We start from the raw sequence: 57,671 nt of genomic DNA on the forward strand, positions 1-57,671 counted from the left end.
TGTTCACGATGGATTAATAATTGGGGAAACTGAAATTGGGCAGTTTGAAAAAAAATATATTGCATCAGAAAAATCAATTGAACCAAATAAGCCTGTGGTTTTGGGTAGAAACTCAAATAGCACAAAAGAGAATAAGACATTTGACCATATCAGGCTTAAAGAATTGGCAGGTTTGCAGTATTACAACGATGCCATCAAAAAGTTTGACGAAAAAGACTTTCAAGGTAGTTATGTTCAATTGTTAAAAGCTGAATTTCTTTACCCCTCCACGAGAATTGTTAGTCTCAAAGAAAAAATGGAAGCCCTTTTGGGGGTTGTTGAATATTCAGAGCTTCGTTAAGATGGCTTAGTATATTGAATAGATAAAGGCACAACAATCAATCATAATTTGATTTTTTCTACCAACATAATGTCCCTAAAGGGACAAAAATATTTGGATAACCTTTAGTTGATTTGTTCAACCAAAGGGCTTTTATAGTGTTAATTTGGATATTCTTATTTTTTTCCGTTCGGCACTATCATCAGTCCATGCAAACCAAACCTGATCGCCATTGACGGACATTTGAGGGAATCCACTTGAACGCTTTTCTGAAGTTTCCGCAATGAGAATGGGTTGGCCCAATTTACCATCAATGGTTATTGTCCTTGCCATTATTTTCCCTTCTTCCATCCAAGTGATCATGGACAAATCCTCATTGATCCAATCTATATCAACCCTTCCGATTGTTTTTCCCAAATCGACCCGAGTGGTTTGTACAAAAGATTCACCACTATCTGTTGAAATAGCGACTTTTACTTCAGGGCTGTCTTTTGCAGCAGTATACCACGCTACAACTACTTGGTTTTCCCAGGCGGCCACCCTTGGTCCATTAACCGGACAAGCAGCAATTTGCCATAGATCCATATAAACGGGATTCGTTTCTGACCATTTGTCACCAAGCCATCTAATGATTCCTAAATCCCTGATTTCAGTTTCGGACCTGTCCCTAAATACGATGACCGGACCATTTGCAGACATGGAAACACTCGTCTGACAACAGTCACATACCCTTTCATCCAATTCCCACTCATCCAGTTTATTTCCTTTTGAATCCAAAAGGGAAGCCCTCAATGTCATCTGACCTTGGTGGCCATGATGATGTTCATCATCGGTGCTATTTCCAGTATTTCTACCATCAAGCCAGCTGATGAGCATATTCTCACCCCAAGCAGCCATAGAGACAAATCCATGTTCGGTTTGGGTTTTGTCGTCATGAAGGACAATTGGATCAGACCAATCAATCCCATTGGAGGATAAGGTTACTTTGATGTCATAGGCAAAAGTTCCGGGACCACTTTTTTCCAAAAAGAAGGCGACCAATGTCCCGTCTTCAAATGAAGCCATTTGCGGATAATCAGCCCAATTGACAAACCAGTTTGATCCTTCTGCAATCAAAATGGGGTCTGACCAGTTATTTTCTATCAATGCAGCGTATTTAAATAGGTTCCTATCAGCCGATTTTTCAATCCAAGACAGATAAGTTTGGCCGGTATTTGAAGTGAATAAAAACGGTTCCTCAAGATGATCGTCCTCTGATTCCAATACTTTTACCGATTCTATGCCTTTTGGAATACTTTCAACAGTTTTTTCCGAACAAGAAAAAAAGAACATCCACAACAAAGTTATGATGGAAAATGGCCTTAAGATTTCGAATAAGTGAATCATTCTGTTACTACCATTTTAAATCCTTCACCGTGTATGGTGATGATCTGAACTTTGGGATCCTCTTTGAGTATTTTTCGAATCTTACTGAGGTAAACATCCATACTCCGGGCATTAAAATAAGAGTCATCTCCCCAAATCTGCTTCAGGGCATGACTTCTATTGACCAGCTTGTTCATTTCAGAAGCTAAAAGTCTTATCAACTCATTTTCTTTTGAGGTTAATTTATGGGTACCGGAAGGGCTTATAATGTATTGTTCATCATAATGTAGTTCAAAAGCACCGAAATTATAAATTTTAAGGGCATTGACCTCATCTGATTTTTGGGTTCTTCTGAGTATGGCGGCAATTCTCAAGAGAAGTTCTTCCATGCTAAATGGCTTTGTGATGTAATCATCCGCGCCTATTTTCAGCCCTTCAATAATGTCCTCTTTAAGATTTTTGGCAGTGAGGTATATGATTGGAAGATCCTCCTGTACTTTTTTTATTTCTTTGCCCAATGTGAATCCATCCTTTTTGGGCATCATGATATCAAGAATGGCGAGTCCAAACTTATCTTTTTTAAACTTTGACCATCCTTCTTCACCATCTCTGCATAAGGTGGTTTCATATCCTTTCATGGTCAGGTATTCCTGCAGTATGTCACCTAGATTTGGGTCATCTTCTACTACAAGTAGTTTGGCTTTGCTCATTGTGTTTTGGGTAGTTTAAGGGTAAATATACTTCCTTTTCCTGGTTCACTGTTCACTTTAATTTCTCCTTTGTGGGCTTCAATCATGGTTTTGACATAAGCCAAACCCAAACCAAATCCTTTTACATCGTGGAGGTTTCCTGTCGGAACCCGGTAGAATTTATCAAATATTTTTTTTATGGATTCTTTTGACATGCCAATGCCATGGTCTTTGACGGAAACAAAAATACTACCGTTTTCATCCCATGACCTGATTTGGATTTCGGGTTTGTCATTGGAATACTTGATGGCATTGTCCAGGAGATTGTTGAATATATGTGTAAGATGAAAAGTATCTGCTTCCAAGTATGGTTCGGTCAATGCATTTTCCAATTCAATTTTGCCTCCTTTGTTTTCAATCTGTAGGTCAATTTGGTTTTTGGCATTTTCAAGAATGTCTGTAATGTTTAGCTTTTCAAATTTGAGTTTAAATTCTTTTTTGTCCAAGGCTGCGGATTGAAGTACTTTTTCTACTTGGCCGCCCAACCGCTTGTTCTCATCTTTAATAATACTCAAATACCTCTTGCGAAAAGAGTCCTGACTCATCAATTCAGGATCCTGTAGCGCTTCTATCGCCAAACTGACAGTTGCAATTGGAGTTTTGAATTCATGGGTCATGTTATTGATGAAGTCATTCTTGATATCTGAAAGATTTTTTTGCCGGATTATCACCCTGATCGCATAAACAAAACAGAATATAACGATGCCGATAAAAAGCAATGAACTTAGGACGGGCAACCAGATTTGTCTGAATATATAGGCATTTTTACTCGGGAAGTGTACCACAAGGTAATTCTCTTTACCTAAAATATCACTTGGGAAAAGTCTTGCTTGCAGGTCACTTGAGGCGATCTTGGCAGAATCAAAAGTACCTGAGATGGGAATAAGAATACCGCTGTCTTCTCTTACGCCCAAATCAAAAGGTTCGGCTATACCTCTTTCTTTCAGGTTATTTTTTAGAATTCCTTTCACTTGGCTTGTGTCTATTCTGGATATGACGTCTTTTTGTCCTTCCAAGAGTTCTTCCCAAGCCCTGTTCATGAATTCAATTTTGAGGTTGGCACTTCGGATTTTATCCAATGCATCTCTTGGAATATTATATTCTTCAATAAATTCAGAATCCCTGCCCAGACCGTACCTTCTGCGGAATTGTGTTTCAGCTTGATTAAGGTATTGATATTGTCTTTGCCTTTCCTCAAGCAGGATTTCCATTTCATCGGGCGTAAAAAGACTTGAGGCTATTTCCGGTGTCAGGTTGGTAAAAAAATTATCAAGGTCAGCAAACAGCGACAGGTCCATTCCCCTAGATTCAATCAGTCTTTTGAAGCTTTGGCTTATTTGAGGAATAGGCTGCTGCAACAAGGAATCCATCACAGAAGGCCGCCTCCTTTCTGTGGGTCTTTGCCTTACCTGAACTACTATAGGTTCTATTTTTTGAAACAATGACCGCTGTAACAAAGTGTCTTTGGCCAAATAGCTGAGAAAAATATCACTTGTTTCACCTTTTTCGATTTGCAGTACCGTAGTGGAGAGTGACTGATAAACGTTCTGTTCAAATCTTTCCTCATTGATCCTAAGGGCATTGCTTACCCAATAATACTGAAACCCGATCAAGCCAAGGCTTGCGATGGACATCAGCATGATGATCAATTTCATTTTAGCTTTGGACATATTACAAATTTATAGCTAATAATAAAGGATAGTAATTGCTTAACGTTTTTTAACGGGACAAGAATCCTCCAATTTCAAAAATATTGCAGCTATTTGAATTTTTCTGATGAGCGGGATAGATTTTTTGTGATTCATTATAGGAAATTCAGCAGACGTTCAACTCTTTTTTATTATTTGTCATTCCTTATCTTTGCGGTTCAAAAATTTAGATTCATGAATATCGAAGATCAGCAATTTAGGATGCAGGGAGTTTCTCTGAATGAGTTGGCCAAGACCTATGGTACTCCATTGTATGTATATGATGGACAAAAAATTCTGGAAAAAGTTTCTCTACTTCAAAAGGCTTTTTCATCTGTAAATTTGAAAATTAAATACGCAACCAAGGCCCTTTCCAATATCAATATCCTAAAACTGATGAAGAAAGCCGGAACAGGTGTTGATGCGGTATCTATTGAAGAAGTACACCTCTGCCTTCATGCAGGGTTTGATCCGCATGAAATCATGTACACACCCAACTCTGTATCTTTTGATGAAATCAAATCTGCGGTGGACCTGGGTGTAATGATCAATATAGACAATATTCCAATGCTGGAGCACTTTGGGACTTTTTTTGGTAATGAGGTGCCCCTTTGTATCAGGTTGAACCCACATATTCTTGCCGGTGGCAACGCCAAAATATCAGTGGGACATATTGACAGTAAATTTGGTATATCTATCCTTCAATTAAAGCATGTATTAAAGGTAGTACAGGCATATGACCTCAATGTCATAGGGCTTCATGTTCACACCGGTTCTGATATTCTGGATGCAGAAGTGTTTTTGAAAGGTGCAGAGATTCTTTTTGATGCAGCAAGGGAATTCAAGGAACTGAAATTTTTGGATTTTGGTGGGGGTTTTAAGGTAGCCTACAAGCCACATGATATTTCAACAGATATTATGGAAGTGGGGGAGAAGGTTTCTGCTGCATTCAGGAAATTTTGTAAGGAATACGGAACTGAACTTGAAATATGGTTTGAACCAGGCAAATTCCTTGTTTCTGAATCCGGACTTTTGTTGGTAAAAGTCAACGTAGTCAAATCAACTCCTGCATCAACATTCGTTGGGGTAGATTCAGGTCTCAACCATCTGATTCGTCCCATGATGTATGATGCCTATCATGATGTTGTCAATATCTCAAAACTTGAGGGGCCGGAAAGGGTGTACACCATTGTTGGATATATCTGTGAAACAGACACTATAGCAGCTGACCGAAAATTGAAAGAAGTTCAAGAGGGAGATATTTTGGCTATAAAAAATGCAGGTGCTTACGGATTCAGTATGTCTTCCAATTATAACTCAAGATTAAGGCCGCCCGAGATTCTGATATTGAACGGAAAAGCACATATTATACGAGAGAGAGAAACCTTCTCTGATATTCTCAAAAATCAAGTGGATATAGGTATTATTTGATACCTGTAGATTCAATAAAACCCGGCATAATATGTCGGGATTTTTTTATCTATTTTTTAGCGAATGTTATTCTTTCATCTAAAAAAATTTCTCAAGTGATCCTCATTCTGGTTGTTTAATTAAAACATACAATGGGTTCAAAATAATATCAAGTATCTAAAAATATCAGATCAAATCAGAATTTAACCTACATCATCAAAAAAAATTCAACTTTTTTCCCAACGTTAAAAGCACCATTTTTTTTCTTTCATATTACCAAAAAAGCAAATCCTCTTCCCGAATTTGAAATTGGAATTAAAACAGATCTTCATAGGGTTTTTAAAGAGACTTTTGGCATAAAAATCTTTTGCTTAATAAGTTGTTTTTTTGGAATAAAATTTCTTTTATTAATCAATCACCCGATTATTTAGAAATATCATTTTGATGAATATCAATTACATAAAATAATATTTCTATTTACCAAAAGCAAAATTTTGCTTTTCAATGACAGATTTTCTTAGAGCAACAAGGCTATTGTTTGAAAATAGTTTTATAATGAAAAGGCACATTTTTATATTAAAATTACTGGTATTCCTGATCCTGAGTCAGGGGGTTCAGACCATTTCCTATTCCCAAAATACCGGATTTTTTAATTTGTCTTTTGCTCCTAAAGGTGATTATGAAAAAGATAAGAATTATGATAACCATGCAAGGGTAAATTCAGGGCCCGGCCCAGGTACCATGAGTGTAAATGTAAGTGGTCAATTGGCCTTGTGTACGCATACCGATAGGGGTCACATTATCCTGGATGTAGATGGTGGAGTTCCACCTTATACATTCAGGTGGAATAATCTTGAAACTGTCCAAAACAGATATAACCTTTTATCCGGTACTTATTCAGTTTGGATTAAGGATAGTTTGGGCTATGAAATCCGGGAAAGAATAATTGTCCAGCCTCCTTATCCACTTGAAATTGAGATGGCCAACACCAAAGAAGCAAGCTGTATCAGTAGTAATGATGGAGAAGCAAAAATTAATATCCTCAAAGGAAGAGGAGAGCCATATAAAATTGAGTGGAGCAATGGATTGAGAAATCAAATGCATGCGAAGGGCCTCACACCGGGAACTTATTCTGTCAAGGTATCAGACCAATTTGATTGTAATCAGACAATTTATTTTGAAATCAAATCCAGCCACGCTGAAATGCAGGTCTCAGAAGAGCTTCAGGACGTGTCCTGTTCTAATGGGGACGATGGTTCAATTGCTGTTCAGGTATCCGGAGGCAAATCACCTTACAAATTTCAGTGGTCTAACGGAGCAACTTCAAAAGCAAATACAGGACTAAGCCCTGGGGATTATGAGGTATTGATAACTGATGCAGCGGGCTGTTCAGTCTTCAAAACATTTCAAATTGCAGCATCAAGTCCGATGGAAGTCAGTGGAGAGGTCAAATCGGATTTATTGTGTTTTCATTCTGAAGAGGGATTTATTGCGTTGAATGTAGATGGAGGTAAAGCACCTTACACCTACTTGTGGTCCAATGGGGGTAAAACAAATAAAATTCAGCAATTAGGTCCCGGTGAATATGAAGTGATAGTTACAGATGCGAATGGATGTTCTATAGAGAAGGTTTTTAATATAGTTGGTCCTGAAAAATTGACAGCAAAAATCGAGACAGCCCTTGACATCAATTGTGAACTTGGAGAAGCAAAAGGTGTGGCATGGGTGAGTATCAAAGGTGGCAAAGCACCCTATAAGGTGCATTGGCAAAATGGTTCGGATGACATAAGGGAAATCCAAATCGCCGATGAAAAAGAGATTACTGTGGAAGTAACGGATGCTTTTGGATGTTCTGTTTCGGAAACTGTCACTGTGGATTTTTCAAATATTGCTGCCGATGATAGGTTGGAATTCAACTATAGGAAAGTAGAGTTGGATCTTGAAGATGAAATCTTGGTCGATGAACCTTTGCTTTTTGAAAGTGCCATTGCTGAGGATTTTATTGCTTGGGAATGGGATTTTGGAGACGGGACCAAATCACATGAGAAGGATCCAATTCATGTATTCAAAAACTCTGGTGATTTTGAAGTTGTTTTGAGGGCATATGACCTGTATGGATGTTCTTCGGTATTGACTGAAGAAGTGAGGATTAAAGAGCATGAAGAATTTTTTGTGATGCCAAATGCCTTTTCACCAAACGGCGATGGACTCAACGATAAGTTTCATCCGGTGATGAAGGGGGTTGCAGATTATAAAATGGATATTTTTAACAATTGGGGTGAGCATTTGTATTCCAGCGCAGGAAGAGGCAGTGAAGGATGGGATGGGTTTTTGAACGGTCAGTTGTTACCGAATGGCAATTACGTCTACAAGGTTCATTACTCCACTTCAAAGGGTGAGGAAATTCAAAAAACAGGTACAGTTACTTTGATCAGGTAAAACAAATTCCATTATTAAAGCTTTTCTTTAAGAAATAAAACATTCTTATGGGGAAGACTTTAAGGCTCGTGTTAGGAGATCAACTTAACATACAACATTCATGGTTTGCTGAAACAGATCCTGACATTTTATATCTGATGATGGAAATGAAACAGGAAACAGGGTATGTGAAACATCACATCCAAAAAGTTGTAGGTTTCTTTTTAGCGATGAGAAGTTTTTCGGTAGATCTTCAAGATATGGGGCATCAAGTCCTGTATTGGAATCTTGATGATGAAAACAATACCCAAAACCTTTCCGAAAACCTTTCCTTTGTAATCAATAAGCATCATATAACCCATTTTGAGTATCAGCTTCCTGACGAATATAGGCTAGATATTCAGTTGGACGATTTCTGTAAGCATCTTGACATTTCCTTCAAAAAATATGATTCAGAACACTTCTTGACGGAAAGGGCTTTTCTTGCAGCTTTTTTTAAAGGGAAGAAGACTTATCTCATGGAGACTTTTTACAGAGAAATGAGAAAAAAATATAAAATCCTGATGGATGGCAAAGAGCCCTTGACAGGAAAATGGAATTATGACCAGGAAAACAGGAATAAACTCAAAGATCCCTTATTGCTAAAAAAACCAAAAGTTTTTCCCAAAAATGTTTCATCAATTACAGCGCTGTTGGAGACAATGGAAGTTGAGACGATTGGTGCCATTGATGAGAACAATTTTGATTGGCCAGTATCGAGAGGAGAAAGCCTTGAGGTGCTCGATTATTTCTGTGAGCATTTACTTAAAAGATTTGGAGAATATCAGGATGCGATGTACAGTGGTGATGAATTCTTATTTCATAGCAGACTCAGCTTCAGTCTCAATACCAAAATGCTCTCACCTTTGGAAGTGGTCAGTCAAGTGGAAAGATATTTCGAATGCCATCAAGATTCGGTTTCGATTGCGCAAGTAGAGGGTTTTATCCGTCAGATAATTGGCTGGAGAGAATATATGCGTGGGATTTATTGGGCAAAGATGCCTGAATTTGGATCAATGAATTATTTTGGGCATGATCAAAAGCTTCCTGATTTCTTTTGGACGGGTAAAACTAAAATGAACTGCCTCAAACACAGTATAAGCCAATCCCTCAAATCGGCCTATGCCCACCACATTCAAAGACTGATGGTCACGGGTAATTTCGCTTTGTTGGCGGGGATTGATCCGGATGAAGTGGACCAATGGTATTTGGGCATTTATATCGATGCGATTGAATGGGTGGAGATTACAAACACCCGAGGCATGAGTCAATTTGCAGATGGCGGAATTGTAGGAACCAAACCCTATGTGTCCTCTGCCAATTATATAGATAAAATGAGCGATTACTGTCAAGGCTGTCACTATGATAAAAAGTTAAAAATTGGTAAGAAGGCATGTCCTTTCAACAGTCTTTATTGGCATTTTTATAATCGAAATACAGATAAGTTAGCCAAGAACCCAAGAATTGGGATGATGTACAGAACTTGGGAAAAAATGAAGGACAAATCAGCGATTTTGGATCAAGCTGAGTTTTATTTGGAGAGGTTAGATGAGCTTTAGGAATTCAGATCATTGAATTTTTACTTTGTTATATTTTTTCATGATGGAAATGACTTCATGTATAGGTATAGCTTTTATGGAGTTTTCATCTTTACCAATCATGTCTGTTGCAGTAAACAAGGAATTGATAATAGCTTCCTCAGTCGCTTCAATGGTCGCCAAAAATAAGGGGCTCATGTCGTCATTTCTGAGGCATGTGTTTTGGTCAAGGTGAAAAGATGGTCTTTGATGTTTGATCAGATTTTCAGTGTAAGTCGAAAAAGCAATGACATAATCTCCTGATCCGTTGGAGGCAATCCCTCCTGTTTTTGCCAAGCCCATCATTGCCCTTTGGGCGATTCTTTTCAGATTTCTTTCATTCACAGGTGCGTCTGTAGCGACTACAATCATACATGAACCATCTGCAGAAGCCAAATGGTTGATATAACTATATTTTCCTAATTCAACACCTACAGGCACTCCATCAATTTGTAAAATCCCACCAAAATTAGATTGGACTAAAACGCCGACAGTATATCCACCAAGAGATTCTGGCAGTTTTCTGGAAGAGGTTCCAATCCCACCCTTGAATCCAAAACATACGGTTCCCGTTCCTGCACCTGTATTTCCTTCTTCAACAATCCCTGATTTTGCATTTTCTATGGCAAAAAGCACCTCTTCTTTACTGATATGTTGCCCTCTGATGTCATTCAAAGTTCCATCGTTGGTTTCCCCTACTACCCCATTGACAGATTGTACTTTTTCATTTCCGGGTTGTCTCAGGGTATATTCAATGATTCCTTGTAGTCCGGCGGCTACACTTAATGTATTGGTAAGAACTATAGGACTTTCAATATTACCGAGTTCTTCTATTTGTGTGCTTCCTGCTAATTTACCAAAACCATTGCCTACAAATACCGCCGCAGGGACTTTTTCCTGAAACATGTTACCTTGATGAGGTAGTATTGCTGTCACCCCTGTCCGGATTGAGGAACCGTCAATTTTGGTAAAATGACCTACCATAACACCATCTACATCCGTAATTGCATTATTTTCACCTAGAGGAAGTACCCCAATATTTATCCCAAAATCTCTAACTCGGTTTTGGGCATATATTGATTTGGTTGTCATCACCATCAGGAATGCTGTTAAAAGGATTGTATTGATTTTGAGCATTGATATTTTATGAAAGCAGGTGGTTAAATTAATGTCTTTGGTAAAGTGGCTCATTTATTCATATCATTACTAAAACCATTTTAGCAGTCCATCTATTATTTTCTTTCCTGTGATGCCATAAGGAGGATACAATGGTTTGATTGAAGTCATACCTATTCTTTGCTTCATCACAGATTTTTCGTTGCTGAACGCTAGAAATCCAGCGTAGCCATGTGCTTTTCCGAATCCGCTGGTTTTAACTCCCCCAAACGGCAGTTCGTTTTGAAGAAAATGAAGTGAGCAATCATTGATGACGGCACCTCCTGAAGAAGTTTCTTTTAAAACCTTTTTCTGAATTGCCTTTTCTGTTGTGAACAGGTATAGTGCCAGTGGTTTTGGCTTCAGGTTGATATAAGTGATTGCCTCCTCCAGATCGGTATAACCAAGAACAGGGAGAATTGGACCAAATATTTCTTCCTGCATAATTTCCATATCTTCTGTCAGGTTAGTGATGATAGTTGGCTCAAAATATTTCTCAGTCTCCTTATAGCTACCACCTGAATACAGAACAGCCCCTTTTTTTTCTGCATCAGAAAGTAGAATTTTGATTCTATTGATGTGTTTTGAATTGACAATTCTTGCATAATCTTTTGAATGCTGAATGCCCTTATTTTTGGGGTCATACATTTTTTGAATTTGTGCTTTGAGTAAGCTTAGAAAATTGTCCTTTACCGATTCGTGCACCAAGACATAATCAGGGGCAATACAGGTCTGTCCACAATTCAAAAATTTAGCATAAATGACCTTTTCTGCAGCATCGGACAAGTCCGATTTTTGGTCAATGATAGTTGGTGATTTTCCTCCAAGTTCCAATGTTACAGAACTGAGATTTTCTGCAGCAGCCTTCATGATTATTTTCCCAACAGCCGGACTACCTGTGAAAAAAATATGGTCAAATGGTTTTGCGAGTAGCATCTGTGAAACTTGAATCTCCCCTTCAACTACAGCTACGAGGCTTTTGTCGAAAGTCTCTTCTACAAGTCTTCTTATCAAAGCTGAGGTATGCGGTGTCATTTCGGAGGGCTTGATGATGGCAGTACATCCGGCGGCCAGAGCAGACACCAAAGGGCCAATGGCAAGATTGAAAGGGTAATTCCAAGGCGCAATGATCAGTGAGGTCCCTTTGGGTTCAAATTGAATCTGTGATTTGGCTCCGAGCATTATAATTGGAGTAGGTACTTTCTTGGGCTTCATCCAACCTTCTAAGTGCTTGATGGCATGGTTGATTTCATTGGTAACCACATAGATTTCACTGATGTCAATTTCAGGGTACGGTTTTTTGAAGTCAGCAAATACAGCCCTTCTAATGTCTTCCTGATTGATTTTGATCCAATTCAGTAACTTTTTTAAAAGTGCGATTCTCAACAGAGGGGTGCTGTTTCGCATTTTTAAAGCCTGGACTTTTTGGGCTGAAAAAATCTCATTGATGTGTTGCTGTACGATGGAATTATCTGGGTTCATTATTTTTTTAAATTGAAGGTTTTAAAATAGAAGGAATTCGACCGAAGATTAATTCAGTAATCTATTTAGATTCCGAAGCTCTATTTACTTCAGTTTGAGTTAATAATCAATTTCAATCTACATTTTGTCAAAAACCATTCCCTAGATTTAACGTTATTACTTTATCACCTTAAAAAACAATTAAATTATGAATTGGAGTTTGGAAAGGATTATTCCTCAAAGTTTATTGGGAGATAATCAAAGAATGAGATTGATTAAAGAATATCTCAGACAATTAAAGAAAGAAAATGTAAGAAAAATCAAAAAGGCTTGAGAAAGCCTTTTTTTATTTCAAAAACACTCATATATTACTAGGTTTTAAATTTTTAAAAATCAAGATAAATGCAAAAAAATGCATTTTAAATAAAATTTTTTGATAAATATTTGGAAATGAAAAACATTTAAATGTATTTTTACACCTGATAATTGTATTTCACCTTTCAATCATCACCCTAATTCAAATTTAAGGCTTCTATCTATCTCACCCGCCTTTACATTTTATTTAAATATTATTGCTATGGCAAACTATCTCACGCTCGCTGATAGAAAAATCTTCAACAGGTTGTTTCTTCAATTCACGCTTATCTTTGGAGTCCTCTTTTTTTCATTGACCAAACTCCAAGCTCAAAGTCCCATACTTCTTGAAAAGTATATTTTAGATGAGGGTATGGAAAACACTGAATACCTGCAGACATTATTATACGATAATGTTCCGGCTATTTTGATTAGGAGTGGAGGAATTCAGGAAGTAAGATCAGGATTTCCACAAAGAGCTTCAGTTGATGCTTCTGATTTGGGATCTGTTGCCAATTCTGAGGATATTTTTCGAACTGTAAAACTCTTACAGGTCAACCTTACAAAGGAGCAGGATAAATCTGGATTGAGACTGAATCCTGATATGCTCAAAAATTTCTTCAATCTATATTATGTACTTATCAATTCTACAATTCCGCTGACTCAGGAAGAAGTTTCTGCAATGGTTTCTGGGTTTGAGGAAGGTCAGTACATATTTCTTTTTACAGTTAATTCGATCATGTAATTTTTAAACAGGAGAAAAATGAAAAAGCTACAGATCAATTTTATCAACAGGACGTTCTTTACTAATTTCTATTTAGTAATAACCTTATTATTCCTCAGTACTTTGTCTTTTGCGCAAAATGACAATAGGATTCCTTTTACACATAGAGTAGGAAATCCTGCACCTCAAAATAATATCTTTAAGATCAGAGGTGATTTTGCCATCATAGGAAATACAAACCTCACTTTACAGGATCAAACCAAAGTTAACAATTCTCAAAATGAGATGGTGTATGTAGACATTGACGGAGATGAGTCTACGTTGAATTCTTCTGCGGCCACCCTGGTTTTTTCACAAGAGAATGGTGCCGACCCCAACTGCTCTGAAATCCTCTATGCGGGATTATACTGGTCAGGAAGGGCTAAGCCTAGGGTCGGGGTGGAATTTGATGTCATAACCAGTTCCGAACCAGGAAATCAAGTTGAAAGCGTTTCTGACCAAGAGCAATTGGTGTATCACTTGGATGATGTGAATTTCACCAATTATTCCATGTCTATTTCCAGAGGTGGATCTGAAAACAACAGGTTACCAAGGTTCAATTTTATTTCCAATGCTGGAGGTGATTCATTTGCTTTTGAATTCAGGAACCTTGAGACAAATCCGGGAAGGTATAGAATCGGTAATGGGCCTTGGATTACACTGACCAATCAAGTTGTCGAAAGATTGGACAATATTTCCATCCTTACTTTTGATCCGGTCGAAATCACCGATGGCGACATGACGCTGACCTTTGACAGTATGCAGAGGATCAATGAAACCAATGCTTTCTCTGAGTTTTACAGAAGTGGTTTGAATTACATCAGGCTTTCGGCTAATGGAGAGCACATTCCTGATATTGTAACTTCTGTCAGATTTGATAAGAGAAAGGTCAAAATCAAAGGACCGGCTTCATCTGAGTATTCCGTTGTCACAGCCTCAAATAACAATATTCTTTACCCATTCAATGACTTGGAGGACATGTATGTTGGTTACACCGATGTTACGCAATATGTCAAAGCAAATGGAATCGGAGAGTATACCATTGCGGATATCGCTCTTTCTGAAGGAAATGGTGGACCTGTTGGATATTATGGACACTGGGGAATTATCGTTGTTTATGAAAACTCTAAGATGGATTGGAGAGATGTGACTGTTTTTGACGGATATTCATTTGTTCTTTCTCCGAACAACATCGATGATACAACCGGGGAATTGAAAATTGATGGTTTCAATGCCGTTCAAAATGGAGCCGTTAACCTTAAGTTAGGGGTTATGGGAGGAGAAGGAGAAAGAGGACTAAGCGGTGATTATCTTGAAATCAGAAATGCAGCTGATTCAGAATGGGTAAGATTGCGACATCCTTTAAATAGTACAAATAACTTTTTCAATTCATCTATTTATACGCCTGTTAGAGATAATGCCGGAGGTTTGGTGGCGAATCCGCGAAATCCAAATTTCTTAAACAACACAGGTATTGACATTGCGATGTGGGATGTGCCAAATCCTGATAACTCAATTATAGCGAATGCACAGACTTCAACAACTTTTAGGTATGGAACCAATAGGGATGTTTATAATATTTATGCCATAGCTTTTTCAGTTGATTCCTATGTTCCTGAGATACAAGGGTTCAATGAAATTGTAGCCATTGGGGGGCAGAATCCAAGTGAAAATCCATCAGTTCGACCTGGAGAAGAAATTGGCTATTCATTGGAGATCAGGAATTTGGGAACAGAAGCCATTGAAAATGGTAAGCTCGTTATTCCTGTCCCCTTTACCACGACCTTTGTAAGTGCTGATTTTGAAGTGTTTTTCACTCCTAATACCGTAAATGCTCCTTATTTCGATCCTGAATTGGGTCCAACAGGTTCGATAGTATGGGAGATTGGAGAGATACCATTATCAGAAAACATCAATGATGTTTTTGCAACACTTACCTACACCCTAAAAGCAACTGAAGACTGTTTTATTTTGACCAATGAAGAATGTGAGCCTTTTGTTGCTATCAATGGAAGTCTATCAGGTAAAGGTCAAATTTCAGAAACTGAATTCACTGGAATTCAATTGACGCAAGGATTTTTGGATGGTGATTGTGAAGGAGAACCTATTCAGGAAGCTTTGATATTGAATTTTTCTGGGGTTTCAGAATTTGTTCAGGCAAACTGTAGTGACTTTAATCTCTTTTTAGATTTTGAGTATTGTAATATTGATCCTGAAAATGGGGTAGCAGTTTCTGATATCAGAAGTTCATTCCCATCCGGTGTCAGATTTTTTGATGGATCTGATGCCACCAAGGACAAGGAATTTGATGAAAATAATCCATTCCCTGCGGTTACTGGAACATACTATGCCATCCCTGCCAATTCCAGTGATTGTATATATGAATTTAACATTCAGGTTACCATCGTAAATTCCGATCCAATCAATGAAGGTGCTGACCTTTTTGAATTCTGTCTTGGTGATGATGTTCCGAATTTCAATACTTTGATTTTGCCCAGCAACCAAGGAGAAGACGGAGAATACACGGTATTTTTCTTTACCGAAGAAGAAGGAATAGATGCTTTATCAGGGTTTGAAGTTGATGCTTCCACTACCGGAACCTATACTATATGGGTAGCTGAAGGATCTACAGCTGATTGTACAGGTCCAAGAGTTCCTGTTTCCATTACTGTTAACAATTGTAGTTTCGAATTCGAAAAATCAGGTACACTTGTAGATGAGGATGGCAACGGAACAATCAATGCAGGTGATAAAATAGTCTACACCTTTACGATCACCAATAACGGTGAAGTAACCTTGACAAATATTACCATTGATGATCCTAAGGTTGAGATAATTGGTGGTCCATTGGAATCTTTGGCACCCGGAGAAAGTGATAGCACAACTTTCTCAGCCGAATATGTCCTTACTCAGGAAGATATTGATTCCGGATCTTTTACAAATATCGCTACAGTCACAGGAGACTATAATGATAAAGTAATAGAAGCGACTGATGAGGATATCCAAATATTTACGCAGGTCGGTGGCATTAGTATCCTCAAAGAAGCTGTGGAGGAAACTTATTCCGTAATTGGTGATGTGTTGAATTACACAATTACTGTCACGAATACAGGAAACATTTCTTTGACAAATGTATCTGTAACTGATCCTCTTACAGGTTTTGAGGAAACCATACCCAATTTAGCTCCGGGCCAATCTGTGGTTTTTGAGACTTCCTACGAGGTTCAAGCCGGGGACTTGACTGCGGGAAGCGTCTTGAACGCAGTATTCGTTACCGCCCAAGACCCACAAGGCAATGATGTTACTGCTGAGGATGATGCCATAGTGGGCGCCACAGCGAATCAAATTATTGCCAATGATGATGAATTTGGTGAGTTCCCAGCTGATTTTGGAGGGGTTTTGGGTAGAATACTTGAAAATGACCTCCTCAATGGATCTCCTGTTAATTTCGAAGAAGTCAACTTTGAATTCATTGAGTTGGATGGCATCATCGGCCTCCTTACCAATGAACAAGGGGAATTGAGTCTTCTTCCTGGAGTGAATGAAGTCAGAGAATATACCTTAAAGTATATTCTTAGAGAAAGTCTTAATCCTACCAATTCCGATGAAGCATTTGTGACTTTTAGACTGGTGGAATCTGATGTCAACTTAAGTGTTACAAAAACCTCAAATGGATTAGAGATTTTTGAAGGTGATGAATTTGAATATGAGATTACTGTGGCCAACCAAGGAAGTAATGATGCCACAGCTGTGGAAGTTATCGATGACCTTCCAAGCTCAGTGACTTATGTAAGCTCAAGATTTACTGCCAGTGATGCTGGGATCAGCGTCAATACAGAAGTAAGTGGATCTCGGGTAAGGTTCCTGGTCCCGGTCCTTCCTGCAGGTGCTAATATTGTCTTCTATATCAGGGTCAAAGCCAATGAACTTAATGGAGAGAATCCATTGAATATCACAAACAGGGTCACTGTTTCATCTGCTGAGGAAGATACCAACCCATTGGATAATGTGGCTGAAGATCAAAATCAGATCAATCCTTTCTTTATACCCAATGTCATCACGCCTAACGGCGATGGGAAAAATGACAGATTTGTTATCAAAGGCCTTCAAAAATTCAGTAGAACAGAAATAGTAATCTTCAATAGTTATGGAGACCATGTATATGAGGATCAAAATTATGAAAATAATTGGAGCGCGCAGGGTCTGGTAGCAGGTACGTATTTCTATGTGCTGAAAGGCACTAATAGTGAAGGTAGGGTCCATGAATTTAAAGGATGGATACAGGTAATCAAAAAATAAATCTCGCAGGAATGAAAAGAAATTTAAATCTCATTGGAGTTTGTTTGATGGTCGCCTTCTTGGCTTCCGGTCAGGCAATGGGGCAGCAGCTGCCACAGTTCAGCCAATATATATTCAATGGCTTGCACATTAATCCTGCGTATGCAGGCTATAAAAACCAGGGATATATTCAGAGTACCTATAGAAATCAATGGAATAATTTTCCCGGTGCACCTCGGACATTTACAGTCACTGCTGACCTTAGTGCCAATGAAGGCATGATGGGTTTCGGGGCCTCAGTCCTGAGTGACCAAATGGGTCCAACAAGTACCACGACCGGTTTGCTTACCTACTCCTACAGGATACAGACTGGTAAGGAGTCATTTCTTGGACTCGGTGTCAGTGCAGGTGCATCACAGTATCAGATCAATGGAGACCTGTTGGATCCTTTGGATGGCGATGATGTGGAAATACCAGGAGGAATCAACAACATGTTCAGTCCAAATATGAATGTTGGATTATTCTTTCACAACAATAGATTTTATGCCGGACTAAGTAGCTACAACATGATAGGAAGAAGGGCTTTGGAGCGTGAAGATATTGCACTTGCTTTCCATGACTTGCATTTCTTTTTAACAGCAGGCATGATGGTTCCAATTACCGACAACATTCAGTTCAAACCTTCTTTTCTTGTAAAAGAGGTAAAAGGAGCACCAACCAATGTGGATTTAAATGGCATGCTATTGTTTATGGAAAGACTTTGGATAGGTGCATCTTACAGATCTAATCTCCATGTTTGGAATGACAACCTTGAAAGCAACTTAAGCAGAAGAAATGCGGTTGCCTTTATTTTTGAAGTATTTGCCACTGAAAATTTAAGGATAGGGTATGCTTATGACGCAAATCTGAATGTCCTCCAAAATAACCGAAACAATTCTCATGAATTTTCTGTCGGTTACTATCTATCTCCCCGAAAAGTTACAATGAAAAACCCTAGATGGTTCTGATCATGAAAAAACTATTTTGTCTATTATTCTTTTTTGTTTCTCTTGGATCACATTTCGTAGCTGCCCAAAACAGACAGCTACGCTATGCGGACAGGCAATTGGAACTTGAAAATTATCAGCATGCAGCTGAAACTTATGAAAAAGCATATCAAAGCAAAGCCAGGTATGCGACTGCAAAAAAAGCGGCAGAGACTTATCAATTGATCCAAGATTACGAAAAGTCATTCCAGTGGTGGGAAACCGTCGTTAGCAGTGAAGAAGCGGAAAGATCGGATTATTACAATTATTTGGTCTCAGCTATTAAAGTGGGAAAGGGGGATCAAATAGGTGATATTCTGAATGCCACTTCTTTTGAAGAGTATGATTTTCCTGAGATTGATTTCCAAATGGTGAGGGAAATGTCTTCTAAAAAGCCTAAGGTCAAATTGGTTCCTGTAGAAGGGGTTAACAGTGATGGTTCGGACTTTGGTCTTAAAACAGACAGTGAGGGTATCAAATTCTTTTCAAGCGACAGGGGTCAGGTAATCCCAACCGAAAAAAAGGCGATCAGATTGGATGCGAAAAGTAAGCTTTATAGCTCGGAAAAGAGCAGTTTCAATGACAGAGAGTTTTTCAGTCTCTATAAATCAGATCAAGACGGAAATATTTCCGAGGTCCTTACAGACTTACCGGATGCACTGCATGTAAGTGATCCAAGTTTGATGGAAAGTAATGGTATTATCTTTTACACCGTATTCAGGGACATCAATAAGATCAAAGGAAACCGTGAATACGATATCAATCCTGAGATTTATTTCAGCAAAGTGTCAAATGATGGAAGCCTTTCAGAAAGCAGAGCATTTCCATTCAATGATTTTGTAAAACATGGCGTACAAAACCCGTTCGTGGATGAAGGATCAAAAAGGATATACTTTGCTTCAGATATGCCGGGCGGATTTGGCGGATTTGACTTGTATTATGTGACTTATGATGATGACCTGAATTTTGGTGATGCGGTCAATTTGGGTAGTGTTGTCAACACTTCCCAAAATGAAAGCCATCCAACAGTCTTTGAAAATATGCTCTATTTTTCTTCCAGAGGTCATGCCGGAATAGGTGGGATGGATATTTTTAGCGCAACAATTTCAGTAGACGAATTCCAGAATGTTGAGAATCTTGGGGTGCCTTATAACTCTCCAAGGGATGATTTTGGGTATTATGTAAGTTCAGAAGGAAAAAGGTATTTGAGCTCTGATCGGATTGGTGGACTTGGATTGGATGACATTTACCTTGTGGAGGATCTTTTCAAAATGTTGATCGCAAGGGTGATTGATTGTGATGGAAATATCATCAGTGAAGCATTCGAATCTACTTTAAGTATTGTTGATGACATGGCGATGATTCCTACGATGAGGAATGAGCAGGGTGAACTGACAGCCGAGTTGGAACCCGAAAAGAATTTCCAGTTGAACATCAGCAAAAAAGGGTATTTCAGTATTTCTGATAACACCTTGAGTACAATAGGATTGGAAGAGGATGTTTTGGAAAGGGAATACAGGTTAGCCAAGATACCATACAATCTCCCTGTTGTGGTGGACATTGTGTACTATGATCTGGATAAATCAAAAATCAGAAATGATGCCCAACCTGTATTGGACAAGATGGCGGAATTGATGAATAAATATGACTTTTTGGACCTAGCAGTTGCTTCCCATACAGATGCTAGGGCATCTGATGCATACAACAAAGCTTTAAGCCAAAGAAGAGCTGATGCTGTAAAAGAGTATCTGTCCAAGTTTGGAATTCCTGAAAACAGGGTAAGAATAGATTGGTTCGGTGAGGAAAACCTGATCAACGATTGCGGAGATGGCGTCCCATGTCCTGAGACCAAACATCAATTGAACAGAAGAAGTGAGCTTGTTTTGGAGGCATTTACTGATAAGGATAAAGAATACGAATTTCCAAAAGAGCTGATTGGCAAAGATGTTTGTGATGAATCGGATCTTTTTGAAGCCCTACAAAGTGAGTTCAATTCTGTGCCAACTGTCTATTTTGATTTTGATAAGTCAATAATCAGGTCTGTCCATCAAAAAGACCTTGAAAGGGTTGGGATCATGCTCAACAAAATGAAAAACCTTCAATTGTACCTTGCCGGTCACACTGACCAAAGAGGCAATGAAGACTATAATATGAAACTGGCCGAAAGAAGGGCCAAGGCAGTAATGGAGTATTTGGTCAACAGGGGGGTGGATGCTGCCAGAATGCAATACGAATGGTTTGGAAAATCCCAACCGATAAATGATTGTGGATCTGTTCCCTGCACCGAAGCGATGCATCAGGAAAACAGGAGAACAGAACTTCACCTAAAAGGAAGAAAATAACCACAAAGAATATATTTTTTAAACTTGCGAGATAGATAAGTAAAAATGGCCTCCTTCTGGGAGGTCCTTTTTTTTGATATGGGCTTTGGTAAATGAGAAGCGAGATTTTAGAACCAAGAGCCAAAGCCTGCCCCGAGTATCGGGGAACCATGAACCGAAAAAAAGGATTTGAGGGAAGAGGCCTAAAGATAGACGATTGATGACATTTGGGCCAATCTAAAATTGAACGTTTAATTCCCCATAATATTTGTCCTTGTCATGTCGACGACAGGAGACATCTATTGCAGACCTGAGATTTAAGAGAAGGAGAAATATTAAGAAAACTACGTCAATGGTAGTTATGAAAATTAGCATTTACAGAAAAGGTTGTGACATCTAGGTGGGCTGCAGACCTCTCCTGACGTCGAGGTGACAAGGCAAAGTCCTGTAATAGAATTGAATGCTATTTGTAGTCCTAAACCATCAATTTCAAAATCTGTCATTGGTAGTGGAGAAAATTGGCATTTACAAAAGGGGTAATGACATCAAAGAGGGCATTAGATCTCTCTCCCGTACTGTTGTCGGGATCGAGGGGACAAGGCAAAGTCCTGAATAATATTTGAATGGCATTTGTAGTTCTAAACCATCAATGTCAAAATCTGTCATCGGTAGCAAATTGCCTAGAAAAATAAAAAAACAGACTTAGAGAATACCTTCCCTAAGCCCATTCATAAATATTAGCACTACTTATGTTAATTATTTTTAGCTACCAACTTTGTAGGTGCAGCACTGTATGGGATAGCAGCAATCTGCCTTTCCTTTTCCATTTTTACTTGCTCAAATGCCAACTTGTTTTCATTAAAAATCGGCTCAGATGGTGGGATTTTCTCTCTCTGCCAGTCTACTTGCTTTCCGTTTTTCCAGAATCTGAAGCAAAGGTGGGGTCCGGTCGCCAAACCGGTACTGCCAACATATCCGATGACCTGACCTTGGCTTACCCTTGCACCAGGCTTCATTCCTGAGGCAATTTTGGACATGTGGAGGTATTGGGTCGTATAGGTTCCGTTGTGTTTGATTTTGACGAAGTTCCCATTTGCGCTTGTGTATCTTGCTTCGATGACTGTTCCGTCCCCTACCGTTCTGATTTCAGTTCCGGTAGGTGCTGCAAAGTCAGTTCCCAAATGAGCCTTGTATCTTTTCTGTACAGGGTGAAATCTCTTCAAATTATATGCTGAACTGATTCTCGTGTATTTTACCGGATATTTCAAGAATGCTTTTTTGAAACTGTTTCCCTCCTGATCGAAAAAAGACCTTTCACCATTTTGCTCAAAAGGAATGGCGTGATAAGGAGTTCCTTTATGCTCGAAAAAAGCAGTTTCAATGTCCCCGATTCCCACCGTTTGATCTTCTACTAATTTTTCAGAAAACACAACTTTGAACTTATCCCCTTTTTGAAGGCTTCCAAAGTCCACCATCCATCCATACAAATCAGCAAATTGATTGATCAGATCGGGGCTAAGTCCTAATTCAGTCATATTCACATAAAGATTACTGCTGATGGTTCCGCCGATTTCTACTTTTTTCCATTCTACCGGTTTTTCTTCTTTGTAAACTTCCCCTGCATCCAATTTGAAAACCACATATTCCGCTGGATTGGGTTCATAAATAAAGAATTGGGCCAAAGAAGTATCCTTTGAACTGAGAACGGTGAATTTTTTGTTGAAAGCGATTTTTCTGACATCAAAAACATCCTTTGACTTCCTTGCAATTTCATCGATGATTTGGTAGGAAACATTGAAAGGAGCCAATATAGAAGATAATGTTTCATTCTTTCCTACTACACCTTCGATGATATCTAGCTCATTGACTTTGATACCATATAGTAAGTGCTCTTCCTCTTCTTCCTCGATAATGATTTCATTCAGAGGTTCATCTTCTTGCGATACATTATTGGAACTATTATTCTGAAAATAATACAATGCACCGAAAGCTATAAAAGCTGATGCCGCAAAAATCCATTTTTTATTCATAACTGATGGGGTGAATCATGGTGTAATTACCAAATAAATTTAAATTAAAGTCAAATTCCAAATTTTTTGGATATAAATAATATCCAGCTACAAATTGATAACGTTCAATTTTTCCAATGATTTCATTTAAAGGACAAATAATTGTTTACGAGCAACGGATTTTATTGAATTGCCATAAATTATGCCTTGAATTTGAAGATAAAAAAAGTTTTCCCAATCTTTTTATCCATTTTAGAATTGTCCATAAGCTTTGTTTATCTTTGACCACTTAAAAAAATACCATTTAAAAAATGCTTAGGACACATACTTGCGGAGAGTTAAGGATTTCAGATGTTAATAAAGAGGTCAGCCTTTCGGGTTGGGTACAACGGGTCAGAAATAAAGGAGGATTGATTTGGGTGGATTTGAGAGATCGATACGGCGTTACCCAATTGATTTTTGAAGAAGACTCCACAGAGAAAGAACTCTTAACAAAAGCTGCTTCACTTGGAAGGGAATTTGTGATTCAGGCTACAGGCTTGGTGATTGAGCGAACTTCCAAAAACGATAAAATGCCCACCGGAGACATCGAAATCAAAGTCAAAGAACTTGAAATTCTAAATGCCGCAAAGGTACCGCCATTCATCATTGAAGATGAAACAGACGGTGGTGAAGAGTTGAGGATGAAATATCGATACTTGGATTTACGTAGAAATGTGATCAGGGAAAAACTCCAACTTCGACACAGGATGATGCAGGAGACCAGAAAATATATGGATGGTGAAAACTTCATCGAAGTAGAAACCCCCGTTTTGATCAAATCTACGCCTGAAGGCGCAAGAGATTTTGTCGTACCAAGCAGGGTCAATCCAGGGGAATTTTATGCATTGCCCCAATCTCCACAGACATTCAAGCAATTGCTGATGGTGAGTGGATTTGATAGATATTTTCAAATAGTAAAATGTTTCCGTGATGAAGATCTCAGGGCAGACAGACAGCCGGAGTTTACACAGATAGACTGTGAAATGGCCTTTGTCACGCAAGAAGATATATTAAATACTTTTGAAGGCCTTGTCAAACACCTTTTTAGCGCCGTGAAAGATGTTGCATTGGAAGAGGTCAAAAGAATGACCTATGCCGATGCCATGAAATTCTATGGCAATGATAAGCCTGACTTAAGGTTCGATATGAAATTTGCTGAACTCAATTCAGTAGCTCAAGGAAAAGGTTTTGGGATTTTTGATCAGGCAGAAATCATTATCGGTATCTGCGCCAAAGGGGCAGGAGAATATACCCGCAAGCAATTGGATGAATTGACCAACTGGGTAAAAAGACCACAGATAGGTGCCAAAGGTTTGGTATATGTCAAATGTAATGCTGACGGGACATTCAAGTCTACTGTAGATAAATTCTATTCCAACGAAGACTTAAAAGCTTGGGCAGATTTGATGGGGGCTGAACCTGGAGATTTATTGCTTGTGCTGAGCGGTGACGAAAAGTCCACGAGGAAACAAATGTCCGAACTCCGTCTTAAAATGGGTGAAGAATTGGGACTAAGAGATAGAAATATTTTCAAACCCCTTTGGGTGGTAGATTTCCCTTTATTGGAATGGGATGAAGAGACCCAAAGATTCCATGCCATGCACCATCCGTTTACTTCACCCAAAAAAGAGGACATTCTAATTCTGGAAACCAATCCCGGGGAAGTGAGGGCCAATGCATACGATTTAGTCATTAATGGTGTGGAAATTGGTGGAGGTTCCATCAGGATTCATGACCGTACAACCCAGCAGCTGATGTTTAAACATCTTGGCTTTTCTGATGCTGAAGCACAGAAGCAATTTGGGTTTTTGATGGAGGCATTTGAATATGGAGCACCGCCTCATGGTGGTATTGCCTTTGGCTTTGATAGGCTTTGTGCGATTTTCGGAGGATCAGATTCCATTAGGGATTACATTGCTTTTCCAAAAAACAACTCGGGCAGGGATGTGATGATCGATTCCCCAAGCACCATTGCTGATGAACAATTAAAGGAGCTTTCCATTCAGGTGAATATTCAGGGAAAAGTCTGATTTTATATCCCCATCTGACCCATTTTTTAGTGGGTCAGATGGGGAATTTTTTCTTTCAACTAAAATTTATTTTAACCCTTTTTTTTACCTTTTAACATTAAAAAAATCCATTCAAAATTTACACCAATAGCGGATTAAACTTTTTACTGACCCCCGAAGTCTAATTGTTGATTTAATTTAACAGCAATATGAAGATTTCTACATTCAGATTATTTTTACTTCTTTTTTTGATGATCTATTCTTTTGATTCACAGGCACAAAGGGGGGATGGTCGAGGGCAGGAAATACTTTTAAAAGGGAAAGTAATTGAAGGCTCAAGCCAAGAAACCATGATAGGTGCCAATGTCCTGATCAAATCAGTCACAGACTCCTTGCTAGTGTCTACAGTTACCGGAGTGGATGGTTCTTTTGAAATAGGCAGGCCTAGGATTCCAAGTGTTAAACTGGAAATTACTTTTTTGGGATATCAAAAAATAACCAGGATCCATAACAGGGGAGATGCCCTTGATCTTGGGACTTTAGTATTGATAGAAGACAGCAAACTATTGGGAGAAGTAGTCATCGAAGGACAAATCCCGGTCGGTGAAGTAAAAGGCGATACCACCTCTTTCAATGCCAATGCCTTCAAAACCAGAGAAAATGCAGATGCGGAGGATTTGGTAAGAAAAATTCCAGGTGTGACCATTCAGAACGGAGAAATACAGGCCAAAGGAGAAACAGTCCAAAAGGTATTGGTAGATGGAAGGGAGTTTTTTGGAAGTGATCCATTTTTGGCTTTAAGGAATCTACCGGCAAATGTGATTGACAGGGTAGAGATTTTGGACCAAAGATCTGACCAATCGAGGTTGACGGGTTTTGATGATGGCAATTATGCAAGGACTATCAATATCGTCACCCAACCTGGCAAAAGGAATGGACAGTTTGGAAGAGTCTATGCCGGCGCAGGTACACAGGAAAGATATGCTGCAGGAGGGAATTTAAATTTCTTTAAAGGAGATAAAAGAATCTCCATCATCGGTCTTTTCAATAATATCAACCAACAAAACTTTTCTTCCCAGGATCTTGTCGGCGTGACAGCCGGAGGACAAGGTGGCGGTGGAAGGCCTAGAGGTGGAGGAAGACCCGGTGGAGGCGGTGGTAATAACAACTTCCTCGTCGGTCAGGATCAGGGTATCATCACCACAAACAGTTTGGGTTTGAATTATAGTGACAAGTTTGGCCAGAAGATGAATTTCACTGGAAGTTATTTCTTCAATTCCACTCAAAACAACTTATTCAAACTGACCAATAGAGAAATCATCCTGTCGGAAACCAACCGACAGTTTTATGATGAAAGATTGATCAATACCGTCAAAAACAACAATCACCGGATCAACACTAGAATTGAGTATGACCTCAATCCTAAGCATGCGATTATCATAACCCCTTCGATTAATTTCCAGAACAACACCAATTACAGTGACCGGGATGGATTGAATTTATCAGCAATCCGGGATCCTTTGAGCAGTGCAAGGACCCTGTCTGATGCCACTACCGAGGGGTATAATATTTCCAATAATTTCGTTTACCGATATAAATTTGAAAAACCCAAAAGAACACTTTCCACTACCGTTTTCACCTCTTGGAACAAAAGGGATCAACTTTCGGAATTGATTGCAGCCAATAGGGACTATATCAGGGATATCAATGACACCATCAATCAGGAGACCTTTGGGTTATCTGACGGATTCAATTATAGAGCAACTTTGCAACTGACGGAGCCCGTGGGAGAAAACTCTCTGGTGACCATGTCCTATCAGGTCGGTAACAACAAAACCGCATCAGATCAAAAAACCTTCAGTATGATTCCCGAGCTCGGTATCATGGTATTGGATACTGCCCTCAGCAACGTGTTTGACAATAAGTTTATCGTGCAACGTCCAAGTGTGGGTTACAGCTACAATTTCAAAAACTGGAATGTGAATGCCAACTTGGATTATCAATATGCGGTTCAGGACAATGAAAGCTTTTTTCCACAAGAACAGACTTTCAACAGGTCCTTCAGCAATTTTCTTCCGGGCATGAATGCCTCCTATAGAAATCAGAAGAAAGGGACTTCACTTAGATTGCGGTACAGGACCAATACACAGGAACCTGCCGTAAACCAATTACAGAATGTGATCAACAACCAAAATCCGCTGCAGCTTTCTGTGGGAAATCCGAATTTGGGACAAGCATTCAGCCACACCGTATTCACCAATTATTCCAAAATCAACCTGGAGAAATCAAAAACCTTTTTCACTTTTCTCTTCCTGAATGTGACGGAGGATTTTATTGGAAACAACACCTTTGTAGCCCAAACGGATACCCTTGTGAATGGGGAAGTTCTACTGAGACCGGGAGGTCAAATCAGTCGTCCTGAAAACCTCTCGGGCCAGTTTCGGTCCAGGTTATTTGTCACTTATGGTACGCCGATCAAAAAATTGAAGTCCCAGTTTAACCTGAACTCCAGTATGTCCTACAACAGAACTCCCGGTATGATCAATGGACAGAAAAACTTCAATGACAACATTGACCTTAGTCAAGGATTAACCCTGACCAGCAATATCAGCAAGGACGTCGATTTTACCCTTTCGACTACAGGAACTTACACTATCGTCAACAGTTCACTTCAGGCAAACCTGAACAATGATTACTATATCCAGAATACCAATATCCGGTTCTATTATTCTCCAAACAATGGAAAGCTATTTGTTTCCAATGTAGTGGGCAACAACTTCTTCAGGGGCTTGTCTCCGGGATTAGACCAGTCAGTTTGGCTTTGGAATATAGAAGCTGGCTACAGGTTTATGAAAGGAAATAAAGGAGAAGTTAAACTGAGCATATTCGATTTGCTCAACCAAAACAATGCCATCGCCCGGACAGTCAATGACGTGACCATAGAAGATACTTTTACCAGGGTTTTGACTAGATATGCCCTACTATCCTTCACCTATAACATTGGCAACTTCAAACAACCCGAAAGAGGTGGAGATCAACCCACAGGAAGACCTTGGGGCGGTGGGGGAAGGAGTTGGTAGGAATTAGATGTGAGATGTGAGATTTGAGACACAAGACACAAGACATAAGATTTAAGATAAGGAGTTAGAGGCTAAAGAAGAGAAGCTAGACGATTTATGACATTTGAGCCAATATAAAATTGAACGTTTAATACCTCACAATACTTGTCCTTGTCATGTCGACGACAGGAGACATCTATTTAAGATATGTGATTTAATAGAAGAGGTTATTAATAAGAAAACTTTGTCATGAAAACTGGCTTATGAAGTATTGGAATTGACAGGGCGTGATATATGTTTGACCTCGTCCATGAGTTATTGGGATCGACCTCTTGGGAAGGTGGGACTGAAAGTGATTAATTCTGTTTGAGAAAAAATCAATTCTTGATTTTCAATTCTCAAAAAATTCATACCTGTATTCAAACAAAAAAAAGGTGCCTGAAACGGCGCCTTTTTTTAAACTAAACAATTTGAGTGATTCAGCTTTTAGGTAGCACCACAGTATCCACGGAATGAATTACCCCATTGGATTGAAATACATCGGCAATGGTCACTTTAGACTTGTTTCCGTTTTCTCCTTTTAGCCAAAGGCTGCATTGGCACTCAAAATAAACATCGCTAAAATAGCGGCCTGTAATAATCTCATGGTTTTCATAAATAAATAATTTTTGGTTTTGTTGATTATGTGGGGAGATACGAGGTGGTTTTCATTCTTGGATTTTGATATTCAAAAAATATTTTCAGATGATGTTTTTGAGGATATACTCCTGTCAATTTGATATTGGTGGATACCTGCCTGCCGCAGGCAGATATCCACCAATATCCAATACCCTAATATCCAACCCGCCTGCTGGAGGGCAGGTATCCCAATATCCCAATATCAATTCCTGACCACCTCAAGACATAAACTTTCAAATACCTCTCTAATTCAATAGGAATCTTTTAGATTTGTGGTTCTGAAAAATGGACAACAAATGCATCAGGAAAAAATAGAAGCCATCAAATCATCCATCGCATCGGCAGATGCCAACAATGGGGATGAGTTGGAAGCTTACAGAATGAAATATATCAGCAAGAAAAGTGTGGTAGGAGAGCTTTTTGCTGAAATGAGAAATATCCCCAACGAACAGAAAAGGGAGTATGGTCAATTGGTCAATGAAGTCAAGGAACTCGCTGACCAGAAGTTTCAGGAGTTGATTGAGAAAGTCAATTCAACTTCCCAAAAGTCAAAATCGCCCGACATTGACCTGACATTGCCCCCAACTGCTATAAGTGCAGGAGGAATCCATCCTTTAACTGCCACAAGACAAAGGATCATTGAAATTTTTGAGCGCATAGGATTTAACCTTTCTGAAGGTCCTGAGATAGAGGATGATTGGCATAATTTCACCGCATTGAACTTCCCGGAAAACCATCCGGCCAGGGAAATGCAGGATACTTTTTTTATTGAGAAAAAACCTGATATCGCTTTGAGAACCCATACTTCCTCGGTACAGGTGCGGGTAATGGAAAACCAAAAACCGCCGATCCGTACTTTGTCCCCGGGAAGGGTTTACAGGAATGAAGCCATTTCTGCCCGAGCACATTGCATCTTCCATCAAGTGGAGGGCTTGTATGTTGATGAAAATGTGGGTTTTGCAGATCTGAAAAACACCCTGTATCATTTTGCCAAAGAGATGTTTGGCAAGGAAACCAAAGTGAGGTTCAGGCCTTCATTTTTCCCCTTTACGGAACCAAGTGCTGAGATAGATATCAGCTGTCAGCTTTGTGGAGGAAAGGGCTGTAATGTTTGTAAAGGAACGGGTTGGGTAGAAATCGGTGGTTCAGGGATGGTCGACCCCAATGTGTTGGATAATTGTGGCATTGATTCCAAAAAGTACACAGGCTTTGCCTTTGGAATGGGTATCGAAAGAATCGCCATGCTCAAATATCAGATCAAGGATTTGAGGTTGTTTACCGAAAATGATGTCCGGTTTTTGAAACAGTTCAGGTCCATGCTTTGATTCTTAGCTTGGGAATTAGGAATTCGTTTTTCTAGCAATAATCCACCATTTCATTGAAATTGGACCGAAGATAGAAGACCGAAGTTTTGTACTCTTGACCAACTATCCAAAATGACCCAAATTCTTATTAAAAACTATTCATTGATTGTTCAAATAGTTTCCTTCGGTCTTCTGTCTCCTGTCTTCAGTCGTGAATAAATAAGGTAATTGGCATCAAAGCAGATATTCAAATAGACTCTGTCAATTCGCCGATACCCTAATTGACTCCAGATAAGCTGAAACTTCAGAAAGCAGCTTAGTGTTTTTTCCGGCGCCATTTCCGATGACTGCTAAATCGGCCCCAGCATGATATGCTGTTTTGATTTTATCCAAAGATGTCAGCCCCCCACCGACAATCAACGGTGAATTTGTTTTTTGCTTTACTGCTTTGATAAGCTCGGGCGAAACTGGATTTGGAGCCCCGCTTCCGGCATCGAGATAGAAATAGCACATGCCCAGGTATTTACCTGCAAGGGCTGTTGCTGCGGCCAATTCGGGGTGGTGGTTGGGAAGGGGAATGGTTTGACTGATATAATGGGCACTAGTGGTTTGCCCCCCATCTACCAGCATGTATCCTGTGGGAAGGACTTCCACATTGCTCTTTTCCAAAAGTGGCGCAATACTGACATGTTGCCCGATCAGTAGGTCAGGGTTTCGACCTGAGATCAAAGAAAGAAACAGAATAGCATCAGCCAAGTGGCTAAATTGAAGTGAATTTCCTGGGAACAAGACAACAGGGATGTTTCCCTCAGTCTTTTTGATAAATCTAATGATTTCGTTGATGCTGTTTTGTTGTATCAAACTTCCGCCCAAAAAAATAAAATTTACCTTGAGATTGATAGCTTCCAAAAGCCGTTCTTTAAAAATTTCAGGGGAGTTGACATCATCAGGATCAATCAGCCAAGCAAGACCTTTTCTACCGGAGCGACTGAGCGCTTCAAGTTGGCCCCCTACTTTATTCTGCATTTTTTTCAGAGCTTTTTTCTGACTCGTTCATTTTTTTCATAAACTGTTCTTTGCCGTAATTGATGGCAATTGGTAGTAAAATAGCCCCTAACCTTCCCATCAATCCCGGTTGACTTTTATGGGTCAGCTTATGTTTGATTTCCTCATCTAGCAAGCCTTCTTTTTCAAGTGTTTGAAGGATTTTTTCTGTTTTATTGTTTTTTTTTCTACCCAATAACCTCACAGCGGTAAAGGCCACTATTCCTCCCAAAAGTATGCTACCACCGATTTTCGCAAATCCCTCTGATTCTTTTTTGACAAGACTCAGCTGCATTCCAAGCGTTTGCTCAAGCTCTTCGGCTTTTTTTTCTAGTTCAGTTCTCTCCATTGTCTTTTTTTCTTCGAAAGATAAATCCCTTCAGGAACTTTTGTGTGGGATTGGTAAGACTACTTGATTCTCTGATAAAGTACAATAGAATCAAAACCAATACATAAATAAGAGAAACATATAGGAAGCCCAAGAAAGTTGAATACACTTTTTCACTAAGATAAAATGCCAGGGAGATGCTTGCAAACAACAGTACCATCATAGATACTGCAGCCATCATGAACAATAAAAAAATCCGTGCAAATAAGGCGGTTATGTGATCATTGATTTCTTCTTTGATGAGGGTTACCCGGACCTCGATAAGTTGTTTGATTGTTTGAATAATTTCGGAAACATTGAACATAAAAACTGTCTTGATGTTGAAAATCAACCACAATATACGCCAAAAAGCTAACATCAAAAATTATCCACACTTTCTGGTTCTTGGTTTTCTGTGTAAAACTTAAAGGTAATCACTGACTCGATTGCTTCTTTAATAGCTTTGTTGATGGGCAATTGCCGCTCGGTCAATCTAAAATCTATATTGTTGATTTTACGATAGGCGTCTGTGCTTGAAGGAACAGGCATATTTGATTGAATAGCTTCTACAGCGTTGGTATAAAATTCATTTTTTTCGGTCTTTATTTTTTTGCAGGTTATGATTTCCTTTTGTCCATTTTTGTTTTTTCTTGCACTGGATCCAAAAAGTCTGCAAATCATACCTCGATTGTTGTAATCAGAACAAAAGCCTGAATGACCGTCTTCAGATAGAGATTTATAAACGATACATGAGCCTTCCTCGGGAGTTTTTTCCAAAATATCCAAAGCCTTTTCAGCCTTACCTTTGGCATATAAATCAAAGGCCAATGGAAGGAATTCCAGCACCGAAGCACTTACTTGTGGGTTGGAGCAACAAAAGCCACAGCCGGAAATACAGGGCAGTTTGCTGGCATCAAGAAAGGACTTGATTTCAAGATCAAGTTCCTCAAATACCTTTCTTACTTCCTGTGACTTTTCTTCGAGATTCATAGATTGAAAATTAAAAGCTTGCGAAGGTAGATCAAGTTAAGAATCAAAACAATAGGGGTGGATTAACTATTTTTTATTAACTCACTTTTGCATTCTGAATTTTTTATATAATTGGTTAAGTCAAAAAAATTATGAGTGTTTGAAAGGGTCCAACTTCCCGCTTCTGACCTCCGACCAATTTTCAAAAGAAAAGATATCTATCTGCAAGAATGGACATATCCATACTATATTTATCCATCCGAAAGGATAATTTTGGGAAAAACATTCGTTGTGGATTAAATAAGTGAATAATGGGAAGTAGATTTGATGATTTTGATGAAAAGCGGGAAGAAAAAATTCGAAAGGCTTTTAAAGAAAGAGATTGGAATGAAATCAAGAGTACAGATTCCTGGGTAATTTTTAAAGTAATTTCTGAATTTGTAGAAGGATTCGAAAAACTGAGCAAAATCGGCCCATGTGTTTCGGTATTCGGGTCCGCAAGGACTTCCCCTGAGCATCCCCATTATATTATGGCCGAAGAGATTTCCGCAAAGTTGGTCAGGCATGGTTATGGAGTCATCACAGGTGGAGGACCGGGGATTATGGAAGCGGCCAACAAAGGGGCCAGTTCAGAAAATGGTAAATCGGTTGGTCTCTGCATCAAACTTCCTTTTGAGTCTAAGGGGAATATTTATATTGATCCGGACAAAATGATCATGTTTGATTATTTTTTTGTCAGGAAAGTGATGTTCACCAAATATTCGCAGGGATTTATCGTGCTACCAGGCGGGTTTGGTACTTTGGATGAGTTATTTGAAGCTTTCACTTTGATACAGACCATTAAAATCGGCAGATTCCCGATTGTCCTCGTGGGTAAGGAATTCTGGGGCGGATTGATAGCTTGGATCAAGGATACGCTCCTACAAAAGTACAATTACATCAATGCCGAAGACCTGAACCTATTTTACTTGGTGGATGATGCCACTGAAGCGGTGAAGGTCATTGATGAATTTTACAGCAAATATTTACTCACTCCAAATTATTGACATTGAGACATTACCATCTATTTATCATTTATGGACTGTTAGGGTTTTTGATTGTTTTTGTCATTTTTCAAAAAGCGAAAGAAATCAACCCCACTGTGTTTGGTGAAGAAATTGTCATTGAATCCGAAAAAGGGAGCAAAATGACACTGACTATACCTGAACCCAAAATCCGGCTGTTTGACCTTCCCACGAAGATTTCTTTTGCCGATGAACCTGTCCCACTGAAAGAGGCAGATGTGTGGGAGCGGTTTGAGCGGGAGATTTATGTAAATGTTTATTGGCAATCCAATATGATTTTGTTGATGAAAAGGGCAGGGAAATTTTTGCCTACGATTGAAAAAATTCTTCGGCAGCAGGGTGTTCCCGATGATTTCAAATACTTGGCGATGGCGGAGTCAGGTTTATTGAATGTCGTTTCCCCTGCGGGGGCAAGAGGTTTTTGGCAGTTTATGCCAGGCACTGCCAAGGATTTTAATCTGCAAGTCAGCAATGATGTGGATGAAAGGTATCATTTAGAAAAATCTACCATTGCCGCATGCAAATACCTGAAATCAGCTTATAGCAAGTTTGGCAATTGGACTTCGGTGGCAGCGAGCTACAATATGGGAATAACCGGAATAGGTAAAAGAAAGCAAGAACAAAACCAATCCGATTATTATGATCTTCATTTAGTAGAAGAAACCAGCCGATATCTTTTCAGGATTCTTGCTTTTAAAGAGATATTTGAAAATCCTGTCAAATATGGGTTTGAGTTTTCCGAACAGGATATCTACAGGCAGCCGGTATACAGGGAGTTGATGGTAGACCAATCTATACCGAGTCTGGCCCAATGGGCAATCAAGCATAATTCAAACTATAAAATTCTCAAAATCCATAACCCTTGGCTTAGATCTTCTAAATTGAGTGTAAAAAAAGGAAAAGAATACTTAATTAAATTGCCGGTGAGTTGACCCAATTGTAATTTTCTCATAGTTTTTATCTATTTTTCAAATACTTTCCATTAAGAGGGAATTTTATGAAAAAGGTTTTAGTAGGCATTCTGATATTATTGCTTTTGGCCGTGTTGGTTTTAAGAGGTCTGCCTTACCTGATCAATATCTACCTCAATCAAAATGCGGATCGTATTGTCACCAATATGATCACCCGGACTAGCAACTTTGGAGATCATGAAGTAAGTTTTGGTTCTATAGTTCTGGATTACAATTATTCCGGCACTTTTCTTAAGATCAGCAATATTAAAGTCACCCCAACAGAAAAATTGGATGATAATAGGGTAAAGGTCAATCTATCAGCTGACAATGTCAATATTACGGGCTTTAGGTGGTTTCCTTTTCTTTTTCATAACTCCATTTCCGTTGACTCGGCCACATTGAACAACATCAAAATAATTTCCTCAACTCCCCCTTTGGACTCACTGAAAAGTGGTACTCGAAAACCCAAGAAAAAAGAAACCAAGGATTATGAATTGGTTGAAGTGAGAAATTTTGATCTAAAGGAATTTTCTTTTGAGGTCAAAAACAATCTGTATGACTCGGTCAGGATATCACTCCGCAACCTCAATGTGGAGGCACATGATTTCCAATTGACAAGGGAGGACCTCCATGATGCTAAAAGTCTTTTCCATGTGGGTAAAATTACGGGCAGCATTCAACAGGCAGCGTTTCATTTTGATAAGTTCAGACAATACGTCGAAGTCAGGGACATTATTCTTGACACGGAGCGAAAACAAATGTCCTTTGGCTACATGGGATTGCTCAATAAATTGGAAAAATATGAATATACCGCACAGTTTAAAGAAAGACAGGGTTGGTTGGAAATAGATAAAGCTAAGATGAAGCTTCATGGGGTGAATTTTGGCAGTTATTTTAGAAAAGGCATTATTGAAGTCGATACAGTTTTTGCCAATAATTTCCATCTTGAATCCTTTGTAGATAAAAGGATACCTGAAGATAAGCAAAAACGTTCTCAGATGATTCATCAGGTTTTCCAAAACCTTCAACAGGTTTTGCATATTGAGCATCTTTTTCTGGACAATGCATTTGTAAGGATAGAGGAAAGACCCGAGAATGAATCCCCTAGGTCGGGAACCATGTTTTTTTCGGAATTGAATGCCCATGTAACAAACGTTTCCAATTATCTGGAAAGGAGGGGAGACAACCGTACCATTTCCATTGATGCAAATGGTAAATTGATGGGGGAGGGACAGGTAAATGCTTTGATCCAATATGATTTGGAGGATCCTGAAGGGAAGTTTACCCTCAAAGGGACTTTGGAAAAAATGGATCTTACCAAAGTAAATTCCATGATAGAACCCGAGGCAAAGGCCAGTCTCAAATCAGGAATTGTCGATAGGTTGGATTTCAATATTTTAGCCAATGATTACGAAGGTTCAGGAGAATTGATCATCAGGTATCAAAACCTTGAAATTGAACTTCTCAACAAAGATTTTGAGCAAGATCAAAATTTAATCCGCAAAATCGGTGCCTTCCTGGCCAATAAGGTGATTATCAAATCAGACAACCCCAATAAAAAAGGGGATTTGAATAAAGGAAGCGTTTATTTTATCAGAGTCCCTCACAAATCCATGTTCAATTATTGGTGGCAACTGATTTTTTCGGGTCTGAAATCAACCTTGTCAGGAGAAACAGTGGATGAGATGAGACAGAAAGAAATACAGAAACGTCCCGGGAACTCCGATTCAAAAAACACATCCTCAGCTCCTTCCAAAAATAATACTGAGGACTCTACTGAACTTTCAGGAAAAGAGAAAAGGCAGGCAAGAAGAGAAAGTAGGAAAACGAATTAATTTTTTCTAAAGCATAAACTTTGTTCTTTCATCTGGGTTTTAACTTTTGGCCCTCAATGGGATTACCCGTCAATAATTTGTACTTTTGCAAGCTTGAATGAAATGTTAAAAGCCTCCATGTCCGAACTCATAGTTGAGAAAAAAGAAGAGTTGATTGAAATATATGGTGCACGAGAGCACAATCTCAAAAATATAGATATCAACATCCCCAGAAACAAGCTCGTAGTCATCACAGGCCTTAGTGGGAGTGGGAAGAGTTCATTGGCTTTTGATACCATCTATGCAGAAGGTCAGCGTAGGTATATGGAAAGTTTTTCTGCCTATGCGAGGTCATTTCTGGGAGGAATGGAGCGTCCTGATGTGGATAAAATCAACGGTCTCTCTCCGGTCATATCCATTGAACAGAAAACCACTTCCAAAAATCCCCGCTCTACAGTAGGTACCGTCACAGAAATCTATGATTTTATGAGGCTGCTATTTGCAAGGGCAGGAGAGGCCTATTCTTATCTTTCGGGCAAGAAGATGATCAGACAGACTGAAGATCAGATCGTAGAACAGCTTTTTGAAAATTTTGGAGGAAGAAAACTGTATATCCTCGCGCCTATTGTAAAAGGTAGGAAAGGGCATTACAGAGAGCTTTTTGAACAGATTCGAAAGATGGGATTTTCCAAAATCCGAGTGGATGGGGTGGTCATGGATGTTCATCCCAAGATGCAGGTGGATAGGTATAAAATCCACGATATAGAGATAGTAGTAGATCGGATTGTTGCCGAGGAGGATGACAGGTTCAGAATTACCCAATCCCTCAAAACAGCCCTTCAGCACGGAAAGGGTATCATCATGCTTCGTGATGAAGAGGGCAATATCCACCATTTTTCCAAATACCTGATGGATCCGACTACGGGTCTTTCCTATGATGAACCTGCGCCCAATACCTTTTCATTCAACAGTCCTTATGGTGCCTGTCCTACCTGTAATGGTCTTGGGATTATTGATGAAATTACCATAGAAAACATCATTCCTGACCCAAGCCTGAGCATCACAAGAGGAGGGATCGCACCTTTGGGCGAATACAGGGATGTTTGGATCTTCAAAAAAGTGGAGGCCATCCTCAAACACTACAAATGCAGTATTTCCACCCCTATTGGAAAACTTCCAAAAGAAGTGGTGGATATATTATTGTTTGGAGACAAAGTGGAGGTGGCTGTAGATTCTGTCAAATATCCTGGGACGAAGTGGCATACTACCTTTGAGGGAATTGTCAATTTTCTTCAAAAACAACAGGAAGGTGGTACCGAAAAAATCCGGGATTGGGTCAATGAATTTACGACTTCAAAAACTTGCCCGGACTGTGAAGGCTACAGGTTGAAGAAAGAAGCCCTCCATATCAAAATTGATGAAAAGCATATTGGCCAACTGGCCATGATGGATATTGTCAGCTTGGGAGATTGGTTTGAGGGACTTGAGGATAGAATGTCCGAAAGGCAGCAGATTATCGGTAAGGAAGTACTCAAAGAAATCAGGAAGCGGATTGGATTTCTCTTGGATATCGGGTTGGATTACCTTTCTCTGAACAGACCACTCAGGACCCTGTCAGGTGGAGAGGCACAGAGGATACGATTAGCCACTCAAATAGGCACCCAACTGGTTGGAGTGCTTTATATCCTAGATGAGCCGAGTATAGGCTTGCACCAAAGGGATAATGTCAAATTGATCAAAGCCTTACAGGATCTTAGAGATCTGGGCAACTCGGTGATTGTCGTCGAGCACGACAAAGACATGATGATGCAGTCTGATTTTGTGGTTGACATTGGCCCCGGAGCAGGAAGGCATGGAGGTCAGATTGTTGCAGCAGGAAATCCCCAGGAATTTTTGAAGCAAAAGAGTATTACAGCCCAATACCTTTCTGGAGGTTTAAAAATAGATTTACCCCAAAAGAGAAGAACTGGCTCAGGAAACTTATTGGAACTGAAAGGTGCATCAGGAAATAACCTCAAACATGTCAATCTGAAACTTCCTTTGGGAACCATGATCTGCGTGACGGGGGTGTCAGGAAGCGGTAAAAGTTCCCTGATACATGAGACATTGTTCCCGTTATTGAACAGACATTTTTATAATTCCAAAAAAGAGCCTTTGGCCCACAAGGAAATAAAGGGCCTTATCCATCTTGATAAGGTCATCGAAGTGGACCAATCGCCCATTGGCCGAACTCCAAGATCTAATCCTGCTACTTACACCGGGGTATTTTCCGATATCCGGACATTATTCACTGAACTTCCTGAATCTAAAATCCGGGGATATAAGCCGGGAAGGTTCAGTTTTAATGTTAAAGGAGGGAGATGTGAAGATTGTGAGGGTGGTGGGATGAAGCTGATAGAAATGGACTTTTTGCCTGATGTGCATATTCCTTGTGAAACCTGTAAAGGGAAAAGATACAATAGAGAAACCCTTGAGGTCAGATTCAAAGGAAAATCCATCTCAGATGTCTTGGACATGACAGTAGAGCAGGCAGTTGATTTTTTTGCAAATCAACCCAAGATTCTCAGAAGGATCAAAACCCTCAATGATGTAGGTTTAGGATATATCACCTTAGGGCAACATGCGACCACCCTTTCAGGTGGCGAAGCCCAAAGGGTGAAATTGGCTACAGAGCTTTCTAAAAAAGATACAGGAAAGACCTTTTACATTTTAGATGAGCCGACTACAGGCTTGCATTTTCAGGATATCGAACATTTATTGGAAGTTTTGAACAGGTTAGTCGAAAAAGGGAATACCGTATTGATCATCGAGCACAACATGGATGTGATTAAGGTAGCGGATTATATTATTGACCTTGGTCCGGAAGGTGGAGAAAAGGGCGGGCAAATAGTGGTGGAAGGGAAACCTGAAGAAGTAGCCAAGCACCGCAAGAGTTATACTGCCAAGTTTTTGAAAGAGGAATTGATCTGATATCAAGGAAATTGACCTACCAAAACCAGTATTGCACCCTTCTTTAAAAATATTGGCTGCACATGGGATGGCTTGACTATATTTGAGCCATCACCATGAACAAAACAAGACTATATTGGTTTTTGCAGATTTTTGGTTGGTTGGGTTTTGCCTTGATCAATCTTTTTTTTGTTTCGCTTGAGCGAACCATATCCTCTGTTCAGATAGGTGCATTTTTTTCAGTGGCAGGCTTTTATCTACTATCAACTCATTCTTTAAGGTACATCATCAAAAAATATGGATGGTTCAACCTGGGTTTTATCCAACTCCTTCCAAACACCCTTTTGGCAGTTGCTGCTCTAAGTATTCTCAATACTATTGCCCAAATACTCATCAATTTGATTTTTGACACCTTGAATCCAGAAGATGATTTCAGACTTTTGGTCATTTCAGTGACTATTTTTGTCAGTTTTCTGTTCTATTCACTATGGGTGATGTTGTATTTTCTTTTCCACTTTCTGGACAACTATAACCAATCTTTAAAGTACCAAGCCAAAATAAATGAGATACAATTAAATCATTTAAAGAGTCAGCTAAACCCCCATTTTATTTTTAATGCGTTGAACAGTGTGAGGGCGTTGGTAGATGAAGATCCATCCAAAGCAAAGCTGGCCATTACCCAATTGTCCAATATCCTGAGATTTTCATTGATGATGGATAAAAAAAGGACTATTGATTTTGAAAATGAGATCAATACTGTCAAGGATTACTTAAATTTGGAAACTATAAGGTTTGAGGAGAGACTTCAGGTGAAATATGACATCGAACCATCGGCCTACGATTACAAGATTCCACCCATGATGTTACAGACCATAGTCGAAAATGGTATCAAACATGGAATTTCCAATAGAGTAAAAGGCGGTGTCATTGAAATCAAGTGTAGGGAAGGAATCACCGACGACCTGATCATTCAAGTGAAAAACAGTGGTCAATTAAAGGGGCAGACCTTCAATAAAAAGAAAGAAAGAGAGGGCCATGGAATCAATAATACTGTTCAAAGGTTAAAATTGATATATGGAGATAGAGCCTCCTTCAAGATATATAATTCGGATAATGAATTTGTAGTAACAGAAATCAAAATTCCAAAACAAAACCTTACATTAGGTTAAAAATCCAAAAAAATGAGAGCACTAGTAATAGATGATGAAAGACTTGCAAGAAAAGAGCTGATCAATTTATTGTCCCAATATGATCAGGTTGAAATCGTAGGTGAAGCCAATAATGTCGATGATGCCAAGGAAAAAATTGAAGCTTTGTCACCTGATGTGGTATTCCTGGATATTCAGATGCCAGAAAAAACAGGCTTTGATTTATTGGAAGAATTGGATAATGTACCTCATGTGGTCTTTACCACGGCATACGACGAATATGCCCTGAAGGCTTTTCAGGTCAATGCCCTGGATTACCTATTGAAACCGATAGAGCCGAAAAGGCTGAATGAAGCGATTGAAAGGCTTTTCAAAAAACTCAATGAAGCACCCGAAAGAACAGATGACGGGGGTTCATTTTCTTCCAAAAAGCTTACTTTGGATGATCAGGTATTTGTAAAGGATGGTGATAGGTGCTGGTTTGTCAAATTGTCCAATGTCAGGTTGTTTGAATCAGATGGGAATTATATCAAAGTTTATTTTGATAATAATAAACCAATGATTCATAAATCTCTCAATGCATTGGATGAAAGACTGGATGAAAAATCTTTTTTCAGGGCAAGCAGAAAACATATCATCAACCTCAGTTGGGTGGATGCGATCGAACCTTGGTTTAACGGTGGTCTAGTAGTCACTTTAAAGGGAGGAGATAGAATAGAGGTCAGCAGGAGACAGGCTGCAAGATTTAAGGATATGATGAGTTTGTAAGGGTGAGAAAGTTGATAATTTCAGAAAATTCAAATAAATATTGATTCAGAAAGCTAAAATTTGTAAATAGAGGCTAATATTTTAATTATATAAAAATCTATTTAACATTTATTATAACGTATTATTTCCCATAAAACATTATGAAAGAGGAAAGAATCCTGATCGTTGAAGATGACGTTAATATTGCAGAGAACATTGAGGAAATTTTAGAACTTTTAGGTTATGTCAATATTGATATTGCCAATTCAGCCAATCAGGCCATTAAGGTGGTCAAGAAATACAGGCCTGATTTGGTTTTTATGGATATCAAGCTGAAAGGTGATAAAGATGGAATTGAATTGGGTGAAATCATCAAACAAATGGTGGATGCCCCATTGGTTTATGTTACTTCTTACAGTGACCCTACCATTATAGAAAGGGCAAAAAGAATTAATCCTGCAGGTTTTATTGTCAAGCCTTTCAATACCAATGATATACATGCCATTGTAGAAATTGTTCTCTACAACAAAAGGACAAAGCCGGCCCCCGAAACAGCAGTTATCAGGTCCAAAGATGAAAGTCCATACCTCGTTACTGATGCCGTTTTTATTAAAGCTGACAATGCATATGAAAGGGTACCATATGAAGATATCTACTACGTGGAGGCCAACGGTAACATGGTAACCATCTTTACAAAAAACAGAAATTTTACCATCAGAAAGTCTATGAAAGACATGGAGGAAAAACTTCCTTCACATCTTTTCCTAAGGGTTCAGAAATCGTTCATTGTCCAATTGGGACAGATCGAAAGTTTCAACACCAAAGACATCACGCTCCATATGGGTTCTGTGGTTCAGGTAGGAAGGCAATATTATAACAGCTTCTTGGCCAAACTGAATACCATCACTGAAAGTTAATTTCCCGAACTATACTAAAACTGTAAAAAAAGGTGGGCAAGACCCACCTTTTTTTTATTTCCAAAGAACCAAACAATCAACTAAACTGTCATATCAGGTAGAATTCGTGTTTGCCTGAGGCGGTTACGAATTGTCCTCTCTTAAATGTTTCCTTGAATTTTTTCTTCAATTCGGATTTCTCTCCATAAAATTCCGCTACGATTTCACCATACTTATTGATAAAAGTGATGGTTGGAATTTCTTTGATGTCGGATAGTTCAAGGTTTTCCATATTGATGGCTTCTTCCTGTACCGCGCCTAATTCCATTTTAATTTCCATCGGGATTACCTCGTTGATGGTTGTATCAACTTTTGCTTCTGCACTTGCAGACCACAAGATTGTCAATGCCATTAATAATCCTAAAAAGGCACAAACATTATTCTGAGTTAAAATAGTCGTTTTCATTTTCTTATAATTTTTTTTGACTTTGTTTCTGTTATCTATGTCAGCACTATCGCTGCATGGTATCAGGTATATTCCAAATTCTGATCCCAATTTTGTAAAGAACTGAAAATCAATAGCATAAATATTATTGTACCGAAAATAGGTGTACGATGGCGTACACACTATTTTGTTTTGTGATACAGTTATTGCGATGGACTTGGCTGGAATCAGGTTGCATTAAGATTCTTAAAAAATCAAAAAGCCGATAAAATAGAGGGATATTTTACCGGCTCAATAAAAATGGTGAAGAAATTAAAGCAGGTCGTTGGCCAGGTTGGCCAATTCGGATCTTTCTCCTTTTTCCAATTTGATATGGGCATACAAAGGATGGTCTTTTACCCTGTCTATTAGATAAGAGAGTCCGTTGCTTTGGCTGTCAAGATAAGGCGTGTCAATCTGGAAAATATCACCTGTGAAGATGATCTTGGTGTTTTCTCCGGCCCTACTGATGATGGTCTTGATTTCATGGGGGGTAAGGTTTTGGGCCTCATCCACAATGAAGAAAATATTTGAAAGAGACCGACCTCTGATATAGGCAAGGGGTTGAATTACCAATTTCTCCTGATTGATCATTTCAGTGATCTTTTGGTATTCCTTATCTGATTCTTTGAACTGATTCTGAATGAATTTCAGGTTATCCCAAAGTGGTTCCATGTATGGATTCAATTTGGATTTGATATCTCCTGGAAGATACCCAATGTCCTTATTGCTCAATGGGACAATGGGACGTGCCAGAAAAACCTGCTTAAAATCCCTCCTTTGTTCCAAAGCACCTGCCAAGGCCAAGAGGGTTTTTCCTGTCCCGGCAACTCCTTGAATCGAAACAAGCTTAATCCTTGGGTTCAGGATAGCATGCAGGGCAAAGGTCTGTTCTGCGTTTTTTGGTTTGATATTGTAGGCCAGTTTTTTATCCACCCTTTCCATGGTATTGTCCTCCGAATTGAAGTAGGCGAGGACAGAATTCTTTTCACTTTTCAGGATATAAAAAGCATTGGCCTTTCGCTTTCTAGTACCAAACACTGCCTTGGCTTCTACCGAATGGCTTTCGTAAAGGTTGTTGATGACATGCTGATCAATCCCATCCAGATAATATTTTCCGGTGTTTTCAAGTTCAGAAATATTTTTGATTTTTCCTGTTTCGTAATCCTCCGCATGAATTTCAAGAGACTTGGCTTTAAGTCTCAGGTTTATGTCTTTGCTGACCAGAATTACTTTTCGGTTCTTTTCAGTTTGTTGTAGGTGAAGGGCCGCATTCAGGATTTTATGGTCGTTTTTTTCCTCTCCAAACACCAGGTTGGCATTGATGGAGTTATCCGGATTCATCAAAACTTTGAAAAATCCTTTTGTTTTTCCATTCAGAGGAGTCCAGTTGTGAATCATGTTGTCTTTGGACAATTTATCCAACAATCGGATAAACTCCCTGGCTTCAAAATTCTTGGTATCGTTGCCCTTTTTAAACTGATCGAGCTCTTCCAATACCGTAATCGGGATGACTACATCATGTTCTGCAAAGTTCATGATGGAGTTATGTGCATAAAGGATGACTGAGGTATCCAACACAAAAATTTTTCGGTCTTTATCGGATTTAGCTCTTGGCATAGGTCAAAATGTTACTGTGTGATAGTTGGGAATAATATATAAATATTAAAATAAGATTACCATTTTATCAAAAGAAATTAAGTTTATTTAAGAAAAGGAAAATCTTATCGATTTGACTATCAGAATGATAATTTTTTACCTATTTTTCAGGATGCTCTGGAATCAGGATCCTGTTTATGTTTCGGCCATGCTTTGTTTGGCCGTATTTTTTGCAAGTTGGCTGAACAGGTTTCGGGGTTGGAAAACAATAGGGACTCCCATTCTCGCCATTCTCATCTGTGCGGTTATTTCCAATTTGGGAATTATCCCTACCGCTACGACAAGTCATCCTGTTTATACAGGGGTATTTGTCTATATCGCTCCTTTGGGAATTTTCATAGCACTGTTAGAGGTGGACCTGAAGAGTCTCAAAGATGCCGGTCTTCCTATTCTGCTGATGTTTGGTTTGGGAGCTTTGGGGACATTAATAGGTGTATTTGTTGCCTGGTTTTTGGTAAATCCTGCCGCAGAAATTGGTCCATTGGCACATGCTGTGGCGGGAATGTTTACCGGGACATATATCGGAGGCAGTATCAATTTCAATGCCGTGGCTTTGCATTATCAGGTCAATGAAAGCGGGGTTTTGTTCGCAGCTACTACCGTGGTTGACAATCTTCTCGGGACACCATGGATTATTGCCACCCTGATTTTGCCCAAATACCTTCAAAAATATTACCCGCGCAAAAAACTCGATTCCTCTAAATCTGCTGCTAAGATCAAATCCCAAGAAAACATCTCCATTTTTTCGCTAGCCTTAATCTTAGGTATGGGTTTGCTGGGTATGGGTATTTCCAAATTGGCGGCCTATTATTTCCCCCAGATACCAGAAATCATCACTTTAACTACCCTAGCCCTGATTATGGCTCAATTCAGTTTTGTCAAGCGGTTACAGGGAAAACATACCTTGGGATTTTTCTTTATTTTGATATTCCTGGCTGTCATAGGGACACTTTGTGATGTGACGGCACTATCAGGCATAGGCAGCCTTGCAGGTACATTGATGCTTTTTGTTTTTGTTATCATCATGGTTCACGGCCTGGTGATCTTCGGTGTAGGGGCAGCATTTAAAATGGATTGGGATGTGATCGCCGTGGCTTCTCAGGCCAATGTGGGCGGAAATACCACTGCTCTTGCCGCTGCCGAAAGCCTCAACCGGCCGGATCTCTTGATACCTGGGGTATTGGTAGGCAGCTTGGGAAATGCCTTGGGAACTTATTTGGGTTTTATGGTGGCGGGGATGGTGTAGATTTAAAAAATTAAAAACCATTCAACTAAAATCAACTTTAATTTTTCCTTACATCCTGTTGATATGCTAATCCATCAATTTTCCTTTTCAATTTGCCAAAGTGTTTAGCTATGTTTCCTTTCTTTTTCCTTTTACCAAGTTTTTCATTGAGGATTTTGGAAATATTCTTGGAATTATTTTTATCAATTATCAAGGTCATCTTTTTGAATTTATGCATTGAATTTAACACCTATTTTTAAATTTTCAGGATTGGTAAATGGGAATTTTGAAAAGGGGGCTTGCGAGAAGTGCCTGGATGAGATTGCTTTGTTTTTTTTATTTTCAGGATTTGTCATCTGGAAATTTTAAAAACAAAGTTCTGTCCAGTACTCTTGCCGCTTCGAGCATTTTAGAAAACAACTCTGAATATTCAACTTTTAAAAGAGAGCCATCCACTAGCCCCCAATCAAATAAATACAAATTATATTCTTCAAAATATAGAAGTAGACCGTTGTGTTTTTCAGGGGCTTTGTTGGCAGAATATTCGCATACAAATTGAGGGTCTTCCACATGGACGATATGGCCAGTTCGAACAATTGAATTCTTTTTTGCTCTTATCAATATATTAAAGGGGAGCAGGGGGATTTTACTTTCGAGATCTTCCATACCGTCTTGAATTTTAGTTCATTTTAAAGTTAGCAATCTTTTAGAGAAATCGGGATACAGCCATCATGGTGCTAAGGTAAAATACTACAGCGAAGCCTTGATGAAAAATCTTCCTTTTAATTAAATACTATTAGAGAAAGTTTTGTATCATAAGTTATATATGAAGCATTTATCCTTCACATTAGCAGAAATGTGTATTTATTGTACTTTCTGTTATAAATATTGACACTGGAATTATTCCCGACCACTGTACGGGATCCAAAGATAGAAAAAAGGCGTAGATACAATCTACGCCTAGCGTCAACGCCAATCTACACATCACTTCCTCCCCCTGACTTCTCCCTCCAACTCCATCAAAAACATGTCAATGGTTCCGGGCTTGACGTGGGGCATGACTACGATTTTGTACCATTTGGCTTCGTGTTCATAACTGTCTGCGACCAAATAGTATTTATGGGCGAGTTCTTTGGACATATACTTTGCCTTGATGGCGATGATGTTAAGGTATTGGTTTCGGAAATATTCCACGCCCATCTTTTCCAGTTTTTTGCAGATTCTTTCTGTTTGGTCACAGAGCATTTCCATTTTGTATTTCCAGCCTTCCGAACCGTGAATCTGCAATATCATCCACATCGAAATGGCATTTGCCCCAGAGCGGCTTCCACTGACCGTATAGTCCTTGCCGGGAATATATTGCGCTTCTTCGGTTTTGACATAGTCAAAATAACCTTTTCTGATCAGAAACAATCCAGTTCCATAGGGCGTCTGAAGCATTTTATGTCCATCAGCTGTAATGGAATTCAGATAGGGATTTTGGAAGGTAAATCGGCTAACCGGATTGGTAAATGGATAAATAAATCCGCCATAAGCTGCATCCACATGGATTTTGAAGGGAGCATTCATATTGGTAAAATATTCTCCCAACATGTCTATATCATCCACCGAACCGAACATGGTTGTGGACAGGTTGGCAATGACGATGAAGTATTTGATGCCATCTTTTAAGGCCGTATTCACTTTGTTTTCAAGTGATTCCTTGGTGATTTCCCTGGTTTCAGGATCTACATCCAGGATGATATTGGTCAGGTTGAGGATGTTGGCCCCTTTGGGCATGGAGTAATGAGAATCCTGAGAATATACCACCGCAATTTCCCCGATTCTGGCCCCATGCTCTTTTTGGAAGAAATTCCTGTAAATCCACATGGCCTGAATATTGGCTTCGGTTCCACCTGTGGCGACATAACCATCCTGTTGGTTGCTGTCTCCATTGAAAATCTCCTCAGCTACCAATTTGATGAGGTCTTTTTCAATCTGTTGCGTTCCTTTGAAAACCTCTAAAACTGATTTGTCACTCAGGGTATGTACACCGATATGATTGGGGTTTCTGACCATGGCAGACATAAAAGGCGCATCTTTGAGGAATGGTGCATCAGGGTAAAATTCCATGGTGTCGAGATAAGTTCCCGGAACTCCTAAAATGGGATGATCACCTCTATAGTCGAGGTTTTGTTCCAATGCTTTGAATATGGATTCTTTGAGTTGTTCGTGAGATTGTTTTTTCCAGTACATGGCTTGGTTTGTGTAGGTTATCCTCTTTGATGCCAGTTACCCAGTTTCCTATTATTGACTTGACGCCTGCCTGCCGGCAGGCAGGGAAGCTGGAAGACCGAGGGCCGAAGAAGCCGGGAATTGATATTTTACCAGCTCGAAAGTCATTTTACCAAATTTGATGGTAACAAAGAGGATTTGTGAATAGTAAATACTAAATGTGAAATTATTTGTAGAAGCGGTCTTTCCAGAAGTGATTTTTCTTGGATCAGATAGCTATACAAATTGGAAATCAGTTCCAGATTCTCCAGGCGGCTTCGGCCTGAAGTTGGAGCATTTCCAATCCATTTTTCACTACTGCGCCGCGGGCTTCGAGAGAGCGCATCAAAAAAGTCTTTTCAGGATTATATACCAGGTCATACACTTTGTGCATGCTGGAGATATATTCCAGATTAATCGCAGGCATTTCCTCGGTTTTGGGAAATGTGCCTATTGGGGTGGTATTTATAATTAGATGATTTCTATCTAAAACCGACTTGCTTTTGGCAAGTTCCTCATAAGAAATAATGCCGGGATCCTCACCAGGATTTCGGGATACCATCAAGTATGAAATTCCCAGATCCTTCAAAGCCTTGACAACAGCTTTGGAGGCCCCACCTGTTCCCAAAACCAATGCATAAGGCTTTTCACCTTTGAGCCAATTATTCAGGGATTCTTTGAATCCTATATAGTCGGTATTGTAACCCTTGAGTTTGCCAGCCTTGATTTGGATACAATTCACTGCACCGATTTCTTCATAGGCAGGGTCGATACTGTCCAAATAGGGCAACACTTTTTCTTTGTAAGGGATGGTCACATTCAGGCCTTCAAGTTCGGGATTTTGCCGGAGGATGGCGGGTAGAAGGGAGATGTCCTCAATTTCATAGAGATCATATTGACATTCCTTTATCCCTTCGGTTTCGAATTTATCAGTAAAATACTTTTTCGAAAAAGAATGACCTAAAGGATAACCTATCAATCCAAATTTCCTCATTTCCTGTTGATGTAGTAAGCGGTTCTTTCGATACCGAGTACCAAAATTACACCAAATGAAAATGCAAGCAAAGCAAATAGAAATAAAGATTCCTGACCGGTGACTTCAAGATAATTTTGAGGAAGTATGTTTTCAGTGATAAAAGGTTTCTGCACTCCGCTCGAGGACATGCGATAGGAAATCACTTCTTTCCAAGGCCATAATTTATTGATGGATCCTAGCATAAACCCGGACAATAATCCAATGGTGAGCGCATGGTGATTTTTTAATAGCCATGAAATCAATCGGCTGAATGACAATAAACCAACAATACAACCAAATGCAAATACGGCCAGCACTACAATGTTTTTTTCAGAAACTGCTGCAAGGATTCTTTCATACTGACCCAATATCAATAACAAAAAGCTACCCGAAACCCCTGGTAAAATCATGGCGCAAATAGCAATTGCTCCTGCTATAAAAGTAAACCAAAGTGCATCCGGAGATCCCATAGGGGGAAGTCCTGTGATCCAATAGGCTACTGCTGTTCCGATCAGTATAGCAATGACAACGCCTATCGACCAATTTCCGATATCCCTGAGAATGATGATGGCTGAGATGATGATCAATCCACAAAAAAAAGACCACAAGGGAATAGGGTAGTATTCCATCAAGAAAGTGATCAGATTAGAAAGCGTGAAAATGCTCGCCAGGATTCCAACCAATAGTGTCAATAGAAAACTACCATTGACATGTTCCCAAAGCTTTTTGATCTCAAAGCGGAAAAGATAGCCAAGGGCAGTCTGATCGATGGACTTGATGCTGTCCAGCAACTTTTCATAAATCCCCGTAATCAGTGCAATCGAGCCTCCTGATACGCCAGGAACGATATCTGCAGCACCCATGGATATCCCTTTCAGGAAGACCAAAATGTAATCTTTCAGATGGTTCATTTATTGAGATAGATAAGGTGCCAATCCATTATGGCTCTTTAGTAAGATTTACAATTGATGATCTCCAAGAAAATGATCGAAGGTATCGCCCCTTAGTCCCAACCTAATGGTTTCCAACGGTATGACTTCGTTTGTAGCGATATTGCCAAGATTTACATTGGCACCTAAAAGCTTGACAAACCATACTTGTTGTTCTTTTTGAGGAGCCTCCCAAAGAATTTTTTCTTCAGGAATTTTGGTGAGAATTTCTTCTACCAAACCTTGTCTTACTTCTCCTGAATCCCTAAAAAGCCCCACGGTTCCACCTTCCCTTGCCTCTCCGATCACTTTCCAGGAACCTGCCTGCAGTTCAGCCTGCATTTGCTCTATCCATTTATAAGGAGGGATTATTTTAGCGGCATCTTTTGAGCCTACTTCCGAAAGAACGGTCACGTCCTTTGTCAGGATATCAATGTATTCACATTTTTTATCATGATTGAGACTGATCGATCCATCAGAAACCTCAGCGAATTTAAGGTTGTATTTTTGCAGCACCCTTCTGTAATCTTCAAATTGACCTCGGATCACAAAAGCTTCAAACAATGTACCCCCCAAATAAACCGGGATACCGGCATCTTGGTAAATATCGATTTTTTGTGCCAGATTTTTAGTCAGATAGGATGTGGCCCAGCCTAATTTCACAATGTCAACGAAATCACTGTTTGCATCAATAAAGTTTTCGACTTCTTTGATGCTCAGGCCTTTATCCATAACCATGGTAAACCCTGTCGTACGGGGCTTTTGTGAACGTACTGGCAGGTTCTTAAGAACGTAATTCATTCTAACAGATTTCAGGTATTTTGATGTTAAGATTCTGACGACTTAGGGTCATCTTTATATTGGGAGATGATCTTGAAAATAGCCTTTTGATGTTTGATTTCAGGCATCAATTCGTAAAGCAAGGTGTGTTTCCCAAAGTCCAAAGTTAATGCATTTTCCAAATATGAAAAGGCTTCCTTGTATTTCCCCGTTTTTATCTGGAATACGACCATGCGGTAATACAATTCTGCTTCCTCAGGCAGTTCCTCAATTCCCTCTTTGAGAACATCAATTGCCTCTTCAAATCGTGTTTGATCAAAATAAATGATGGCAAGGTTGACATAAGTTTCTATGATTCCGGACTCAAGGTTAATGGCTTCTTCATAGGCATCTGCACTTGCTTGAAGGTTACCCAGGTTGTATTCGGCATCAGCAAGACCCACCCAATAATTGGGGTTTTCGGTAGTCAGGTTAATCGCTTTACGGAAATAATGGATGGCCTCAAAAAATTTCTCTCTTTTGAGCATACACATGCCCAAGCCAAACCAGGCATCATCATATTCGGGGTCAAGTTTGGATGATTTTTTGAAATACTTAAAAGCAAGGTCAATCTGATCCAATTTTTCGTAGGCCGCTGCCAGATAACAACAATTCTCTGCATTCGAACCTTCACAGTTGATTGTATTTTGGTAGGCTTCTAAGGCCAGGTCAAACTGCTCGGTGTTCATGTAAGCATTGCCAAGGTTGAAGTAGGCAGATGCAAAAGCATCATCAATGATCAGCGCATAATCGTATGCCTGAATGGCTTCCTCATATCTGCCTAAGCGATTATACACTACTCCCAAGTTATACCATGCACCCGCACTGTAAGGATCTTGATCAATGAAATCCTGATAGAACTGAAGGATTTCCGTAAAGGAGCCTTCTTCCTCGGTAATCATTGCCAATTGAAAAAGTGCGTCCTCATGATTGATCCGAAGTTTGACACATTCTTTATAGTAATGGATTGCTTTTTCATTGTTTTCGTCAGCCTTATAGAGATTGCCAAGAGAATAATAAACTTCAGCTTTATCATCCGCCAATGGAATAAAGTCTTCCAACATGGCAATCGCCTCTTTGACATTTCCGTTGATCATCAGTCCTTGACTGAAGGCAAGAATGATGTCTTCATTATTGGGGGATAGGTTATTGATGTTTTCAAGAATTTCCAGACCTTCTTCCAGCTCATCATTAAAAATCAGGCATTGTGCCTTATACAGCTTAATTTCAATGCTGTAAGGAAATTTTTCCAAGGCATGGTCAGAGGCCTTTAGCGCTTTCAGGTATTTTTGTTGGTCAAAATAAAAGCGGATGATATTCTCTAATTCTTCCTCTTCAAAATATAAATCCAAATTGGATTTCAATGAGTTTTCAAATCTTTCTACTAACTCTTTGTCTTCCTCCCATTCGTTTTCAAAATCTCCGGTCATCAGCTTCGTTTTAAATTCTAACTTAAGTTACCAAATTATCAGTAGCCACAAAATCATACCCAAAATATTTTTTCTTAAAATTTGGCTAAGCTTTATGGCATGGGTTTACCGGTTAATTGTATTAAGGGTTACCAACGTTGCTTTATAGGCTTTCGTTCGCTTTCGCCCATTGAAAAGTTTCTTCTAACGGCCTATAGCTAAAGTCCAAAATGGAATTCACTTTTTCATTTTCCAAGTATATTTCGAGTTGTGAAATCATGGCAGTTTGTTTGTTTAAAGGGCTTTTGGTCAGTTTAAGTCTTCTTGCAATTCCAACAGCGATCAAGGCCATTCTAAGTTGGTAGTATTTAAGTTTCTTGGAGGGTGCCTTTTTTCCGAAAGCCTTTGCCATTTTCTCAAAAAAATCTTTGTAAGGGATCGTTCTATGATTGAGAATAAATCGCTCACCCCATTGGTTTTTTTTAAAGAGTTGGAAGGTGATTTCTACAGCATCCCGGATATCTATAAAATTGACCGTTCCCTGTGGATAGTATTTGTTTTCTTCCAATACATAATGATAAATCTGAGTGCTGCTTCTTTCGTCAGTTATTTTTCCTAGAATCACGGAAGGCATGATGACCAATGCCTGAATCCCTTCCTGTACACCTCTCCAGACTTCCAATTCAGCCCGGTACTTGGAAATGGCATAGGGGGTGTTGTATTTGGACGCGGTCCATTTTGAATTTTCATCGTAGGTGGTGCTATCAAATGTTCTTCCCAATGCAGAAACAGAGCTTGCGTGGATAAGTTTTTTCACCCCTTTTTCCAGCATGGCATTGACAATATTGGAGGTTCCGGTAACATTTACTTCCATGAGTTTATCCTCATCTTTCGGATCAAAAGAAACCAATCCAGCCACATGAATGACCATGTCAATTCCTTCCATTGCATTTTCCAGAGAGATCGGATCAAGAATATCTCCTTCTATCCAATTGACTATGGAGGCATTATTTCCCAATAATTTATCAGAACTGTTTTTTCTTTTTATGGCAAAAATAGAGCCTTCCTGAGCGAATCTTTTGACTAGGTAGCTGCCAAAAAGTCCTGTGGCACCTGTTATCAATATTTTCATAAAGAATTATTTATCAGATTCATCTGCTGTATTTTCTCGAAATACTTGGATTTGGGCAATGTCTCCAACATGTCCAAGTACCTGTGGTTATGGCAATCAGTTCCAAAAAATCTTATTTTACCTTCATCAATTAATAGCTCAGCAAAATTTTTAATGGGCTTTGAATAAAACCCGGTTAGGGATAATAGATTGATCTGAAAATAAATGTCTCTGTCTATCAGTTCATATAGAAAATCCTTGTCTTGGATGAGATATTGATAGCGTTCCGGATGTGCCAGAATCGGTTTGTATCCATGCATTTCCAAATCAAAAAATATCTCTTTTAGCATCAAAGGCCTGCTCATGAATCCAGTCTCTACAAGAACTAAATTATCTCCTATAGTCAGTAGTTTTTCTCCTTTATTGAGTTTTTCCATCAGCATCTCATCAATAAAATATTCTGCTGCAGCTTCTACCTCAATGTCTATATTTTCCTCCACCAAAGCTTCTTTCAATCGTGCAAGGCCCGGCAAAATTGTTTCCGGCGAATTTTTGTAATACTCAGACATGACATGAGGCGTGGTAATGAGTTTTCGCAGACCATAACCTTTTAGTCTTTTAATGAGTTCTAGGCTTTCTTCCAAAGACTTCGAACCGTCATCTATTCCAGGTATCAAATGGGAATGCATGTCCACCCCCAACCAACTCAGGTCAAGTTCCTGAATGGTTTTATCTTTTTTGATAAAATTAAAAATATCTAATACTCCCATTAAATTCCTCCTTTGGTCATTTGGGTAAATGCTTCGAAAGTTGGCAACAATTGATCCTTTTCGGAAAGAATTGGTGTTTTCACCTCCCAGTCTATTGCCAACTGCGGGTCATTCCAAATAACGCCGCCTTCACTGGACTTGTTGTAATAATTAGAACATCTGTAAGAAAACACTGCATCTTCCAATACTGAAAAACCATGAGCAAAACCTTCAGGTACATACAGCATATTGTGCTGAATATCGTCAAGAACTTTTGTATATACTGCGCCATAAGTCACAGATCCTTTCCTTAAGTCTACCACTACATCCAATACCTTACCTTTCAATACCCGGGCCAATTTCGCTTGGGCATAGGGTTCATGTTGGAAATGAAGCCCTCTTACCGTCCCCGCTTTGGAAAAAGATTGGTTTTCTTGTACCCAAACCTTGTCTATACCATATTCGCTCAATTCACTTTTTTTAAATGATTCAAAAAAGTATCCCCGATTGTCTTCAAAAATTTTTGGGTATAATTCAAAAAGTCCTTCAATTGGTGTAGTCAAAATTTTCATAATTATTTATTCTTTTAATTTCCTTATAGGGTATAGATCAAGTAATCTGATGTTTGAGGAGTATTTATTTGGATTTAAACGATTGACTCTGGGGAATAATTGGGCAAATATAAGGCTTATTGGGAGTAGGTTGGTAAATTTGTGGAAGAGATTAAGATTTGGAACTATTTATGTGCTCTTTATCTTTTCCAATCAAACAAACATACATGAGTAAATATTCCAGAAAGCTTCAAAAATTATACGATACTGCTCCCGTTCAGGAAACAGCTGTGTTGGTGGCCTTGATCCGTCAGGGACAAACGGACCATCAGATAACAGAATATCTCGACGAACTTTCTTTTTTGACCGAAACATTGGGGGCTAAGACAGTGTATCGTTTTACCCAAAGAATGGAAAAGCCTGATGTCAGGACATTTGTAGGCTCAGGGAAATTGGAGGAGATCAAATCATACATTGAGCACTTTGAGGTGGATATGGTTATTTTTGATGATGACCTTTCCCCTTCTCAAATGCGAAATCTGGAAAATGAACTCAAAGTAAAAGTCTACGACCGTTCTTTGTTGATTTTGGATATTTTTCTCAACAGGGCCCAGACCGCTCAGGCTAAGACCCAAGTTGAACTTGCCCGTTTTCAATACCTATTGCCAAGACTGACCAACATGTGGACACACTTGGAAAGGCAAAGAGGTGGTACAAGTACCAGAGGTGGTGCCGGTGAAAAAGAAATTGAAACGGATAAAAGAGATATCCGGAGCAAAATCACCTTGTTGAAAAGCAAACTTCAGGATATAGATAAACAAGGAGTGACCCAACGTAAAGGCAGGAAAGGAATTGTCAGGGTGGCATTGGTCGGTTATACCAATGTGGGGAAAAGCACTTTGATGAACTTGATGACCAAGTCGGATATTCTTGCGGAAAACAAACTTTTTGCCACAGTTGATTCCACAGTTCGAAAAGTTGTTTTGGATAACATTCCCTTCTTGTTATCTGATACAGTTGGATTTATTAGAAAATTGCCTACCCATTTGATCGAATCTTTCAAATCCACCTTGGATGAAATCAGGGAAGCAGAACTTTTGGTGCATGTGGTGGATATTTCACATCCAGGATTCGAGGATCATATTACTGTCGTGAACAATACGCTCAATGAAATCGGTGCAGGGGATAAAGCCATGTTGCTGGTCTTCAACAAAATTGACCTTGTGCCCAAAATGCCCTCAGAAGAGGAAATGATGCATATGACGGAACTTGAGGTGGAAGAAAAGAATTACCTGGATTTCGGTAAACTAGCAGAAGCTTACACCAAGAAAACCGGCATTGAGCCTGTTTTCATGGCGGCCCATGACGGAACCAACGTAGAATTTTTCAGAGAATCCTTGGTCAGAGAGGTTAAAAAGCAGCATATCAAAATGTATCCGCATTACCTGGAAAATGAGGTGATTGATATGTCTTTGTATAAAGATCTGGAGTGATTCTTACCTCATCCTTATCCGCCATTCCTTCGGGTAATTGTTGTTGATCCTGTTTCCCAGGTTTTTAATCCAACCCATAGGGATGTTTTGGTAAGTAACCAAAACCCATCCTTCGGGAATATCATCAACTACCATGTCCTCTTTTCTCAGGAAAGTTAGAGCTTGGTCAAGATTTAGTTCATGGGCTGTAAACCCTTTTTTGGGCAAAATGCTGACAGCAAATTCATGGTTTGGAATGAATTGTTCTTTATTGAATTTGCCCAACTCAACACCAAAATACCTGATGTTCAAAAACCTGCTCAGGAATTCAAAATGAGTTTGATACTTGGCATTGGTCCAAAAGAAACTGTCCTGAAGGCTATAGAATGTACTTCTTTCATCCAATCCCAAATCCGAAATCAACCTTTGACTTTCCTGCTTATTGGCAGCTTTGATATGGGAATGCTTGAAATCTTTGATTTTTTTCGGTTCCTGAATATAGGAATCCTCAGGCCTTTTGAAGACCGAAACGAAAAAGCCCTCACCTTCAACATGATGGGGATAAAATCTGTATCCGTAAAAAGTCCCATCCTCAGTTTCAGTAGCGGTTTCGGTTATTTTCCATGTGGGGTCAATGGGAATTCGAACAGGTTCATAGGCGTACTCTGAACAGATAAACCGGATCATATCCTCGTTCTCCTTCTCATTGAATGTGCATGTACTGTATATGAGATAACCACCGCCTTTTACCAAAGCACCGGCTTGGTCCATGATTCTTTGCTGCCTTAATGCACACAGGTTGACATTGTCTTCTGACCATTCATTTCTGGCCTCCTGATCTTTTCTGAACAATCCTTCACCTGAACATGGGGCATCCACCAGGACCAGATCAAAAAATCCTTCCAATTCCCTGAAATGCTCCGGATCATTTTGGGTGACCATGGTATTGCCCAAGCCCCATTTGATAATATTTTCCTTGAGGATATTTGCCCTTGTTTTGATTACTTCATTGGCTACCAAAAAACCATCCTTTCCGATAAAACTGCTTAAAAGCGTGGATTTGCCTCCAGGTGCTGCGGCTAGGTCTAGGAATATGCCATCTTTAGGTGCTTGAATATATTTTAAAATATGCGCAATAAACATGGAAGATGATTCTTGTACATAATAGCATCCCGCGTGAAAAAGTGGATCTAAAGTAAATGATGGTCTTTCAGCTAGAAAATAGCCCTCATTATTCCAGGGAACGGCTGTCCTATCTGCTTCATGGATAATTCCTTTGAAAGGATTGATTCTAATAGATACCCTTGGTTCCTTTTCCAGTGATTTTTCAAATGCAAAGAATTCTTCCTCACCCAAATAGTTTATCATCCTTTTTACAAAGGCTTCCGGAAGTTTGATTTCAGACATACAAAATGGTTTTGACAAAAATAACCTTTTCCATGCTATTGTTCTTGAGCTACCTGATGGGAGGTCGAAGAAACGATTAAGATTTTTTCTTTAAAATTATCTTTTGAAGAATCAATTTGGAGAAGTATATCTTCAATATTTTGAGTGAGAGCTTTTTTAGAAATACTATCCATTTTCTTTCCTTTCAACCACAATTGGGTCTGATGTAGATCATGCCAATTGCCGATTTTTTCTGTAAGACCTCCAAGATATGTTATATTAATTTCATTCTTTTTGCCAACTTCTTTTCCGGTTAATTCCGTAATGTGGTGGATTGATTTTAGATATTTCCTTGAATCATGAAGATGGGGGATATATCTTTTCTTATTTAAAATGAGTTCTGAGGCAAGGATATAATCTTTAAAAAATCTTTTCGACTGGGAATTGGAAATGGGGATAAGTTGCTTATAAAAATCTTCCTCAGCCTTTTGAAGTAATTTCCCATACTTTTTTTCTTGTAAGATAAAATTCCGGGTTTCCTTTTGAATCAGATTTTTCAGCTTGTTTTCAAGTTTTTCATTTGTCAGACCTATTTTTTCAAAATTAAGCAGGTGTATTTGTGCTTCCCTGATTAT

At 39.2% G+C, this 57,671-nt stretch carries 43 protein-coding genes (2 of these 43 cut by a window edge); 20 read left to right on the forward strand and 23 right to left on the reverse strand.

Annotated elements, in window-relative coordinates; translation table 11 throughout:
- Positions 1–340 carry the 3' end of a hypothetical protein gene (locus HMJ38_RS06640; protein WP_194973591.1) on the forward strand. Its footprint begins 488 nt before the window's first position, so only the last 340 of its 828 coding nucleotides appear in the window; its start codon lies beyond the left edge, outside the window; it ends in the stop codon at positions 338–340.
- A gap of 132 nt (positions 341–472) precedes the next feature.
- Here HMJ38_RS06640 and HMJ38_RS06645 read toward each other — a convergent pair whose 3' ends face one another.
- The 3 genes from HMJ38_RS06645 to HMJ38_RS06655 are packed head-to-tail and all read right to left on the reverse strand — an operon-like array spanning position 473 to position 4,103.
- Entirely contained in the window at positions 473–1,705 is a 1,233-nt protein-coding gene (locus HMJ38_RS06645; RefSeq protein WP_194973592.1) for an exo-alpha-sialidase, read from the reverse strand.
- A complete protein-coding gene (locus tag HMJ38_RS06650; protein ID WP_194973593.1) occupies positions 1,702–2,394 on the reverse strand; it encodes a response regulator transcription factor in 693 nt (230 codons plus the stop codon). The genes HMJ38_RS06645 and HMJ38_RS06650 overlap by 4 nt, the downstream gene beginning before the upstream one ends.
- On the reverse strand, positions 2,391–4,103 hold the full coding sequence (locus HMJ38_RS06655; RefSeq protein WP_194973594.1) for a sensor histidine kinase: 1,713 nt from the start codon (positions 4,101–4,103) through the stop codon (positions 2,391–2,393). Before HMJ38_RS06655 ends, HMJ38_RS06650 begins: the two co-directional genes overlap by 4 nt.
- Before the next feature lie 213 nt (positions 4,104–4,316).
- Here HMJ38_RS06655 and lysA point away from each other — a divergent pair, with 213 nt between their 5' ends.
- From lysA to HMJ38_RS06670, 3 genes are all read left to right on the forward strand, one after another.
- A complete protein-coding gene (gene lysA / locus HMJ38_RS06660) occupies positions 4,317–5,552 on the forward strand; it encodes a diaminopimelate decarboxylase (RefSeq protein WP_194973595.1) in 1,236 nt (411 codons plus the stop codon).
- A 534-nt stretch (positions 5,553–6,086) separates the two neighbouring features.
- Positions 6,087–7,970, forward strand: a complete 1,884-nt coding sequence (locus tag HMJ38_RS06665; protein ID WP_194973596.1) for a T9SS type B sorting domain-containing protein — start codon at positions 6,087–6,089, stop codon at positions 7,968–7,970.
- A gap of 47 nt (positions 7,971–8,017) precedes the next feature.
- Positions 8,018–9,547, forward strand: coding sequence for a cryptochrome/photolyase family protein (locus HMJ38_RS06670; protein WP_194973597.1), 1,530 nt, complete (start codon positions 8,018–8,020; stop codon positions 9,545–9,547).
- A gap of 9 nt (positions 9,548–9,556) precedes the next feature.
- On the opposite strand, the gene HMJ38_RS06675 is transcribed toward HMJ38_RS06670, so the two are convergent.
- The gene (locus tag HMJ38_RS06675; protein ID WP_194973598.1) at positions 9,557–10,702 is read right to left on the reverse strand and encodes a P1 family peptidase; all 1,146 of its coding nucleotides are present in this window, start codon (positions 10,700–10,702) and stop codon (positions 9,557–9,559) included.
- 69 nt (positions 10,703–10,771) lie between these two features.
- The gene (locus tag HMJ38_RS06680; RefSeq protein ID WP_194973599.1) at positions 10,772–12,202 is read right to left on the reverse strand and encodes an aldehyde dehydrogenase family protein; all 1,431 of its coding nucleotides are present in this window, start codon (positions 12,200–12,202) and stop codon (positions 10,772–10,774) included.
- Positions 12,203–12,758: 556 nt separating this feature from the next.
- On the opposite strand from HMJ38_RS06680, the gene HMJ38_RS06685 reads away from it, so the two are divergent.
- The 4 genes from HMJ38_RS06685 to HMJ38_RS06700 are packed head-to-tail and all read left to right on the forward strand — an operon-like array spanning position 12,759 to position 20,943.
- Positions 12,759–13,280, forward strand: a complete 522-nt coding sequence (locus HMJ38_RS06685; RefSeq protein WP_194973600.1) for a hypothetical protein — start codon at positions 12,759–12,761, stop codon at positions 13,278–13,280.
- 18 nt (positions 13,281–13,298) lie between these two features.
- Positions 13,299–17,597, forward strand: a complete 4,299-nt coding sequence (locus HMJ38_RS06690) for a DUF7507 domain-containing protein (RefSeq protein WP_194973601.1) — start codon at positions 13,299–13,301, stop codon at positions 17,595–17,597.
- An 11-nt stretch (positions 17,598–17,608) separates the two neighbouring features.
- Positions 17,609–18,583, forward strand: a complete 975-nt coding sequence (locus HMJ38_RS06695) for a PorP/SprF family type IX secretion system membrane protein (RefSeq protein WP_194973602.1) — start codon at positions 17,609–17,611, stop codon at positions 18,581–18,583.
- Between the two features lie 2 nt (positions 18,584–18,585).
- On the forward strand, positions 18,586–20,943 hold the full coding sequence (locus HMJ38_RS06700; protein WP_228779925.1) for an OmpA family protein: 2,358 nt from the start codon (positions 18,586–18,588) through the stop codon (positions 20,941–20,943).
- Positions 20,944–21,674: 731 nt separating this feature from the next.
- On the opposite strand, the gene HMJ38_RS06705 is transcribed toward HMJ38_RS06700, so the two are convergent.
- Positions 21,675–22,952, reverse strand: coding sequence for a peptidoglycan DD-metalloendopeptidase family protein (locus HMJ38_RS06705; protein WP_194973604.1), 1,278 nt, complete (start codon positions 22,950–22,952; stop codon positions 21,675–21,677).
- A 290-nt stretch (positions 22,953–23,242) separates the two neighbouring features.
- Here HMJ38_RS06705 and aspS point away from each other — a divergent pair, with 290 nt between their 5' ends.
- From aspS to pheS, 3 genes are all read left to right on the forward strand, one after another.
- Positions 23,243–25,003, forward strand: coding sequence for an aspartate--tRNA ligase (aspS, locus tag HMJ38_RS06710; RefSeq protein WP_194973605.1), 1,761 nt, complete (start codon positions 23,243–23,245; stop codon positions 25,001–25,003).
- Between the two features lie 188 nt (positions 25,004–25,191).
- Positions 25,192–28,062 carry an outer membrane beta-barrel protein gene (locus tag HMJ38_RS06715; protein WP_194973606.1) on the forward strand — a complete coding sequence of 957 codons (2,871 nt, stop codon included), beginning with the start codon at positions 25,192–25,194 and terminating at the stop codon, positions 28,060–28,062.
- A 953-nt stretch (positions 28,063–29,015) separates the two neighbouring features.
- Positions 29,016–30,044 carry a phenylalanine--tRNA ligase subunit alpha gene (gene pheS, locus HMJ38_RS06720; RefSeq protein ID WP_194973607.1) on the forward strand — a complete coding sequence of 343 codons (1,029 nt, stop codon included), beginning with the start codon at positions 29,016–29,018 and terminating at the stop codon, positions 30,042–30,044.
- Positions 30,045–30,284: 240 nt separating this feature from the next.
- Here pheS and HMJ38_RS06725 read toward each other — a convergent pair whose 3' ends face one another.
- The 4 genes from HMJ38_RS06725 to HMJ38_RS06740 are packed head-to-tail and all read right to left on the reverse strand — an operon-like array spanning position 30,285 to position 32,424.
- Entirely contained in the window at positions 30,285–31,049 is a 765-nt protein-coding gene (locus tag HMJ38_RS06725) for a geranylgeranylglyceryl/heptaprenylglyceryl phosphate synthase (RefSeq protein ID WP_194973608.1), read from the reverse strand.
- Positions 31,039–31,416: a hypothetical protein gene (locus HMJ38_RS06730; RefSeq protein WP_194973609.1), complete on the reverse strand. Its 378-nt coding sequence runs from the start codon at positions 31,414–31,416 to the stop codon at positions 31,039–31,041. Before HMJ38_RS06730 ends, HMJ38_RS06725 begins: the two co-directional genes overlap by 11 nt.
- The gene (locus HMJ38_RS06735) at positions 31,403–31,759 is read right to left on the reverse strand and encodes a phage holin family protein (protein ID WP_194973610.1); all 357 of its coding nucleotides are present in this window, start codon (positions 31,757–31,759) and stop codon (positions 31,403–31,405) included. Before HMJ38_RS06735 ends, HMJ38_RS06730 begins: the two co-directional genes overlap by 14 nt.
- A gap of 53 nt (positions 31,760–31,812) precedes the next feature.
- On the reverse strand, positions 31,813–32,424 hold the full coding sequence (locus HMJ38_RS06740) for a YkgJ family cysteine cluster protein (protein ID WP_194973611.1): 612 nt from the start codon (positions 32,422–32,424) through the stop codon (positions 31,813–31,815).
- Between the two features lie 290 nt (positions 32,425–32,714).
- Here HMJ38_RS06740 and HMJ38_RS06745 point away from each other — a divergent pair, with 290 nt between their 5' ends.
- The 7 genes from HMJ38_RS06745 (at position 32,715) to HMJ38_RS06775 (ending at position 41,995) form a co-directional block, all read left to right on the forward strand.
- Entirely contained in the window at positions 32,715–33,449 is a 735-nt protein-coding gene (locus tag HMJ38_RS06745; RefSeq protein WP_194973612.1) for an LOG family protein, read from the forward strand.
- A gap of 2 nt (positions 33,450–33,451) precedes the next feature.
- Complete coding sequence (locus tag HMJ38_RS06750; RefSeq protein WP_194973613.1) at positions 33,452–34,399, forward strand: lytic transglycosylase domain-containing protein; 948 nt, start codon at positions 33,452–33,454, stop codon at positions 34,397–34,399.
- A gap of 65 nt (positions 34,400–34,464) precedes the next feature.
- Positions 34,465–36,255 (forward strand): DUF748 domain-containing protein, encoded by a 1,791-nt coding sequence (locus HMJ38_RS06755; RefSeq protein WP_194973614.1) that lies wholly within the window; start codon positions 34,465–34,467, stop codon positions 36,253–36,255.
- 117 nt (positions 36,256–36,372) lie between these two features.
- Positions 36,373–39,204, forward strand: a complete 2,832-nt coding sequence (gene uvrA / locus HMJ38_RS06760) for an excinuclease ABC subunit UvrA (protein WP_194973615.1) — start codon at positions 36,373–36,375, stop codon at positions 39,202–39,204.
- Positions 39,205–39,299: 95 nt separating this feature from the next.
- Entirely contained in the window at positions 39,300–40,352 is a 1,053-nt protein-coding gene (locus HMJ38_RS06765; protein ID WP_194973616.1) for a sensor histidine kinase, read from the forward strand.
- Positions 40,353–40,364: 12 nt separating this feature from the next.
- Positions 40,365–41,099, forward strand: coding sequence for a LytR/AlgR family response regulator transcription factor (locus HMJ38_RS06770; protein WP_194973617.1), 735 nt, complete (start codon positions 40,365–40,367; stop codon positions 41,097–41,099).
- 140 nt (positions 41,100–41,239) lie between these two features.
- Positions 41,240–41,995, forward strand: a complete 756-nt coding sequence (locus tag HMJ38_RS06775) for a LytR/AlgR family response regulator transcription factor (protein WP_194973618.1) — start codon at positions 41,240–41,242, stop codon at positions 41,993–41,995.
- Between the two features lie 88 nt (positions 41,996–42,083).
- Here HMJ38_RS06775 and HMJ38_RS06780 read toward each other — a convergent pair whose 3' ends face one another.
- Complete coding sequence (locus HMJ38_RS06780; RefSeq protein ID WP_194973619.1) at positions 42,084–42,440, reverse strand: hypothetical protein; 357 nt, start codon at positions 42,438–42,440, stop codon at positions 42,084–42,086.
- 291 nt (positions 42,441–42,731) lie between these two features.
- Positions 42,732–44,078, reverse strand: a complete 1,347-nt coding sequence (locus HMJ38_RS06785; protein WP_194973620.1) for a PhoH family protein — start codon at positions 44,076–44,078, stop codon at positions 42,732–42,734.
- Between the two features lie 151 nt (positions 44,079–44,229).
- Here HMJ38_RS06785 and HMJ38_RS06790 point away from each other — a divergent pair, with 151 nt between their 5' ends.
- Positions 44,230–45,363 (forward strand): DUF819 family protein, encoded by a 1,134-nt coding sequence (locus tag HMJ38_RS06790; RefSeq protein ID WP_194973621.1) that lies wholly within the window; start codon positions 44,230–44,232, stop codon positions 45,361–45,363.
- Between the two features lie 321 nt (positions 45,364–45,684).
- Here HMJ38_RS06790 and HMJ38_RS06795 read toward each other — a convergent pair whose 3' ends face one another.
- The 9 genes from HMJ38_RS06795 to rfbC form a co-directional block, all read right to left on the reverse strand.
- Entirely contained in the window at positions 45,685–46,008 is a 324-nt protein-coding gene (locus HMJ38_RS06795) for a hypothetical protein (RefSeq protein WP_194973622.1), read from the reverse strand.
- A gap of 318 nt (positions 46,009–46,326) precedes the next feature.
- On the reverse strand, positions 46,327–47,577 hold the full coding sequence (locus HMJ38_RS06800; RefSeq protein ID WP_194973623.1) for a pyridoxal-dependent decarboxylase: 1,251 nt from the start codon (positions 47,575–47,577) through the stop codon (positions 46,327–46,329).
- Positions 47,578–47,848: 271 nt separating this feature from the next.
- A complete protein-coding gene (locus HMJ38_RS06805; protein WP_194973624.1) occupies positions 47,849–48,589 on the reverse strand; it encodes a shikimate dehydrogenase family protein in 741 nt (246 codons plus the stop codon).
- Positions 48,586–49,521: a DUF368 domain-containing protein gene (locus HMJ38_RS06810; RefSeq protein WP_194973625.1), complete on the reverse strand. Its 936-nt coding sequence runs from the start codon at positions 49,519–49,521 to the stop codon at positions 48,586–48,588. The genes HMJ38_RS06805 and HMJ38_RS06810 overlap by 4 nt, the downstream gene beginning before the upstream one ends.
- A gap of 48 nt (positions 49,522–49,569) precedes the next feature.
- The gene (locus HMJ38_RS06815) at positions 49,570–50,340 is read right to left on the reverse strand and encodes a phosphosulfolactate synthase (protein WP_194973626.1); all 771 of its coding nucleotides are present in this window, start codon (positions 50,338–50,340) and stop codon (positions 49,570–49,572) included.
- Positions 50,341–50,366: 26 nt separating this feature from the next.
- Complete coding sequence (locus HMJ38_RS06820; RefSeq protein ID WP_194973627.1) at positions 50,367–51,788, reverse strand: tetratricopeptide repeat protein; 1,422 nt, start codon at positions 51,786–51,788, stop codon at positions 50,367–50,369.
- Between the two features lie 142 nt (positions 51,789–51,930).
- Positions 51,931–52,899 (reverse strand): SDR family NAD(P)-dependent oxidoreductase, encoded by a 969-nt coding sequence (locus HMJ38_RS06825; protein WP_194973628.1) that lies wholly within the window; start codon positions 52,897–52,899, stop codon positions 51,931–51,933.
- A complete protein-coding gene (locus HMJ38_RS06830; protein ID WP_194973629.1) occupies positions 52,896–53,648 on the reverse strand; it encodes a tyrosine-protein phosphatase in 753 nt (250 codons plus the stop codon). Before HMJ38_RS06830 ends, HMJ38_RS06825 begins: the two co-directional genes overlap by 4 nt.
- Positions 53,648–54,199: a dTDP-4-dehydrorhamnose 3,5-epimerase gene (rfbC, locus tag HMJ38_RS06835; RefSeq protein ID WP_194973630.1), complete on the reverse strand. Its 552-nt coding sequence runs from the start codon at positions 54,197–54,199 to the stop codon at positions 53,648–53,650. Before rfbC ends, HMJ38_RS06830 begins: the two co-directional genes overlap by 1 nt.
- A gap of 206 nt (positions 54,200–54,405) precedes the next feature.
- On the opposite strand from rfbC, the gene hflX reads away from it, so the two are divergent.
- The gene (gene hflX / locus HMJ38_RS06840) at positions 54,406–55,671 is read left to right on the forward strand and encodes a GTPase HflX (protein ID WP_194973631.1); all 1,266 of its coding nucleotides are present in this window, start codon (positions 54,406–54,408) and stop codon (positions 55,669–55,671) included.
- A 3-nt stretch (positions 55,672–55,674) separates the two neighbouring features.
- On the opposite strand, the gene HMJ38_RS06845 is transcribed toward hflX, so the two are convergent.
- Positions 55,675–57,057 carry a methyltransferase RsmF C-terminal domain-like protein gene (locus HMJ38_RS06845; protein ID WP_194973632.1) on the reverse strand — a complete coding sequence of 461 codons (1,383 nt, stop codon included), beginning with the start codon at positions 57,055–57,057 and terminating at the stop codon, positions 55,675–55,677.
- A gap of 35 nt (positions 57,058–57,092) precedes the next feature.
- Positions 57,093–57,671 carry the 3' portion of a CHAD domain-containing protein gene (locus HMJ38_RS06850; RefSeq protein WP_194973633.1) on the reverse strand. It continues 222 nt past the right edge of the window, so 579 of the gene's 801 nt are visible here — the last part of the coding sequence; its start codon lies beyond the right edge, outside the window; the stop codon is at positions 57,093–57,095.

This window comes from Aquiflexum lacus (assembly GCF_015476655.1).
Classification (GTDB): domain Bacteria; phylum Bacteroidota; class Bacteroidia; order Cytophagales; family Cyclobacteriaceae; genus Aquiflexum; species Aquiflexum lacus.

Excerpts from the sequence above, each read along its gene's own strand:
- HMJ38_RS06645 (WP_194973592.1), bottom strand. The coding sequence starts at position 1,705 with ATGATTCACTTATTCGAAATCTTAAGGCCATTTTCCATCATAACTTTG.
- HMJ38_RS06650 (WP_194973593.1), bottom strand. The coding sequence starts at position 2,394 with ATGAGCAAAGCCAAACTACTTGTAGTAGAAGATGACCCAAATCTAGGT.
- HMJ38_RS06655 (WP_194973594.1), bottom strand. The coding sequence starts at position 4,103 with ATGTCCAAAGCTAAAATGAAATTGATCATCATGCTGATGTCCATCGCA.
- lysA (WP_194973595.1), top strand. The coding sequence starts at position 4,317 with ATGAATATCGAAGATCAGCAATTTAGGATGCAGGGAGTTTCTCTGAAT.
- HMJ38_RS06665 (WP_194973596.1), top strand. The coding sequence starts at position 6,087 with ATGAAAAGGCACATTTTTATATTAAAATTACTGGTATTCCTGATCCTG.
- HMJ38_RS06670 (WP_194973597.1), top strand. The coding sequence starts at position 8,018 with ATGGGGAAGACTTTAAGGCTCGTGTTAGGAGATCAACTTAACATACAA.
- HMJ38_RS06675 (WP_194973598.1), bottom strand. The coding sequence starts at position 10,702 with ATGCTCAAAATCAATACAATCCTTTTAACAGCATTCCTGATGGTGATG.
- HMJ38_RS06680 (WP_194973599.1), bottom strand. The coding sequence starts at position 12,202 with ATGAACCCAGATAATTCCATCGTACAGCAACACATCAATGAGATTTTT.
- HMJ38_RS06685 (WP_194973600.1), top strand. The coding sequence starts at position 12,759 with ATGGCAAACTATCTCACGCTCGCTGATAGAAAAATCTTCAACAGGTTG.
- HMJ38_RS06690 (WP_194973601.1), top strand. The coding sequence starts at position 13,299 with ATGAAAAAGCTACAGATCAATTTTATCAACAGGACGTTCTTTACTAAT.
- HMJ38_RS06695 (WP_194973602.1), top strand. The coding sequence starts at position 17,609 with ATGAAAAGAAATTTAAATCTCATTGGAGTTTGTTTGATGGTCGCCTTC.
- HMJ38_RS06700 (WP_228779925.1), top strand. The coding sequence starts at position 18,586 with ATGAAAAAACTATTTTGTCTATTATTCTTTTTTGTTTCTCTTGGATCA.
- HMJ38_RS06705 (WP_194973604.1), bottom strand. The coding sequence starts at position 22,952 with ATGAATAAAAAATGGATTTTTGCGGCATCAGCTTTTATAGCTTTCGGT.
- aspS (WP_194973605.1), top strand. The coding sequence starts at position 23,243 with ATGCTTAGGACACATACTTGCGGAGAGTTAAGGATTTCAGATGTTAAT.
- HMJ38_RS06715 (WP_194973606.1), top strand. The coding sequence starts at position 25,192 with ATGAAGATTTCTACATTCAGATTATTTTTACTTCTTTTTTTGATGATC.
- pheS (WP_194973607.1), top strand. The coding sequence starts at position 29,016 with ATGCATCAGGAAAAAATAGAAGCCATCAAATCATCCATCGCATCGGCA.
- HMJ38_RS06725 (WP_194973608.1), bottom strand. The coding sequence starts at position 31,049 with ATGCAGAATAAAGTAGGGGGCCAACTTGAAGCGCTCAGTCGCTCCGGT.
- HMJ38_RS06730 (WP_194973609.1), bottom strand. The coding sequence starts at position 31,416 with ATGGAGAGAACTGAACTAGAAAAAAAAGCCGAAGAGCTTGAGCAAACG.
- HMJ38_RS06735 (WP_194973610.1), bottom strand. The coding sequence starts at position 31,759 with ATGTTCAATGTTTCCGAAATTATTCAAACAATCAAACAACTTATCGAG.
- HMJ38_RS06740 (WP_194973611.1), bottom strand. The coding sequence starts at position 32,424 with ATGAATCTCGAAGAAAAGTCACAGGAAGTAAGAAAGGTATTTGAGGAA.
- HMJ38_RS06745 (WP_194973612.1), top strand. The coding sequence starts at position 32,715 with ATGGGAAGTAGATTTGATGATTTTGATGAAAAGCGGGAAGAAAAAATT.
- HMJ38_RS06755 (WP_194973614.1), top strand. The coding sequence starts at position 34,465 with ATGAAAAAGGTTTTAGTAGGCATTCTGATATTATTGCTTTTGGCCGTG.
- uvrA (WP_194973615.1), top strand. The coding sequence starts at position 36,373 with ATGTCCGAACTCATAGTTGAGAAAAAAGAAGAGTTGATTGAAATATAT.
- HMJ38_RS06765 (WP_194973616.1), top strand. The coding sequence starts at position 39,300 with ATGAACAAAACAAGACTATATTGGTTTTTGCAGATTTTTGGTTGGTTG.
- HMJ38_RS06770 (WP_194973617.1), top strand. The coding sequence starts at position 40,365 with ATGAGAGCACTAGTAATAGATGATGAAAGACTTGCAAGAAAAGAGCTG.
- HMJ38_RS06775 (WP_194973618.1), top strand. The coding sequence starts at position 41,240 with ATGAAAGAGGAAAGAATCCTGATCGTTGAAGATGACGTTAATATTGCA.
- HMJ38_RS06780 (WP_194973619.1), bottom strand. The coding sequence starts at position 42,440 with ATGAAAACGACTATTTTAACTCAGAATAATGTTTGTGCCTTTTTAGGA.
- HMJ38_RS06785 (WP_194973620.1), bottom strand. The coding sequence starts at position 44,078 with ATGCCAAGAGCTAAATCCGATAAAGACCGAAAAATTTTTGTGTTGGAT.
- HMJ38_RS06790 (WP_194973621.1), top strand. The coding sequence starts at position 44,230 with ATGCTCTGGAATCAGGATCCTGTTTATGTTTCGGCCATGCTTTGTTTG.
- HMJ38_RS06795 (WP_194973622.1), bottom strand. The coding sequence starts at position 46,008 with ATGGAAGATCTCGAAAGTAAAATCCCCCTGCTCCCCTTTAATATATTG.
- HMJ38_RS06800 (WP_194973623.1), bottom strand. The coding sequence starts at position 47,577 with ATGTACTGGAAAAAACAATCTCACGAACAACTCAAAGAATCCATATTC.
- HMJ38_RS06805 (WP_194973624.1), bottom strand. The coding sequence starts at position 48,589 with ATGAGGAAATTTGGATTGATAGGTTATCCTTTAGGTCATTCTTTTTCG.
- HMJ38_RS06810 (WP_194973625.1), bottom strand. The coding sequence starts at position 49,521 with ATGAACCATCTGAAAGATTACATTTTGGTCTTCCTGAAAGGGATATCC.
- HMJ38_RS06815 (WP_194973626.1), bottom strand. The coding sequence starts at position 50,340 with ATGAATTACGTTCTTAAGAACCTGCCAGTACGTTCACAAAAGCCCCGT.
- HMJ38_RS06820 (WP_194973627.1), bottom strand. The coding sequence starts at position 51,788 with ATGACCGGAGATTTTGAAAACGAATGGGAGGAAGACAAAGAGTTAGTA.
- HMJ38_RS06825 (WP_194973628.1), bottom strand. The coding sequence starts at position 52,899 with ATGAAAATATTGATAACAGGTGCCACAGGACTTTTTGGCAGCTACCTA.
- HMJ38_RS06830 (WP_194973629.1), bottom strand. The coding sequence starts at position 53,648 with ATGGGAGTATTAGATATTTTTAATTTTATCAAAAAAGATAAAACCATT.
- rfbC (WP_194973630.1), bottom strand. The coding sequence starts at position 54,199 with ATGAAAATTTTGACTACACCAATTGAAGGACTTTTTGAATTATACCCA.
- hflX (WP_194973631.1), top strand. The coding sequence starts at position 54,406 with ATGAGTAAATATTCCAGAAAGCTTCAAAAATTATACGATACTGCTCCC.
- HMJ38_RS06845 (WP_194973632.1), bottom strand. The coding sequence starts at position 57,057 with ATGTCTGAAATCAAACTTCCGGAAGCCTTTGTAAAAAGGATGATAAAC.